The sequence below is a fragment of the Cupriavidus sp. UGS-1 genome (genome assembly GCF_021213615.1).
GTDB lineage: Bacteria > Pseudomonadota > Gammaproteobacteria > Burkholderiales > Burkholderiaceae > Cupriavidus.
This window is the reverse complement of the sequence record NZ_JAJQJF010000016.1, coordinates 55,623-112,370: the sequence shown is the minus strand read 5'-3', so window position 1 is coordinate 112,370 and position 56,748 is coordinate 55,623. Positions and strand designations below refer to the sequence as shown.

General features: G+C 67.3%; 52 protein-coding genes and 1 tRNA gene (1 of these 53 cut by a window edge). 36 read left to right on the top strand and 17 right to left on the bottom strand.

The features are described 5' to 3' along the window. Positions 1–78: 78 nt before the first annotated feature. The 5 genes from guaD to xdhA form a co-directional block, all read right to left on the bottom strand. Positions 79–1,410, bottom strand: a complete 1,332-nt coding sequence (guaD, locus tag LRR16_RS19230; RefSeq protein ID WP_232206826.1) for a guanine deaminase — start codon at positions 1,408–1,410, stop codon at positions 79–81. A gap of 69 nt (positions 1,411–1,479) precedes the next feature. Next, positions 1,480–2,535, bottom strand: a complete 1,056-nt coding sequence (locus tag LRR16_RS19225) for an adenosine deaminase (RefSeq protein ID WP_023263723.1) — start codon at positions 2,533–2,535, stop codon at positions 1,480–1,482. Positions 2,536–2,595: 60 nt separating this feature from the next. Continuing rightward, a complete protein-coding gene (gene xdhC, locus LRR16_RS19220; RefSeq protein WP_232206825.1) occupies positions 2,596–3,666 on the bottom strand; it encodes a xanthine dehydrogenase accessory protein XdhC in 1,071 nt (356 codons plus the stop codon). A 32-nt stretch (positions 3,667–3,698) separates the two neighbouring features. Continuing rightward, positions 3,699–6,107, bottom strand: coding sequence for a xanthine dehydrogenase molybdopterin binding subunit (gene xdhB / locus LRR16_RS19215; RefSeq protein WP_232206824.1), 2,409 nt, complete (start codon positions 6,105–6,107; stop codon positions 3,699–3,701). Positions 6,108–6,124: 17 nt separating this feature from the next. Next, positions 6,125–7,636: a xanthine dehydrogenase small subunit gene (gene xdhA / locus LRR16_RS19210; protein WP_232206823.1), complete on the bottom strand. Its 1,512-nt coding sequence runs from the start codon at positions 7,634–7,636 to the stop codon at positions 6,125–6,127. 268 nt (positions 7,637–7,904) lie between these two features. Here xdhA and LRR16_RS19205 point away from each other — a divergent pair, with 268 nt between their 5' ends. After that, positions 7,905–8,855 carry a LysR substrate-binding domain-containing protein gene (locus LRR16_RS19205; RefSeq protein WP_064573078.1) on the top strand — a complete coding sequence of 317 codons (951 nt, stop codon included), beginning with the start codon at positions 7,905–7,907 and terminating at the stop codon, positions 8,853–8,855. Between the two features lie 62 nt (positions 8,856–8,917). On the opposite strand, the gene LRR16_RS19200 is transcribed toward LRR16_RS19205, so the two are convergent. Continuing rightward, positions 8,918–9,775 carry a substrate-binding domain-containing protein gene (locus LRR16_RS19200; RefSeq protein WP_064573079.1) on the bottom strand — a complete coding sequence of 286 codons (858 nt, stop codon included), beginning with the start codon at positions 9,773–9,775 and terminating at the stop codon, positions 8,918–8,920. A gap of 164 nt (positions 9,776–9,939) precedes the next feature. Between LRR16_RS19200 and LRR16_RS19195 the strand changes: the two genes are divergently transcribed. The 5 genes from LRR16_RS19195 (at position 9,940) to LRR16_RS19175 (ending at position 15,907) form a co-directional block, all read left to right on the top strand. Next, a complete protein-coding gene (locus LRR16_RS19195; protein ID WP_023263840.1) occupies positions 9,940–11,031 on the top strand; it encodes a substrate-binding domain-containing protein in 1,092 nt (363 codons plus the stop codon). A gap of 152 nt (positions 11,032–11,183) precedes the next feature. Next, on the top strand, positions 11,184–11,783 hold the full coding sequence (locus LRR16_RS19190; protein WP_053821415.1) for a DUF4126 domain-containing protein: 600 nt from the start codon (positions 11,184–11,186) through the stop codon (positions 11,781–11,783). A 54-nt stretch (positions 11,784–11,837) separates the two neighbouring features. After that, a complete protein-coding gene (locus LRR16_RS19185) occupies positions 11,838–14,528 on the top strand; it encodes an ABC transporter permease (RefSeq protein WP_232206822.1) in 2,691 nt (896 codons plus the stop codon). A 33-nt stretch (positions 14,529–14,561) separates the two neighbouring features. Then, positions 14,562–15,044 (top strand): group II truncated hemoglobin, encoded by a 483-nt coding sequence (locus tag LRR16_RS19180; protein ID WP_232206821.1) that lies wholly within the window; start codon positions 14,562–14,564, stop codon positions 15,042–15,044. Between the two features lie 242 nt (positions 15,045–15,286). Further along, on the top strand, positions 15,287–15,907 hold the full coding sequence (locus LRR16_RS19175; RefSeq protein WP_232206820.1) for a DUF924 family protein: 621 nt from the start codon (positions 15,287–15,289) through the stop codon (positions 15,905–15,907). Between the two features lie 6 nt (positions 15,908–15,913). Here the strand turns inward: LRR16_RS19175 and LRR16_RS19170 are convergent, their stop codons facing one another. From LRR16_RS19170 to LRR16_RS19125, 10 genes are all read right to left on the bottom strand, one after another. Then, entirely contained in the window at positions 15,914–16,498 is a 585-nt protein-coding gene (locus LRR16_RS19170) for a TIGR00730 family Rossman fold protein (RefSeq protein ID WP_006577683.1), read from the bottom strand. Continuing rightward, a complete protein-coding gene (locus LRR16_RS19165) occupies positions 16,495–17,229 on the bottom strand; it encodes a TetR/AcrR family transcriptional regulator (RefSeq protein WP_006577682.1) in 735 nt (244 codons plus the stop codon). The genes LRR16_RS19170 and LRR16_RS19165 overlap by 4 nt, the downstream gene beginning before the upstream one ends. Before the next feature lie 128 nt (positions 17,230–17,357). Then, entirely contained in the window at positions 17,358–17,837 is a 480-nt protein-coding gene (locus LRR16_RS19160; protein ID WP_149319401.1) for a diacylglycerol kinase, read from the bottom strand. Further along, the gene (locus LRR16_RS19155; protein WP_006577680.1) at positions 17,758–18,873 is read right to left on the bottom strand and encodes a glycosyltransferase family 1 protein; all 1,116 of its coding nucleotides are present in this window, start codon (positions 18,871–18,873) and stop codon (positions 17,758–17,760) included. Before LRR16_RS19155 ends, LRR16_RS19160 begins: the two co-directional genes overlap by 80 nt. 69 nt (positions 18,874–18,942) lie before the next feature. Then, positions 18,943–19,968, bottom strand: a complete 1,026-nt coding sequence (locus LRR16_RS19150; RefSeq protein ID WP_232206819.1) for a UDP-2,3-diacylglucosamine diphosphatase — start codon at positions 19,966–19,968, stop codon at positions 18,943–18,945. Between the two features lie 150 nt (positions 19,969–20,118). Then, positions 20,119–21,135 (bottom strand): triacylglycerol lipase, encoded by a 1,017-nt coding sequence (locus LRR16_RS19145; RefSeq protein WP_232206818.1) that lies wholly within the window; start codon positions 21,133–21,135, stop codon positions 20,119–20,121. Next, positions 21,132–21,707 (bottom strand): RDD family protein, encoded by a 576-nt coding sequence (locus tag LRR16_RS19140; protein ID WP_370646855.1) that lies wholly within the window; start codon positions 21,705–21,707, stop codon positions 21,132–21,134. Before LRR16_RS19140 ends, LRR16_RS19145 begins: the two co-directional genes overlap by 4 nt. Positions 21,708–21,941: 234 nt before the next feature. Then, positions 21,942–22,766, bottom strand: coding sequence for a DUF3106 domain-containing protein (locus LRR16_RS19135; RefSeq protein WP_232206817.1), 825 nt, complete (start codon positions 22,764–22,766; stop codon positions 21,942–21,944). Continuing rightward, positions 22,741–23,169 carry a DUF3619 family protein gene (locus LRR16_RS19130; protein ID WP_006577024.1) on the bottom strand — a complete coding sequence of 143 codons (429 nt, stop codon included), beginning with the start codon at positions 23,167–23,169 and terminating at the stop codon, positions 22,741–22,743. The genes LRR16_RS19135 and LRR16_RS19130 overlap by 26 nt, the downstream gene beginning before the upstream one ends. Continuing rightward, positions 23,166–23,732, bottom strand: a complete 567-nt coding sequence (locus LRR16_RS19125; protein WP_006577025.1) for an RNA polymerase sigma factor — start codon at positions 23,730–23,732, stop codon at positions 23,166–23,168. Before LRR16_RS19125 ends, LRR16_RS19130 begins: the two co-directional genes overlap by 4 nt. 303 nt (positions 23,733–24,035) lie before the next feature. Between LRR16_RS19125 and LRR16_RS19120 the strand changes: the two genes are divergently transcribed. From LRR16_RS19120 to LRR16_RS19085, 8 genes are all read left to right on the top strand, one after another. Further along, the gene (locus LRR16_RS19120) at positions 24,036–25,799 is read left to right on the top strand and encodes an acetolactate synthase 3 catalytic subunit (protein ID WP_006577026.1); all 1,764 of its coding nucleotides are present in this window, start codon (positions 24,036–24,038) and stop codon (positions 25,797–25,799) included. Next, a complete protein-coding gene (gene ilvN, locus LRR16_RS19115) occupies positions 25,799–26,290 on the top strand; it encodes an acetolactate synthase small subunit (RefSeq protein ID WP_006577027.1) in 492 nt (163 codons plus the stop codon). The genes LRR16_RS19120 and ilvN overlap by 1 nt, the downstream gene beginning before the upstream one ends. Further along, positions 26,287–27,432, top strand: coding sequence for a ketol-acid reductoisomerase (gene ilvC / locus LRR16_RS19110; RefSeq protein WP_255674175.1), 1,146 nt, complete (start codon positions 26,287–26,289; stop codon positions 27,430–27,432). The genes ilvN and ilvC overlap by 4 nt, the downstream gene beginning before the upstream one ends. A gap of 197 nt (positions 27,433–27,629) precedes the next feature. Beyond that, positions 27,630–28,274: a phosphatidylserine decarboxylase gene (locus LRR16_RS19105; RefSeq protein ID WP_006577029.1), complete on the top strand. Its 645-nt coding sequence runs from the start codon at positions 27,630–27,632 to the stop codon at positions 28,272–28,274. A gap of 26 nt (positions 28,275–28,300) precedes the next feature. After that, positions 28,301–29,188, top strand: a complete 888-nt coding sequence (pssA, locus tag LRR16_RS19100) for a CDP-diacylglycerol--serine O-phosphatidyltransferase (protein WP_232206816.1) — start codon at positions 28,301–28,303, stop codon at positions 29,186–29,188. Between the two features lie 213 nt (positions 29,189–29,401). Beyond that, the gene (gene lysM / locus LRR16_RS19095; protein WP_006577031.1) at positions 29,402–29,905 is read left to right on the top strand and encodes a peptidoglycan-binding protein LysM; all 504 of its coding nucleotides are present in this window, start codon (positions 29,402–29,404) and stop codon (positions 29,903–29,905) included. Positions 29,906–30,278: 373 nt separating this feature from the next. Then, positions 30,279–31,817: a 2-isopropylmalate synthase gene (locus LRR16_RS19090; protein ID WP_006577032.1), complete on the top strand. Its 1,539-nt coding sequence runs from the start codon at positions 30,279–30,281 to the stop codon at positions 31,815–31,817. Positions 31,818–32,109: 292 nt separating this feature from the next. After that, on the top strand, positions 32,110–33,387 hold the full coding sequence (locus LRR16_RS19085) for a hypothetical protein (RefSeq protein WP_232206815.1): 1,278 nt from the start codon (positions 32,110–32,112) through the stop codon (positions 33,385–33,387). A gap of 11 nt (positions 33,388–33,398) precedes the next feature. Here the strand turns inward: LRR16_RS19085 and LRR16_RS19080 are convergent, their stop codons facing one another. Further along, positions 33,399–33,923, bottom strand: coding sequence for a hypothetical protein (locus LRR16_RS19080; RefSeq protein WP_006577034.1), 525 nt, complete (start codon positions 33,921–33,923; stop codon positions 33,399–33,401). A gap of 131 nt (positions 33,924–34,054) precedes the next feature. On the opposite strand from LRR16_RS19080, the gene LRR16_RS19075 reads away from it, so the two are divergent. From LRR16_RS19075 to nuoN, 22 genes are all read left to right on the top strand, one after another. Further along, complete coding sequence (locus LRR16_RS19075) at positions 34,055–35,302, top strand: branched-chain amino acid ABC transporter substrate-binding protein (protein WP_232206814.1); 1,248 nt, start codon at positions 34,055–34,057, stop codon at positions 35,300–35,302. 196 nt (positions 35,303–35,498) lie between these two features. Beyond that, the gene (rpsO, locus tag LRR16_RS19070; protein ID WP_006577035.1) at positions 35,499–35,768 is read left to right on the top strand and encodes a 30S ribosomal protein S15; all 270 of its coding nucleotides are present in this window, start codon (positions 35,499–35,501) and stop codon (positions 35,766–35,768) included. A 519-nt stretch (positions 35,769–36,287) separates the two neighbouring features. Then, a complete protein-coding gene (pnp, locus tag LRR16_RS19065) occupies positions 36,288–38,459 on the top strand; it encodes a polyribonucleotide nucleotidyltransferase (RefSeq protein WP_064573098.1) in 2,172 nt (723 codons plus the stop codon). A 214-nt stretch (positions 38,460–38,673) separates the two neighbouring features. After that, the gene (locus LRR16_RS19060; protein ID WP_232206813.1) at positions 38,674–39,684 is read left to right on the top strand and encodes an NAD(P)H-quinone oxidoreductase; all 1,011 of its coding nucleotides are present in this window, start codon (positions 38,674–38,676) and stop codon (positions 39,682–39,684) included. Positions 39,685–39,841: 157 nt separating this feature from the next. After that, on the top strand, positions 39,842–40,126 hold the full coding sequence (locus tag LRR16_RS19055; protein WP_232206812.1) for a hypothetical protein: 285 nt from the start codon (positions 39,842–39,844) through the stop codon (positions 40,124–40,126). Positions 40,127–40,291: 165 nt separating this feature from the next. Beyond that, a complete protein-coding gene (gene tpiA / locus LRR16_RS19050) occupies positions 40,292–41,032 on the top strand; it encodes a triose-phosphate isomerase (RefSeq protein WP_006577039.1) in 741 nt (246 codons plus the stop codon). A gap of 45 nt (positions 41,033–41,077) precedes the next feature. After that, positions 41,078–41,446 carry a preprotein translocase subunit SecG gene (gene secG / locus LRR16_RS19045; RefSeq protein WP_064573103.1) on the top strand — a complete coding sequence of 123 codons (369 nt, stop codon included), beginning with the start codon at positions 41,078–41,080 and terminating at the stop codon, positions 41,444–41,446. Between the two features lie 199 nt (positions 41,447–41,645). After that, positions 41,646–41,730: transfer RNA gene (locus LRR16_RS19040), tRNA-Leu, on the top strand. Between the two features lie 169 nt (positions 41,731–41,899). Then, on the top strand, positions 41,900–42,259 hold the full coding sequence (locus LRR16_RS19035; RefSeq protein ID WP_006576543.1) for an NADH-quinone oxidoreductase subunit A: 360 nt from the start codon (positions 41,900–41,902) through the stop codon (positions 42,257–42,259). A gap of 6 nt (positions 42,260–42,265) precedes the next feature. After that, positions 42,266–42,748, top strand: coding sequence for an NADH-quinone oxidoreductase subunit B family protein (locus LRR16_RS19030; RefSeq protein ID WP_006156837.1), 483 nt, complete (start codon positions 42,266–42,268; stop codon positions 42,746–42,748). Between the two features lies 1 nt (position 42,749). Then, positions 42,750–43,349: an NADH-quinone oxidoreductase subunit C gene (locus LRR16_RS19025; protein ID WP_006576544.1), complete on the top strand. Its 600-nt coding sequence runs from the start codon at positions 42,750–42,752 to the stop codon at positions 43,347–43,349. 19 nt (positions 43,350–43,368) lie between these two features. Further along, positions 43,369–44,622: an NADH-quinone oxidoreductase subunit D gene (locus LRR16_RS19020; RefSeq protein ID WP_006576545.1), complete on the top strand. Its 1,254-nt coding sequence runs from the start codon at positions 43,369–43,371 to the stop codon at positions 44,620–44,622. Positions 44,623–44,788: 166 nt separating this feature from the next. Then, complete coding sequence (gene nuoE, locus LRR16_RS19015) at positions 44,789–45,289, top strand: NADH-quinone oxidoreductase subunit NuoE (protein ID WP_006576546.1); 501 nt, start codon at positions 44,789–44,791, stop codon at positions 45,287–45,289. 1 nt (position 45,290) lies between these two features. Next, positions 45,291–46,586 carry an NADH-quinone oxidoreductase subunit NuoF gene (gene nuoF, locus LRR16_RS19010; RefSeq protein WP_053821438.1) on the top strand — a complete coding sequence of 432 codons (1,296 nt, stop codon included), beginning with the start codon at positions 45,291–45,293 and terminating at the stop codon, positions 46,584–46,586. 12 nt (positions 46,587–46,598) lie between these two features. After that, positions 46,599–48,965, top strand: a complete 2,367-nt coding sequence (nuoG, locus tag LRR16_RS19005) for an NADH-quinone oxidoreductase subunit NuoG (RefSeq protein ID WP_064573104.1) — start codon at positions 46,599–46,601, stop codon at positions 48,963–48,965. Between the two features lie 30 nt (positions 48,966–48,995). Then, positions 48,996–50,060: an NADH-quinone oxidoreductase subunit NuoH gene (nuoH, locus tag LRR16_RS19000; RefSeq protein ID WP_023263596.1), complete on the top strand. Its 1,065-nt coding sequence runs from the start codon at positions 48,996–48,998 to the stop codon at positions 50,058–50,060. Positions 50,061–50,158: 98 nt separating this feature from the next. Then, the gene (gene nuoI / locus LRR16_RS18995) at positions 50,159–50,650 is read left to right on the top strand and encodes an NADH-quinone oxidoreductase subunit NuoI (RefSeq protein ID WP_006576689.1); all 492 of its coding nucleotides are present in this window, start codon (positions 50,159–50,161) and stop codon (positions 50,648–50,650) included. 158 nt (positions 50,651–50,808) lie between these two features. Then, positions 50,809–51,450 carry an NADH-quinone oxidoreductase subunit J gene (locus LRR16_RS18990; RefSeq protein WP_232206811.1) on the top strand — a complete coding sequence of 214 codons (642 nt, stop codon included), beginning with the start codon at positions 50,809–50,811 and terminating at the stop codon, positions 51,448–51,450. Positions 51,451–51,465: 15 nt separating this feature from the next. Continuing rightward, positions 51,466–51,771, top strand: coding sequence for an NADH-quinone oxidoreductase subunit NuoK (gene nuoK / locus LRR16_RS18985; RefSeq protein ID WP_006576687.1), 306 nt, complete (start codon positions 51,466–51,468; stop codon positions 51,769–51,771). Positions 51,772–51,843: 72 nt separating this feature from the next. Then, positions 51,844–53,952 (top strand): NADH-quinone oxidoreductase subunit L, encoded by a 2,109-nt coding sequence (gene nuoL, locus LRR16_RS18980; RefSeq protein WP_232206810.1) that lies wholly within the window; start codon positions 51,844–51,846, stop codon positions 53,950–53,952. Positions 53,953–53,966: 14 nt separating this feature from the next. Further along, entirely contained in the window at positions 53,967–55,433 is a 1,467-nt protein-coding gene (locus LRR16_RS18975; protein WP_064573111.1) for an NADH-quinone oxidoreductase subunit M, read from the top strand. Positions 55,434–55,451: 18 nt separating this feature from the next. Next, a protein-coding gene (nuoN, locus tag LRR16_RS18970; protein ID WP_064573112.1) for an NADH-quinone oxidoreductase subunit NuoN crosses the window boundary here: on the top strand, positions 55,452–56,748 show its 5' portion. It continues 179 nt past the right edge of the window; only the first 1,297 of its 1,476 coding nucleotides appear in the window; it begins with the start codon at positions 55,452–55,454; its stop codon lies off the right edge, out of view.

Genomic DNA, 56,748 nt, shown 5'->3' with positions numbered 1-56,748 from the left:
ACGACAGGCGCATGTGGGAACCCGCGTCGTCCCCGCGAAGGCGGGGACCCAGTGTCTTCAGAATGGCTGCCGTACGCGCTATGCCGCAGCGGTTTCCGCCCGCTCGCCCATCACGTAGACGCTGTCGATCACCCGATCGTCACCCAGCATTGCGAACGCGAACAGCTGCTCCTCGAGCGTTTCCGAGCGCGCGCTGCGGCGGGCCAGCAGCGGCGTGGCCTCCGGGTCCAGCACGATGAAGTCGGCCTCGTTGCCCGGCGCGAAGCTGCCGACGCGGTCGTCCCAGCCGAGCGCGTCGGCCGGCGCGCGCGTGGCCAGGTAGAACATCCGCAGCGCGGTCAGGTGGTAGCCGCCCATCCGCGCGACCTTGTGCGCGGCGTTCATCGTGCGCAGCATCGAGAACGAGGTGCCGCCGCCGACGTCGGTGGCCAGCGTCAGATTGAGCCGATGCGAGTCCGACTGGTGGAAGTCGTAGAGGCCGCTGCCGAGGAACAGGTTCGAGGTCGGGCAGTGGGCGACCGCCGCGCCGGTGTCGGCCAGCCGGCGGCGATCGTCGTGGTCCAGGTGGATCGCATGGCCGTAGAAGGCGCCCGGACGCAGCAGGCCGTATTGGTCGTAGACGTCCAGATAGCTGCGCGCCTGCGGGAACAGCTCGGCGACCCATTTGACCTCGTCGCGGTTCTCGGCCACGTGGGTCTGGATCAGCGCATCGGGGTAGGCGCGCGCCAGCTCGCCGCAGGCGGCCAGCTGCGCCTCGGTCGAGGTCGGCGCGAAGCGCGGCGTGATCGCGTACGACAGGCGGCCCTTGCGGTGCCAGCGCGACAGCAGGTCTGCCGATTCGCGCGCGCCGGACTCGGCGGTGTCGCGCAGGAAGTCAGGACAGTGGCGGTCCATCAGCACCTTGCCGGTCGCCAGCCGCAGATTGCGGCGATGGCTCTCGGCGAACAGCGCGTCGGCCGAGGCCGCATGCACGGTGCTCCAGACCAGCGCGCTGGTGGTGCCGTTGCGCAGCAGCTCGTCGGCGAAGAAGCTGGCCACGCCGGCCGCGTACTCGGGCTCGGCGAAGCGGCGCTCCTCGGGGAAGGTATAGGTGTCAAGCCAGTGCAGCAGGCCCGGCGACGGCGACGCGATCATGTCGGTCTGCGGGTAGTGCACGTGCGTATCGATAAAGCCCGGCACGATCAGCTTGCCGCGATGGTCGATCACCTCGGTGCCCGGCGCGATCGACGGTGCCAGCTCGGCGTAGGGGCCCCCGGCCACGATGCGGCCGTCCGCGACCAGCAGCACACCGTCTTCCCAATACTGATACGCGTCATCATGGAATTGCGGATCGCGCAGGAAATGCAGCACGCGGCCGCGGATGGCGCGCAGGGTACCGTTCGGGGAAGGGGAGCTGGTGGTCTGGTTCATGGTCGTGGGGTTGGGAAAGGCCGGCGCGAGGCGCCGGCCGATGTTGCGCCGGTCAGCGCCGCAACGGCATCAAGCCGTCGCCGCGCGCGCCGGCTCCGGGGGACTGGCCGATTGCCAGAAGCGGTCCACTTCGGTCAGGTATTCGGCCTTCAGGGCCGGCCGCAGGAAGCTCGCCTCGAAGCTGTTGCGGGCGAGCCGGTGCGCGTCGGCGGCGTCGAGCGGCAGCGCGTCGAAGGTCGCTTCCCAGTTCGCGTTCATGTAGCCGCCGAAATAGGCCGGGTCGTCCGAATGGATCGTCACCGCGACGCCGGCGTCCAGCAGCGTCTTCAGCGAGTGGTCGCGCAGGTCCGGATAGACCTTGAGCTTCTGGTTCGACAGCGGGCAGACCGTCAGCGCGATGCGTTCGCGCGCGAGACGCTCGACCAGCGCGGGGTCGTCGATCGCACGCACGCCGTGGTCGATCCGCTCGACCTGCAGGATGTCGAGCGCGTCGCGGACATAGTCGGCCGGGCCTTCCTCGCCGGCATGGGCGACGCGATGCAGGCCCAGCTCTTTCGCGCGGGCGAATACCCGCGCGAACTTCTCCGGCGGATTGCCGCGTTCCGACGAATCGAGGCCAACGCCGATGAAGCGGTCGCGGTAGGGCAGCGCCGCTTCGAGCGTGGCGAACGCGTCTTCCTCCGACAGGTGCCGCAGGAAGCAGAGGATCATGCTGCTGGAGAAGTCGTACTGCGTACGGGCCTGGGCCAGCGCGTCGGCGATGCCGTCGATCACGACCTCGATGTCGACGCCGCGCGCGGTATGCGTCTGCGGATCGAAGAAGATTTCCGCGTGGCGCACGTTGTCGGCGACCGCGCGCTCGACGTACGCCATCGTCATGTCGAAGAAGTCTTCCTCGGTCAGCAGCACGCTGGCGCCGGCATAGTAGATGTCGAGGAACGACTGCAGGTCGGTGAACGCATAGGCGGCGCGCAGCGCCTCGACGCTGGGGTAAGGCAGCTTGACCTGGTTGCGCTGCGCGAGCCGGAAGATCAGCTCGGGCTCGAGCGTCCCTTCGATGTGCACATGCAGTTCGGCCTTGGGAGTGCGGCGGATGCGGTCCGCGAGCGCGGCGTCGAGCGTCATGGGGAATCCTTTTTTTCGATGCCGGCATGCTGTCCGTGTTCGAACAGACGGCCGGCGCGGTTACCGGTGGGCGGGGCTTTCGCTGCCGCCCGGTTGCCCGCCGTCCCGCTGCGCTGCCGGTGCGTCGGCGCGCAGCGCGGCCAGGCGCTGATCGCGCACTTGCAGCAGCTGGGCGACGATGGCAACTGCAATCATAGCCGGAGCCTTGTCGGTGATGCCCGCGACGCCGATCGGGCAGGTCATCCGTACGAAGCTGGCGGGGTCGATGCCATGCTCGACCATCCGGTGCTCAAAGCGGGCGCGCTTGGTCTTCGAGCCGATCAGCCCGAAGTACGCGAAGTCGGTGCGCCGCAGGATCCGTTCGCACAGCGCCTGGTCCAGCGCGTGGCTGTGCGTCATCACCAGGAAGTAGCTGCCGGGCGGCGCCTCGTCGACCACCGCCTCGGCCGTGTCGGTGGCCTCGGCCACCACGTTGCCGGGCAGGCCGGCCGGGAACAGCGTGTCGCGCTCGTCGACCCAGTGGACGCTGCACGGCAGCGTGCCGAGCACCTTGACGAGCGCATGGCCGACATGGCCGGCGCCGAACAGCACCACGTGCATCTCGTCCGGGGCCAGCAGGTCGGTCCAGCTGCCGTCGTCGTGCAGCGTGACGGCGGGCAGTGTCGGCAGCGGCGTGCGGTCGAGCGCATGGCGGACCGGCCCGCTGGCCGGCACCGTCCGCGTCACGGTGCGGCGCGCGGCGAAGGCGGCCTCGACCGCGTCCAGCCATTCGAGATCGGCCGGACCCAGCCGCTCGAAGGCGAGCTGCACCACGCCGCCGCAGCACTGGCCCAGCGCGGGGCCGAGCGGAATCCGCACGACGCGGCGCGTGGCATCGGGCGCCAGCGACGAAGGCGCTCCGTGCGCGGCGGCGTCGAGCATCTCGCGCGCGATCGCCATGCCGCGCCATTCGAGATGGCCGCCGCCGATCGTGCCGATCAGATCGTCGCCGGTCACCAGCATGCGGATGCCGGGCTCGCGCGGCGCGGAGCCCTTGACCTCGACGATGGTGACCATCGCCGCCGGCACGCCGGCGCGCACCAGCGCGGCGGCATCGGCAAAGCGGAAGGGCTTGAGCGGGGCGTCCTGCATGATCGCGTCCGATCGATCTGGCGAGCCGGCGCTCACGCTGCGGCGGCCTGACGCACGGCATCGGCCGCGTTCAGGATCGCCTCGCTGGTCGCCGGCGCATCGAGCGGCGGATTGATCCGATAGCCGCCCAGGCTGGCGATGGCATCGCGGATCGCGAAGAACACCGAGAACGGCAGCAGCAGCGGCGGCTCGCCGACTGCCTTCGAGCGGTGGATGCTGTCCTCGGCGTTGCGGTTCTCGAACAGCCTCACGTTGAACACTTCCGGGCAGTCGTTGACGGTCGGGATCTTGTAGGTCGACGGCGCATGCGTCATCAGCTTGCCGTCCTTGTTCCACCACAGCTCCTCGGTGGTCAGCCAGCCCATGCCCTGGATGAAGCCGCCCTCGACCTGGCCGATATCGATCGCCGGATTCAGCGAGCGGCCCACGTCGTGCAGCACGTCCGCGCGCAGCAGCCGGAATTCGCCGGTCAGCGTGTCGACCAGCACTTCGGAGCAGGCCGCGCCGTAGGCGTAGTAGTAGAACGGCCGGCCCTGCAGCTTGCTCTGGTCCCAATGCAGCTTGGGCGTGGCGTAGAAGCCGTCGGACCACAGCTGCACGCGGGCGACGTAGGCCTGGCGCGCCAGCTCGTCGAAGCGCAGGCGCAGCTCGCCCGCGACCACCAGGTCGTCGCCGAAGCGCACCGTCGACGGATCGACGCCGGCCTGGCGCGCGGCGAAGGCGGCCAGCCGCTCGCGGATCTGGCGCGCCGCGTCCTGCGCGGCCTTGCCGTTCAGGTCGGTGCCGGTCGAGGCCGCGGTCGCCGAGGTGTTGGCCACCTTGCTGGTGTCGGTGGCGGTCACGCGCACGCGTTCGAGCCGGATGCCGAGTTCGTGCGCGACCACCATCGCCACCTTGGTGTTCAGCCCCTGGCCCATCTCGGTGCCGCCGTGATTGACCAGCACCGAACCGTCGTTGTAGACGTGCACCAGCGCGCCGGCCTGGTTGAAGTGCGCGACGTTGAACGAGATGCCGAACTTGACCGGCGTGATCGCGATGCCCTTCTTCAGCACCGGGCTTCCGGCGTTGAACGCGCGCGTCGCCTCGCGGCGCGCGCGGTAGTCGCTGCTGGCCTCGAGCTGGTCGAGCAGCTCGTGGATGACGTTGTCCTCGACGGTCTGGCCGTAGGGCGTCACGTTCCGCTCGGTCTTGCCGTACAGGTTGTCGCGGCGCACGTCGAGCGCGTCGCGGCCGACGGTGCGCGCGATATTGTCGAGGATGTACTCGATCGCGAAGGCGCCCTGCGGGCCGCCGAAGCCGCGGAACGCGGTGTTGCTCTGCGTATTGGTCTTGCCGCAGTAGCCGTCGATCTGCACGTGCGGCAGCCAGTAGGCATTGTCGAAATGGCAGATCGCGCGCGTCATCACCGGGCCCGACAGGTCGGCGGAGAAGCCGGCACGCGACACCATCTCGACCGCGACCGCGTCGATGCGGCCCTGCGCGTCGTGGCCGACTTCGTAGTCGAACACGAAGTCGTGGCGCTTGCCGGTGATCATCATGTCGTCGTCGCGGTCCGGACGCAGCTTGACCGGGCACATCAACTTCCACGCGGCCAGCGCCGCGCAGCAGGCGAACAGCGCCGACTGCGATTCCTTGCCGCCAAAGCCGCCGCCCATGCGGCGGCATTCGACCAGCACCTGGTGCACCTGCCAGCCCAGCACATGGGCGACCGCGTGCTGCATCTCGGTCGGATGCTGGGTCGAACACCAGACGTGCATGCCGTCGTTTTCCTTCGGCGCGGCATAGGCAATCTGGCCTTCCAGATAGAACTGCTCCTGGCCGCCGAGCCGGATATGGCCCTTGTCCCGATGCGCGGCGGTGCCTAGCTGCTGGCGCGGCTGGCCGCGTTCCAGATGCATCGGCGGCAGCACGTAGCTGCCGGCCTCGTGCGCCGCCTGCGGCGACAGGATCGGCGGCAGGTCCTCGTAGTCGATCGCGGCCAGGCGTGCGGCGCGGCGCGCGGCATCGTGCGAGGAGGCCACCACGATGAAGATCGGCTGGCCGACGAACTGCACGGTGTCGCTCGCCAGGATCGGGTCGTCGTGGATGATCGGGCCGCAGTCGTTGACGCCGGGGATGTCCTTCGCGGTCAGCACCGCGACGACGCCGGGCGCGGCGCGCACCTTGTCCAGCGCGATCGCGCGGATGCGGGCATGGGCACGGGCGCTGATGCCGAGCGCGGCGTGCAGCGTGCCGGCGAGTTCGGGGATGTCGTCGGTATAGGTGGCCGTGCCGGCCACGTGCAGATGCGCGGATTCGTGCGGACGAGACACGCCGATCTGCGGCGGCGCCTCGGCGGCAATATGCGCGGCGAGGTCGCCGCTGCTGAAGTCCGCCGCCACGGGCGCACCGCCGTTGGCGACACCGGTGTCGAGCAGGAAGGCTTCGGTTTGCTTGTTCATGCCGATCGCTCCTTGTCTTAAGCGGTGACCACGGTGTTCGGCACGCTGCCCGCGCCGATCGCCCGTACGTTGACGGCCGCGGCCGGCAGCGCATCGTCGCGCGTCTCCAGCCAGAAGCGGTACAGCAGATTGGCGGCGCCGCGGGCGCGGTATTCGGCGGTGGCGCGCATATCGGTCAGCGGCGTGTAGTCCTGCGACAGCGCGGCCATCGCCGCCTTGACGGTGGCTTCGTCCCAGCGCTGGCCGAGCAGCGCGGCCTCGGCCTGGGCCGCGCGCTTGGGCGTGGCGGCCATGCCGCCGAAGGCGATGCGGGCCTCGCTCACCACGCCGTTGGCGACGGTGATGCCGAAGGCGGCGCAGACCGCGGAGATATCCTCGTCAAACCGTTTGGACAGCTTGTAGGTACGGAAGTGCTGGGGCCCGGCCACCGGCACGCGCAGCGCCGCGACGAATTCGCCCTCGGCCATCGCGGTCTTCTGGTAGGCCAGGTACAGGTCCTCGAGCGGCAGCGCGCGGCGCGTGTCGCGATGCTGCAGCACGACCTCGGCGCCCAGCGCGATCAGCGCCGGCATCGAGTCGCCGATCGGCGAGCCGTTGGCGATATTGCCGCCGAGTGTGCCGGCGTTGCGGATCGGCAGCGAGGCGAAGCGCTTCCACAGCTCTTCGAGTTCGGGGTGAGCGTTGTTCAGCGCGGCGTAGGCGCGCTCCAGCGAGACGGCCGCGCCGATCTCGATGACGCCGTCGTGTTCGACGACCTGCTGCAGGTCCTCGACCTGGCCCACATAGAGCAGGTTGCCCAGTTCGCGGAACTGCTTGGTGACCCACAGCCCCACGTCGGTGCTGCCGGCAAGGATGCGTGCCGACGGCTCGGCCGCCTTCAGCGCGGCGAAGGCCGACGCGGTGCGCGGCGCATGAAAGAAGGCGCCGGACGGATCGCGATAGTGGAAGGTGTCCTCGCGCGTCAGCGTGCGCAGCGCGCTGGCGATCGCCTTCGGCTCGAGCCGGCTCGCGTGCGGCGCGGGCAGCGACATCATCCGCTGGCCCGCCTCGATGATCGGCCGGTAGCCGGTGCAGCGGCACAGATTGCCGGTCAGCGCGTCGCAGATCGTCTGGCGGTCCGGCGCGGGGCCGCCCGGCTGGTGCTGCTGGTACAGCGCCCACAGCGACATCACGAAGCCCGGCGTGCAGAAGCCGCATTGCGAGCCGTGGCATTCGACCATCGCTTCCTGCACCGGATGCAGCGAACCGTCGGCCTGGCGCAGGTCCTCGACCGTGATCAGCGCCTTGCCGTCCAGCGTGGGCAGGAACTGGATGCAGGAGTTGACGGCCTTGAAGCTCAGTTCGCCATCCTGCTGCAGTTCGCCGATGACCACGGTGCAGGCGCCGCAGTCGCCCTCGGCGCAGCCTTCCTTGGTGCCGGTGCAGCGCGCGTCTTCGCGCAGGTATTGCAGCACGGTGCGGGTAATCGGGGCATCGGTGACCTGCTGAACCTGGCCGCGATGGTAGAAGCGGATGGGTTGTGTCTCCATGGTCGTTTTATCTCCTTGCGATGGGGACAAACATAGCACTGGCGCCGAGTAGCAATATTCGGCCCAAGTGATATGCCCCATCATGACGCCCCGGTCACCCGCGGCACCGGAGGCGCATGCCGCGAATGTGCCGTGGCGCACCAAAACCGGGGGCATTCCGCGGGTTTGCGCCGAATTGACCGCTGCCAGGGTGACTGGCATACACTATGCGCCGATCCTTATCCCCACGCCACCGGCCCGCAGGCTTATCAGGCCGGACGAATTCACCATGCACGGACGCGACCATCTGGACACCTATCTGCTTCGGGTTTTGCACACCCTGCTGACCGAGCAGAGCGTCACGCGCACCGCGGTGCGGATGGGGCAATCACAGCCGGCGATCAGCAATACGCTGAAGCGGCTGCGCGAGATCACCGGCGACGCGATTCTGGTGCGCGGCAAGAGCGGCATGGTGCCGACCGAGCGCGGCCGCGAACTGCTCGAACTGGCCGAGCAGAGCCTGGCCGCGATGGACCGCATCGCGCGCCCCCCGCAACAGTTCGATCCGGGTACCACGGACCGGACCTTCCATCTGGGCGCGCCCGACTATCTGGACGCGTTCTTCCTGCCCAATATCGTCGAGCGGGTGCGCCGGCTGGCGCCGGGCGCGAAGCTGTTCGTCCATCCGCTGACCAGCGCCACGGACTTCCTGGAGGAGCTCGAGCAGGGCAAGCTGGACATCGTGGTCGGCAACTGGCTGTCGCCGCCCGAGCATCTGCATATCTCGCCGCTGTTCGAGGACGAGGTGGTCTGCATGCTCGGCGCCCAGCATCCGCTGGCGAAGAAGGGACTGTCGCTGAAGCACTACCTGGAGATGCCGCATCTGGCGCCGGCGCCGTATGCGTCGATGCAGCGAAGCATGATCGACCAGGCGCTGGCGGAGCAGGGCTACAAGCGCCGCATCCAGGTCACGCTGCCGTATTTCGGGCTGGTGCCCTATGTGCTGATGAAGACCGACATGGTGTTCACCACCGGCCGGCAGTTCGCCGCGCACTATGCGCAGTACCTGCCGATCCGCATGGTGCCGGCGCCGGTGTCGTTCCCGCGGATGCGCTTCTACCAGCTATGGCATGAGCGCTGCCACGCGGCGCCGGACGTGCTGTGGCTGCGCCGGATGATCGCCGAGGTGGCGGCCGATCTGCCGCTGCTGCCGCGGCTGGAGATCGCGGCCGAGTCCTGAGTCGGACGGGCGCGGCCGCTGCGGCTGCTGCGGCTGCGATTGCCGTGGCTTCCGACCGCAGGTCAGGAGCCCGCCTTTTCCTTGTAGCTGGGGAAGAACAGCTGCTCGCCGTCGACCTTGTAGCCGGCGATGGCGTCCTGCCCCGCCTTCGACGTGATCCACTCGATCAGCTTGCGCGCATCGGTGTAGTTGATGCCGGGATGCCGGGCAGGATTCACCGCGATGATGCCGTAGGGGTTGAACATCTTCGGATCGCCCTGCACCGCGATGGCCAGCCCGGTCTTCGCCCGATAGGCGCCATAGGTGGCGCGGTCGGACAGCGTGTAGCCGGGCATCTGCGCGGCCATCGTCAGCACCTCGCCCATGCCGAGCCCCGCGTTGACGTACCAGGCCTGGCCCTTCGGCTCGATGCCGGCCTCTTTCCAGTACGACTTCTCCATCACGTCGGTGCCCGAGTTGTCGCCGCGCGAGATGAACTTGACGCCGCTGGCGGCGATCTTGCGGAAGCTTGCGATCACGTCCTTGCTGCCCGCGATCTTGGCCGGGTCCGCCGACGGACCGACCACGATGAAGTCGTTGTACATCACGTCGCGCCGGTCGATGCCGTGCCCCGCCGCGACGAAGGCGTCCTCCATCTTGCGCGCGTGCACCAGCAGCACGTCGACATCGCCCATCTCGCCCATCTTCATCGCCTTGCCCGATCCGACCGCGATCACCTTGACGGTGACGCCGCTGTCCCGCTCGAAGCGCGGCAGCAGGGTCTTGAGCAGGCCGGAGTTTTCGGTGCTGGTGGTGGTCGCCAGCTTCAGTTCGCCGGCGAAGGCCGCGCCGGCGCCGAGCAGCGAGGCGGCCGACAGCAGGGCGGCGGCGAGCCGTCGCGACAGCCCGCGGGAGGGGCGACCCGGAGTGGGAAATGGCATGTGGAATTCCTCTAGTTATGTTTGTCTGAACATAATTGCGCGCGCCCATCGGCTTCGGTGACAATGCGCGACATCCGAAGCTTCCGCTAATCTGCGCAAGCTTGTGCGGGCGCCATGATTGTCTCGGCACTCCAAGAACAAAGTAAATAAGAACAGCGGAACATATGACATTCCAATTCGAACTGTTTCCGGTGGTATCGGCGGACGACAACCCCCGTGCCAACGGCAAGGTGTTCCTGCTGCTGCAGGCGGTGCGCGAGACCGGCTCGCTGCATCGCGCCGCCGCCAAGGTCGGACTGTCGTACCGGCATGCCTGGGGCGTGATGCGGGACTGGGAAGCGCTGCTCGGGCGCAGCATGCTCGATATGGAGCGCGGCCGCGGCGCCTCGCTGACCCGGTTCGGCGAGCGTCTGCTGCGCGCCGAGGGCAAGCTGCGCGAGGCGGTCGATCCGGCGGTGCGCAAGGCGCTGGCCGAGTTCGCCGCGGAGCTGGACGACGCCGCCCGGCCGCAGACGCGCATCCATTTCTCCGGCAGCCACGACCCGGCGATGGAGGTGCTGGCGGGAGCCCTGAACGAGCAGCCGGAAGGGCTGCAGCTCGATACCGTGTTCTGCGGCAGCGTCGAGGGCCTGATCTGCCTGCACGAGCGGCAGGCCGAACTGGCGGGCTTCTATGTCGCGCCGATCCAGACCGCGGGCTCGGTCGCGCACGTGACGCTGCGCAAATGGCTGCGCCCGTCCGCGGTGCGATTGATTCCGGTGGCCTCGCGCGAGCAGGGGCTGATCGTCGCGCCGTCGCGCGCGCGCGAAATCCGCGAGCTGCGCGATCTGGTCCGCACGCAGGCGCGCTTCGTCAACCGGCAGCGCAGCTCGGGCACGCGGCTGCTGTTCGACCAGCTGCTGGCGGCGCACGGACTGTATGCCGACCAGGTGGTCGGCTATGACGAGCCCGAGTTCAGCAACGAGAAGGTTGCCGAGGCGGTGCATGCCGGCCGCGCCGAGGTCGGCTTCGGCCTGCGCGTCAATGCCGAGGCGCACGGCCTGGCCTTCGTGCCGCTGACGCGCGAGGTCTACTATCTGGCGCTGCGCAAGGCCGACCAGTTCGCGCCGTGGGTCCATGCGTTGCTGGCGCTGCTGGCCGACCCGGCGATCGCCGCCCGCATCACCGCGCTGCCCGGCTATGCGCTGGTCGAGCAGCGCGGGCTGCTGGCCCCGGAGCAGGTGCTGCCCTGGTACGGGGTCGACGGGCGCGAGTAGGGCGAGACCAGGGCAAGACCGGGGCAAGACCGGGGCAAGGCCGGGGCAAGGCCGGGGCAAGACCGCGGACCTTCGGGCAGCCCGGAACGACACCCGTATTACACTGCGCCCATGGCCGGCGCCGCCGGCCGCGACTCTGCGAGGGCGTCCCGATGCTGGAAACCGCCGCGCTGGCCGCCGGCATGTCCTGGGCCAGCGGCTTTCGTCTCTACCTGGCCGTGCTGGCCGCCGGCCTGCTGGCCCGCATGGGCTGGCTCGATCTGCCGGCCGGGCTGCAGCCGCTCGCGTCCAACTGGGTCATCGGCGTGGCCGCCGTGCTGGCGCTGGCCGAATTCGTCGCCGACAAGGTCCCGGGCTTCGATTCGGTCTGGGACGGCATCCATACCTTCGTGCGCATTCCCGCCGGGGCGATCCTGGCGGCGGCCGCGTTCGGCAATCTCGATCCGCAGTGGATGGTGGTCGCCGGCCTGATCGGCGGCACGCTGGCCGGTACCGCGCATGCCGCCAAGGCCGGCACCCGAGCGCTGATCAATGTGTCGCCGGAACCCTTTTCGAATTGGGCGGCCTCATTCACCGAGGACGTGACGGCCACCGGCAGCCTGTTGCTGGCGTTCTTCCTGCCGGTGCTGTTCTTCGTGCTGCTGGCGATCAGCCTGCTGCTCGCGCTGTGGTTGCTGCCCAAGCTGTGGCGCGGCGTGCGCAAGCTGCACGGCACGCTGACCCGCAAGGGCGGGCCGCCCGCCACGTACTGACCGGGATCGGCAGCGTCCGCTGCCCCCAACACGAATACCCCTGACCACGACATCATGCCGACCGATTCCGCCGCGGATTCCACTGCTCCTGCGCTGGTGCGCCCCGTCGCCGTTCCCCATGCCGGGGCGCGTTTCTCGCCGTGGGGGCAGGCGTGGCGGATGGCGCGGCGGGACTGGCGCGCCGGCGAGCTGACGCTGCTGCTGTTCGCGCTGGTGCTGGCGGTCGCGGCGCTGGCCAGCGTCGGCTTCCTGTCCGACCGGATGCGGCAGGGGCTGGAGCGCGATGCCCGCCAGCTGATCGGCGCCGACGTGCTGCTGGTGGCGGACCAGCCGTTCGATGCGGCCTTCGCGGCGCAGGCGGCGGCGCAGGGCCTGTCCGTCGCGCAGACGGTGACCTTTCCGAGCATGGCGACCGTCGCCCGCCCGGCAGACAGGCCGAACGGCGGCGAGACTGCCGAGCGGGCGGACAACCCGAACGCCGGCCAGGCCGGTACCGCGCCCGCCGACGACGACGCGCCGGCCAGCCAGCTCGCCGCGCTGAAGGCCGTCAGCCCCGGCTATCCGCTGCGCGGCACGCTGAAGACGGCCACCGCGCCCGGCGCGCCGGGGCAGCCGGCCGGCGGCATCCCGGCGCCCGGCACGGTATGGGTCGACGAGGCGCTGCTCGGCGCGCTCGGCGTGCAGATCGGCGACACGCTGCGGCTGGGCAGCCGCGGCTTTCGCATCGAGCGGATCATCACGCAGGAGCTGGACCGCGGCGGCGGCTTCATGAACTTCGCGCCGCGCGTGATGCTGCCGCTGTCCGACCTGGAGGCGACCGGCCTGATCGGCTGGGGCAGCCGCGTCAGCTACCGGCTGCTGGTCGCCGGTCCCGAGGCGGCGGGCGTCGCCTATCGCCAATGGGCGCAGGCCGAGATCGAGCGGCGCGGGCTGCGCAATACCCGCGTCGAGTCGCTGGACTCGGGCCAGCCGCAGATGCGCGCCACGCTGGATCGCGCCGAGCGCTTCCTGTCGCTGGTCGCGGTGCTGTCGTCGATGATCGCCGCGGTCGCGATCGCGATGTCGGCGCGCCGCTATATGCAGCGCCATACCGACGCCTGCGCGATCTACAAGTGCCTGGGGCTGTCGCGCCGCGAGATCCTGCTGGCGTTCGGACTCGAATTCCTGCTGGTCGGCGTGGTCGGCGCCGCGCTGGGCGTCGTGCTCGGCTATCTCGGCCACTACGGGCTGCTGCTGTCGCTCGGCGACCTGCTGACCGTGTCGCTGCCGCAGCCGTCCGCGCTGCCGGCGGTGATCGGCCTGCTGTCCGGACTGGTGCTGCTGGTCGGCTTTGCCTTGCCGCCGCTGCTGGCGCTGACGCGGGTCGCGCCGCTGCGGGTGCTGCGCCGCGACGTCGGCATGCCGCCGATTTCGGTGTGGATCGCCTATGCGCTGGGGCTGGGCGCCTTCATCTCGCTGCTGCTGGTGGCGGCGCGCGACCTGAAGCTCGGGCTGCTGACCGCGGGCGGCTTCGCCGGCGCCGGCGTGGTGTTCGCGCTGCTGGCGCTGGGCCTGTTGACCCTGCTGGCGCGGCTGGTGCGCGGCCGCATGGTCGGCGGCAAATCGGCCGGCCGCGCGGTCGGCTGGCGCTTTGCGCTGGCGGTGCTGGAGCGCCGCCGCGCGGTCACGGTGCTGCAGACGGTCGCGCTGGCCGTCGGGCTGATGGCGCTGCTGCTGCTGGGCATGACGCGCAACGACCTGATCGACTCGTGGCGCAACGCCACCCCGGCCGACGCGCCGAACCGCTTCATCATCAATATCCAGCCGGACCAGCGCGAGCCGCTGCGCCAGATGCTGGCGCGCGACGGCATCGACGATCTGCTCTATCCGATGGTGCGCGGCAGGCTGACCCATATCGGCGGCGAGCCGGTGCAGGCCGCGCGCTTCGAGGAGGGCCGCGCGCGCAATCTGGTCGAGCGCGAGTTCAACCTGTCCTATACCGATGCGCTGCCCGAGGGCAACCGCGTGGTGGCCGGCCGCTGGTTCGACGGCAAGCGGCCCGAGGCGTCGATGGAGGAGGGCATCGCCAAGACGCTGGGGGTGAAGCTGGGCGATACCCTGCGCTTCGACGTGGCGGGCCAGCAGATCGAGGCGCCGGTGACCTCGCTGCGCAAGCTGGACTGGAGCTCGATGCGCGTCAATTTCTTCGTGATCCTGCCGCCGTCGATGATGCAGGGACTGCCGGAGACCTATATCACCGCCTTCCACCTGAAGCCCGAGCAGGCCTCGCTGGACAATGCGCTGAGCGCGCGCTTTCCGAACATCACGATCGTCAATACCGAGCTGATCCTGCGGCAGGTGCAGGGCGTGCTCGACCAGGTCATCGCCGCGGTGCAGTTCCTGTTCGCCTTCACGCTGGCGGCCGGCGTGACCGTGCTGTATGCCGCGCTGGCGGGCGCGCGCGACGAGCGCCGCCGCGACGCGGGATTGCTGAAGGCGCTGGGCGCGTCGGCGGCGACCATCAAGCAGACGCAGTACGCCGAATTCCTGGTCGTCGGCGGCCTGGCCGGGCTGCTGGCCAGCATCGGCGCGATCGCGGTCGGCTGGGCGTTGTCGCGCTTCGTGTTCGACTTCTCCTATGTGCTCAATCCGTGGATCGTGCCGGTCGGCGTGGTTTCTGGCATGCTGTGCGCTTTTGCCGGCGGCTGGCTGGGCCTGCGCGACGTGCTGCGCCAGCCGGCGCTCGCGACGCTGCGCGAGGCCTGAGCCGGCAAGCCGATTCCATTGATTCAAACCGCCATGTCCGACGTATCCCGGCAGAATGCCGACACCGCTGCCGAGCAGCAGGCCAATGACAAGGTCACCGACAGCGCCACCGACCGCGCCACCGAACAGGCGGCGCAGCCCACCGCCTACGAGCTGATCGGCGGCGAGGCGCGCGTGCGCGAGCTGGTCGACCGCTTCTACGACCTGATGGACCTGGAGCCGCAGTTCGCCGGCCTGCGCGCGCTGCATCCGCCGTCGATGGACGGCTCGCGCGACAAGCTGTTCTGGTTCCTGTGCGGCTGGCTGGGCGGGCCCAACCATTTCATCGAGCGCTTCGGCCATCCGCGGCTGCGCGCGCGCCATCTGCCGTTCGAGATCGGCATCAGCGAGCGCGACCAGTGGATGCGCTGCATGGCGATGGCGATGCACGACGTCGGCCTGTCCGAGGACCTGCAGATGCGGCTGCTGCAGGCGCTGTTCCAGACGGCCGACTGGATGCGGAACGTGGCGCGCTGAGTCGCCGGTCTGAGTTGCGGGCCTGAGTTGCGGGCCTGAGTTGCGGGCCTGAGTTGCCGACCTGAGTTGCAGACTGTTTACTCCCCTCTCCCGCTTGCGGGAGAGGGGGCGGGGGAGAGGGCAAGCGGCGGCGGCCATACCACTGCCGATTGAACCCAACTCCCTCTCCCCAGCCCTCTCCCCCTGAGGGGGAGAGGGAGTCCTTCATCGCGGGATTCGATTCGGGAAGGAAATTACAAACGATGGACCAGACCAATCACAACAACCTCGCCGCGCGCATCCTGGCCTTCTGGTTCGGCACGCCGGACTCGCCCGACTGGGATCGCGAACGGGCGATGTGGTTCACGCGCAGCGAAGCGTTCGATGCGCGCGTGCGTGAAGAATTCCTGCCGGCATGGGAGGCCGCGCATGCGGGCACCGATGGATGGTCCGCGTTCGTCGAGACCACCGTCGAGCTCGCGCCGGAGACGGTCTGCGCGCGCATCGTGCTGCTCGATCAGTTCCCGCGCAACATGTTCCGCGGCGATCCGCGCAGCTTTGCCACCGATGCGCAGGCGCTGGCGCTGGCCCGGCAGATGGTCGAGCGCGGCGACGACCGCTGCCTGCCGACGCCGTATCACCGGATGTTCTGCTATATGCCGTTCGAGCATGCCGAGGCGCTGGACGCGCAGCACGCGGCGGTCAACCTGATGGCGGCGCTGCGCGAGGACACCGCGGGGCGCGTCGACGTCGTCGAATGGGCCGAGCGCCACCGCGTGGTGATCGAACGCTTCGGCCGCTTCCCGCATCGCAATGCGGTACTGGGCCGGCCCAGTACCGACGAGGAAGTCGCCTTCCTGCGCCAGCCGGGCTCGTCCTTCTGAATCCGATCAGGTCTTGTCGCGGGCCTGCTGCCACTTGTCGACGCGCAGCTGCGGCACGTTGGCCAGCGACGAGAGGATGCCGTCCGGCGTGTCGGCCACGCGCAGCAGGCCGGCGTGTTCGGGCTTCAGGAAGCCTTCGCCGACTGCATGGCGCAGGAAGCCGATCATGCCGTCATAGAAGCCGGCGACATTGAGCACGCCGACCGGCTTGGCGTGATAGCCCAGCTGCAGCCAGGTGAAGGTCTCGAACAGTTCCTCGTAGGTGCCGATGCCGCCGGGCATCGCGACGAAAGCGTCGGCGCGGTCGGCCATCATCTGCTTGCGTTCGTGCATGTTGCGCACGACGTGCAGCTCGGTCAGGCCGGCGTGGCCGATCTCCTTGTGCATCAGCGCCTCGGGAATAATGCCGATCGCGGTGCCGCCATGCTCGAGCACCGCATCTGCGACCATGCCCATCAGGCCGACCTTGCCGCCGCCGTAGACCAGCGCCAGGCCCTTGTCGGCCAGCGCGCGGCCCATCGCACGCGCGGCCTGCGCGTATTCCGGGCGGTTGCCGGGGCTCGAACCGCAATAGACGCAAACCGATTTCACTGCTTTCCTTCCTGTCTGGGTTTGGATGGGGGAGTCGATCCCGACGGGGTCGCCGCCTGTGCCTTCTCGGCGGCGAACTCGCGCGCCAGCTGATCGAAGGCCTGGCGCGCATTGCCGCGCAGATAGGGCGCGAGGATCGAGAAGATGTGATAGCTGGCGCTGTGCAGATAGCCGCGGATCTGTTCCGGATCGTTGTACTGGCGCGGATGCTGCACGAACTGGAACGACAGCCAGTAGGTCGCGACCACCACGATATTGGTGCAGATCGCTTCGACCTGGTCGGGCGTCGCCTCCATCTCGCCGTCGTCGAGGAACTGGCGGCAGATCTCCTGCGCGAAGCGCTTCTTCTGCTCGACGATCCGCTTGAAGTTGGTCTCCAGCATCCGGTTGCGGGCCAGCAGATCGTTGATGTCCCGGTACAGGAAGCGATAGTTCCACAGGAACTCGGACATGTACTGCAGATAGCCCCAGCTTTCGCCGAGCGTCGGCTTGTGGTCGTCGGGCAGCTTCAGCCGGCGCTCCATTTCCTGCTCGAAGCGCGCGAAGATCGACGTGATGATGTCGTCCTTGTTGCGGAAGTGGTAGTACAGGTTGCCGGGGCTGATCTCCATCGCCTCGGCGATGGTGGTGGTGGTCACGTTGGGCTCGCCGACCTCGTTGAACAGGCGCAGCGAGACATCGAGGATGCGGTCCCGCGTGCGGCGGGGACCGGTCTGGGGTTTGGATTCCATGAGGCCGGGCAAGCTAGGCAGCCGCGGGCCGCAAACAGACGGACCGGCGCACTGCGAATGGACGGACTGCGATTATATGCAATGGCATCGCATGCGCCCCTGCGGCGCTCCGCCGCCGCGGTCCCCGCTCAGCCGATCAGCGCGCGCAGCCAGCCCACCACGTGCGGGGCGGCGATCGCCAGCCAGGTGCCGCCGCACAGCACCAGCGCCAGCATCACCGCCGCGCTGCCGAAGTCCTTGGCCCGCTTGGACAGGCCGTGCCGCTCCAGCGAGATGCGGTCGACCGCGGCCTCGACGCTGGAGTTCAGCAGCTCGACGATCAGCACCAGCAGCAGCGTGCCGAGCAGCAGGATCCGTTCGACCACGGTCACCGGCAGCAGGAAGGCCAGCGGCGTCAGCACCGCGACCAGCGTCAGCTCCTGCCGGAACGCGCTCTCCTCGAGCACCGCATAGCGCAGGCCGGACAGCGAGTTGACCGCGGCCCGCCAGGCGCGGGCGATGCCGCGGTTGCCCTTGTGGGGGTTGTCTTCAATCGTGTAGTCGCCGTTCTCGCGGGGCAAGGTCGGCTTCGGCACGGAGTTGTCGGAGGGAAGAGGGGGTTTCGCCATGATCTTGTCGGGGGCGCGCGGCCTGGCCGTTCGGCATGCCGTGCAGCGGTCGCAGATGCGCGAGGAACTGTTCGGACGCGGCGCGCCACGAGAAGCGTTCGGCGTGCGCGCGCGCGGTGGCGCGGTCGATGCGCAGCGCTTCGAGGCAGGCCTCGCGCAAATCCTCGTGCATCACGCCGGCGTCGCTGTCGCCCAGCACATCGATCGGGCCGGTGACCGGATAGGCCGCCACCGGCAGACCGCTGGCCAGCGCTTCGAGCAGCACCAGGCCAAAGGTGTCGGTGCGGCTCGGGAACACGAAGACATCGGCCGAAGCATACACCTTGGCGAGTTCGGGCTGGCTCAGCACGCCCAGGTAGTTCGCGTTCGGATAGCGGGCCCGCAGCGCGGGCAGCGCCGGGCCGTCGCCGACCACCCATTTCGATCCGGGCAGATCGAGCGACAGGAAGGCCTCGACATTCTTCTCGACGGCGACGCGGCCGACGTAGAGGAAGATCGGGTGGGCGGTGTTCAGCACGTTGACCGGCTGCGGCACGAACACGTCGAGATCGACGCCGCGCGTCCACAGCACCGCATGCTCGATGCCGAAGCGGTGCAGGTCCTGCAGCACCACCGGGGTCGGCGCCATCACTGCCTGGGCCGGACCGTGGAACCAGCGCAGGAAGCGATAGGTCCAGGCCAGCGGAATGCCGAAGCGCGCCTGCACGTATTCGGGAAAGCGGGTGTGGTAGGCGGTGGTGAACGGCAGCTTCTGGCGCACCGCGTGACGGCGTGCCGCCAGGCCGAGCGGGCCTTCGGTGGCGATATGCAGCGCGTCCGGGGCGAACTCGCGGATGCGCCGGCGCACCGCGGCGCCGGGCAGCAGCGACAGGCGGATCTCGGGGTAGGTCGGGCAGGGCACCGTGCGGAATTCGAGCGGCGTCAGCAGTTCCACGGTATGGCCCATCGCCTGCAGTTCGCGGCGGGTCGACTTCAGCGTGCGAACCACGCCGTTGACCTGCGGTTCCCAGGCATCGGTGACGATCAGGATTTTCATGGTGTGTCCTTGCGGCGAAAGCCGCGGTATCGGTTGCCCGGCAGCGGTCGGTCGGAATGCGGCGCGGCGCTACGCCGTCGCCGCGCTCTTGCGCGTGCGGCGCGCGACCGCCGGTGCGGGGTCGCGCAGCGTGGTCCAGTAGACGATCTTCAGCTCGCCCTCGACGGTCTCGACCAGCGCCGACAGGCTCTCGACCCAGTCGCCATCGTTGCAGTAGAGCTGGCCGTCGACCTCGCGGATCTCGGCCTTGTGGATATGGCCGCAGACCACGCCATCGCAGCCGCGCCGGCGCGCTTCCTCGACCATGGCGTGTTCGAACGAGCTGATGTAGTTGACCGCGTTCTTGACCTGGTGCTTCAGGTACTGCGACAGCGACCAGTAGGGAAAGCCCAGCCGCGCGCGGATGCGGTTGAAATGCCGGTTCAGCGCGAGGATCAGCGTGTACAGCGTGTCGCCCAGGTACGCGAGCCAGCGCGCGTGCTGCACGACGCCGTCGAACAGGTCGCCATGGACGACCCACAGGCGCCGGCCGGTGGCGGTCACGTGCACCGCTTCCTCGCGCACCACCACGTCGCCGAAGGCCAGGCCATCGAACTGGCGCGCGACCTCGTCATGGTTGCCCGGGACATAGATGACCTCGGTGCCCTTGCGCGCCTTGCGCAGCAGCTTCTGCACGACGTCGTTGTGGCTCTGCGGCCAGTACCAGCCGCGCCGCAGCTGCCAGCCGTCGATGATGTCGCCGACCAGGTACAGCGTGTCGGACTCGTTGTGCTTGAGGAAATCGAGCAGGTAGTCGGCCTGGCAGCCCGGCGTGCCCAGATGGATATCGGACAGCCAGATCGCGCGGTAGCGCTCGACTTCGGGCGGCTCGGGAGAGGGGGCTGCGGCGGGGACCGGGTCGCGCCGGTCGTGCTGGTCCGGGCGGCCGGTGTCGGCGGGGAAGGCGGTGGTCGGCGCACGGTCCAGGCCGGGCGGCATGAAGGCGGCTGGCATGCCGGGAATGGCGGCCAGCGGCAGCATCGGGTCGGAGCGTCCGCGCAGTCGCTGCGCGGCGCGGGCCAGATGTGCCCGGGCGGAACGGAGTGGACTGACCATGGCGGCCCCGGTGACGGCGATGACTGCATTGAGCCAGCCATCGATGACGGCGCCGTGACGGAAACATGAATGACATGTGACCAACCGTAAAGACGGTGGGCGACCTGCAGGCGCGGCGATGCCGCGGGCCAGCGTTCGATCAGCCGGGGATCAGGAAGCGGCCGCGGCAGGGGCGTGCGCGAGACGGTCCAGCGCTGCCAGCACCGCGTCGACGGCGCGTGCGTCGCGCAGCAGCGAGACATGGCCGATGCCGGCCAGCGCCACGTTGTGGGCGCCGTCGAGCCAGCTGGTTTCGGCCGGGCCGGCGATCGAATCGTGCCAGCTGAAGATCGACACCATCGCGGCGCGGTCGCGCGGGCTTTCGCTGCGCGCCAGCGCCTGCAGCCAGTGGTTGCCGCAGCGCATCTGGCGCGCATTGGCGCCGCTGCCGATGCTGGCCAGCGTGCAGCCGTGGTGCGGCGTGCCCAGCGTGACGATGCCCGCGCAGGCGGCGGGCCGTGGCTCGCGGCGGGCACGGGCCAGCGCCGCGCGCGCGGCCAGTCCGCCCATGCTGTGGCACAGCAGCAGCGGGGCGTGGCCGGTGGAGCGGTTCAGCGCTTCGATCGCGGTGAGCAGCGCGTCGCCGTAGTCCTCGATATCGGCCAGCATCGGCTCGAGGTCGATCGCCTCGCAGCGATAGCCGGCCGCCGCCAGCGCCGGCTGCAGGTCGAGCCAGACCGCGCGGTTGCAGCCGTAGCCGTGCACCAGCAGCACCGGTGGGCGGGATGCGTCGGCGTCCTGCCGGGCCGGCATCAGCGGCCGCCGATGGCGGAACGGTTGCAGCCAGTTGAACATGCGGAACACCGCGACGCATTCGCGCAGATAGCAGAGCAGCGCCTGCCGGGGTCCGAGCCGCGCGGCGGCGCGATGCGCCTGCAGCGCGGGCGGCAGCGTCGGCATGCCGGCGCGGAACGCGTTGGTAGCCGATGCGCCGGTGCCGCCCACCGAGATCGCGAAGGCCATCGCGACCGACAGCCCGAACAACACCAGCACGGTGACGATGCCGCCGGCCAGCGCCGCGGGCCAGTTCCAGTCGGCCAGTCGGACCAGCGCCAGCGCGACGCCGCAGGCACCGCCGAGCTGCATCGCCACGGCGATGCGGCGCACCGCGGTGGCGGTCAGCTTCATGGCTGGCGCGGCGGCCGCAGGTCGACCAGCCGCGTGCCGGCCAGCCGATCGTGCAGGAACTGGCGGCGCCGACCCAGAAAGGCTACCAATATCCACACGCCGAGGCCGCACGCCAGCACGCCGACGAACGGTCCCTTGACGAGGCCCAGCGCATGGCCCACCGCCGCCGACGGCGGCAGCCACAGCCATGCCAGCAGATAGCGCAGCGCCGCGCGCGGCCAGCGCGGCGGCCTGCCGTCGGCGCCTTCGACGCGGATGCGCCAGGTCTGCATCGGCAGCGTCTGGCCGGTGCGTTGCCAGAACCAGGTGAAATAGAGGCCCATCACCAGGAAGCTCCACAGCTGCATGGCCAGCGGCGTGTCGATACGCAGTTCCCGCAGCAGCGGCCGGGCCAGCAGATAGAGCGCGGTGGAGGCGCTGAGCACGCCGAACAGCAGCACGCCTTCGTACAGCATGCATGCGACGCGGCGGCGGATCGGGGGCGCGTGCATGGGGACCTGCTCGGGTGCCTGCGCGGGGGCGGTCGGCTCGGGGCGCGGTGCGGCGGCGTCAGTGGCGGTCTTGGCGGACATGGACTGGCATGGACGGAGTCGGGGCGAGGCGCGGACAAAGGCCGCGCTGGCGTGATGGGCAGCGGCATTATGCCAAAGGCGTCGCCATGGGCCGCATCGCGCGGCGGCGTGGCGGTTGGTACGGGAGAGCGGGGAGCGGGAGAGGGCAGCGCGGCTTCGGGCGGCTTCGGGCGGCTTCGGGCGGCCGCGGGCGACGGCGGCGCCGATCCGTTGCCGCGAATCAGCTTCCGCAGATCAGTTGCCGCGAGAGAAGGTGTCGGTGCTGGCGGCCGGCGCGGTCTCGGCGACCGGTGTCGAGGCGGCCGTCGCGCTGGCGGCGTCGAGCGGGATGCCGGCACCGGGGCTCGCCGCAACGGCGCCGCTGGCCGGGGTGGCGCCCGGCACGAGCGCGGCGGAGGCCGACAGCACGGCTGGGGCGCTCGCCGCCGCGGCGGGCGCGGAAGCGCCGCCCGTCGCGTGCGGTACCGGCCGTACGGGCGTCGTCGTCGAGATCGGCGGCTTGCGGCTGGATGGCAGCGCGCTGACCGCGCCCGGGCGCGGCGGCACCTTGGCGGCCTCGGCGAGCTGACGTTTCTGTTCTTCGGGCAGCTGCTGGTAGCGGTCCCAGGCCTCGGTCTTGCGCTCGACCGGCACGGTGCGATGGATCTGGAAGTTCTCGCGCGCCAGCCGGCGCTGCTCCGGCGTCATCTGCGCCCACTCGGTCATGCGCGCATGCAGCCGCTGCTGCTCGGCCGGCGACAGTTCCTGGAAGCGGGCGGCGATGCGAAGCCACTTGCGGCGGTGGACCTCGGTCAGCGTGTTCCACTGGCCGGCCAGCGGCGCCAGCACGCGCTGCTGCGCCGACGTCAGTTCGGACCAGGTCGGGCGCGCCGCACGGACCGCGGGGTTGGCGGCCGGGCTCGACGCCCTGGCGGCCGGTTCGACCGCATCGCGCGCATGCGCGGCCGGCGGCGTCAGGCACCACAGCGCGGCGGCGCTCAGGCCGGCGCCCAGCCACAGCGCGAGATCACGGTGCGCGCCGACGCGCGCGCGCTTACTCGCCATGCTTGAGAAAGACATGGAAGCCCTCGTCCGCGTAGGCGGCCGGAGGCAGTTCGTCGAGCAGCATCGCGGCGTCGACATCGGCCAGTTCCTCGATCCGTTGCTGCTGCTGCCATTGGTAGATGCCGGCCAGTCCGCCGGCCAGCGCGACCACCGTCCATACCAGGCCGAGCCGGCGCACCCAATCGCCGAGCGGCCGCATCGACCGGTGCGCGCCGCCGTGCAGCGGCGGTCCGGCCGTTGCCAGTCGAGGTGATGTTTGAGGCGCTTCCACGCGGCGGCGCGACAGCGCCACGCGCCGTGCGGCGGCCAGGCGCGCGGCGATATCGTCCGGCACCTGGTTGGCGGAAGCGTCCAGCATGGCGGTGATCTGCCGGGCCAGGCGGCGTTGCTCGATCTCGGATGCGTTTCTGCTGTTCATAGTCGGAGTCCCCGGGCGCGCAGCGCCTGCGCCAGGGCATGCGTGGCGCGCGAACAGTGGGTCTTGACGCTGCCTTCGGAACATCCCATGGCAGCGGCCGTTTCCGCGACGTCCATATCCTCCCAGTAACGCAGCAGGAAGGCCTCGCGTTGACGGGTGGGCAGGCGCTGGACTTCTTCCTCGATGATGCGCATGGTCTGCACGCGCTCGAACCGGTCGGCGCTGCTCTCGGCGGCCTGCGATCCCGGCTCGCTCTCCAGCGCCTCCAGCAGGTCGGCGTCCTCGCCATCGCGCTCGTCGCGCAGGTTCGAGAACAGCGTGACCCAGGTATTGCGCACCTTCTGGCGGCGAAACCAGTCGTGGATGGTGTTCTGCAGGATGCGCTGGAACAGCGGCGGCAACTCGGCGGGGCCGCGGTCGCCGTATTTTTCGGCCAGCTTGATCATGGCGTCCTGGACGATGTCCAGGGCGGCCTGTTCGTCCCGTACCGCGAATACCGCGTGCTTGAAGGCGCGGCGTTCGGCGCTGGCGAGAAAATCGGATAGTTCCTGTTCGGTTGCCATGCGGCGGGCAAGAGCGGCCGGCCAATGCCGCACGAGGGCGGGGCGGCCGGCAGCCCGGAAATCAGCAAAATGCGGCGATGCTAGCAAATAACGGGGCGGCCGTGTCGCCCCGGCGACACGATACGAGGTCATAGACCGCGCTGGTGCGATGCAGTATCATCGACGGTTCACGACATCAGTGGTTGTCTCATCTGGCCGCTTATGAGGCGGTCTCCCATGCAGACGCGCACCGCTTGAACCCGTGCCACAAGCCCGGCAGAGAGCATCCAAACAATTTTTTGCCGAAAATTGCAAAGGACTGACATGAACATGCCCAGCGCGGAATTCTCCCACGCCGACAGCAATTCATCCGCCGCACCCGAAATGATCGGGGCGGAAATCCTCGTCCACGCACTTGCCGAAGAAGGCGTCGAATACGTCTGGGGTTATCCCGGCGGCGCAGTGCTGTATATCTACGACGAGCTGTACAAGCAAAAGAAAATCGAGCACATCCTGGTGCGCCACGAGCAGGCCGCGGTCCACGCCGCGGACGGCTATGCGCGCGCGACCGGCAAGGTCGGCTGCGCGCTGGTGACCTCGGGTCCCGGCGTGACCAATGCCGTCACCGGCATCGCCACCGCCTATCTGGACTCGATTCCGATGGTCGTGATCACCGGCAACGTGCCGACCCACGCGATCGGTCAGGATGCCTTCCAGGAGTGCGACACGGTCGGCATCACGCGGCCGGTGGTCAAGCACAACTTCCTGGTCAAGGACGTGCGCGATCTGGCGGCGACCATCAAGAAGGCCTTCTATATCGCCGCGACCGGCCGACCCGGTCCGGTGGTGGTCGACATCCCGAAGGACGTGTCGCGCAATGCCTGCCGCTACGAGTACCCGAAAGCGATCGACATGCGCTCGTACAACCCCGTCAACAAGGGGCATTCGGGCCAGATCCGCAAGGCATTGGCGCTGCTGCAGAGCGCCGAGCGGCCGCTGATCTATTCGGGCGGCGGCGTGGTGCTGGCCAATGCCAGCGACGAACTGCGCCAGCTGGCCGCGCTGACCGGCCATCCGGTCACCAACACGCTGATGGGCCTGGGCGCGTTCCCCGGCACCAGCAAGCAGTTCGTCGGCATGCTCGGCATGCACGGCACCTACGAAGCCAACATGGCGATGCAGAACTGCGACGTGCTGATCGCCATCGGGGCGCGCTTCGACGACCGCGTGATCGGCAACCCGGCGCACTTCACCTCGCAGCCGCGCAAGATCATCCATATCGACATCGACCCCTCGTCGATCTCGAAGCGGGTCAAGGTGGACATTCCGATCGTCGGCAACGTCAAGGACGTGCTGCAGGAGCTGATCGCGCAACTGCAGGCCAGTGACGTCAAGCCGCGCCGCGAGGCGCTGTCGCGCTGGTGGGAGCAGATCGAGCAATGGCGCTCGGTGGACTGCCTGAAGTACGACCGCGATTCCGAGATCATCAAGCCGCAGTACGTGATCGAGAAGATCTGGGAACTGACCAAGGGCGATGCCTTCGTCTGCTCGGACGTCGGCCAGCACCAGATGTGGGCCGCGCAGTTCTACAAGTTCGACCAGCCGCGCCGCTGGATCAACTCCGGCGGCCTCGGCACGATGGGCGTGGGCCTGCCGTACGCGATGGGCATCAAGAAGGCGTTCCCGGACAAGGAAGTCGTCACCGTGACCGGCGAGGGCTCGATCCAGATGTGTATCCAGGAACTGTCGACCTGCCTGCAGTACGACACCCCGGTCAAGATCTGCGCGCTGAACAACCGCTACCTGGGCATGGTGCGCCAGTGGCAGGAGATCGAGTACGACAACCGCTACTCGCATTCCTACATGGACGCGCTGCCCGACTTCGTCAAGCTGGCCGAGGCCTATGGCCACGTCGGCATGCGCATCGAAAAGACCGCCGACGTCGAGCCGGCGCTGCGCGAAGCCTTCCGCCTGAAGGACCGCACCGTCTTCCTGGATTTCCAGACCGACCCGACGGAAAACGTCTGGCCGATGGTGCAGGCGGGCAAGGGCATTTCGGAAATGCTGCTCGGCGCGGAGGACCTGTGATGCGACACATCATTTCGGTCCTGCTGGAGAACGAACCGGGCGCGCTGTCGCGCGTGGTCGGGCTGTTCTCGGCGCGCGGCTACAACATCGAGACGCTGACCGTGGCGCCTACCGAGGACGCCTCGCTGTCGCGGATGACGATCGTGACGACCGGCTCGGATGACGTGATCGAACAGATCACCAAGCATCTGAACCGGCTGGTCGAGGTGGTCAAGGTGGTCGACCTGACCGAGGGCGCGCACATCGAGCGCGAGCTGATGCTCGTCAAGGTGCGCGCCGTCGGCAAGGAGCGCGAGGAGATGAAACGCACCGCGGACATCTTCCGCGGCCGGGTCATCGACGTCACCGAGAAGACCTACACGATCGAGCTGACCGGCAACGGCAGCAAGCTCGATGCCTTCCTCGATGCGATCGACCGCAGCGCGATCCTGGAGACCGTCCGTACCGGCGGCTCGGGAATCGGCCGCGGCGAGCGCATCCTGAAGGTCTGACGCCGGTCTCTCGCGCGGCAACCCCACCACACCCCATTGCAGTATCGACGGCGGCGCGCCGGCGCCAACCCCATGCGCGGCGCGTCGTCGACTCCCAACATCGGAAAAAGAGCGAAGGAATCATCATGAAAGTGTTTTACGACAAGGACGCCGACCTGTCCCTGATCAAGGGCAAGAACGTCACCATCATCGGCTACGGCTCGCAGGGTCACGCCCACGCGCTGAACCTGAACGACTCGGGCGTCAAGGTGACGGTCGGCCTGCGCAAGAACGGCGCGTCGTGGAACAAGGCCGTCAACGCCGGCCTGCAGGTCAAGGAAGTGGCCGAGGCCGTCAAGGACGCCGACGTGGTCATGATCCTGCTGCCGGACGAGCAGATCGCCGACGTCTACAAGAACGAAGTGCACGACAACATCAAGGAAGGCGCCGCGCTGGCCTTCGCCCACGGCTTCAACGTGCACTACGGCGCGGTGATCCCGCGCGCCGACCTCGACGTGATCATGATCGCGCCGAAGGCCCCGGGCCACACCGTGCGTTCGACCTACAGCCAGGGCGGCGGCGTGCCGCACCTGATCGCGGTGCACCAGAACAAGTCGGGCGCCGCCCGCGACATCGCGCTGTCGTACGCCACCGCGAACGGCGGCGGCCGTGCCGGCATCATCGAGACCAACTTCCGCGAAGAGACCGAGACCGACCTGTTCGGCGAGCAGGCCGTGCTGTGCGGCGGTACCGTCGAGCTGATCAAGGCCGGCTTCGAGACGCTGGTCGAAGCCGGTTACGCGCCGGAAATGGCCTACTTCGAGTGCCTGCACGAGCTCAAGCTGATCGTCGACCTGATCTATGAAGGCGGCATCGCCAACATGAACTACTCGATCTCCAACAACGCCGAGTACGGCGAGTACGTGACCGGCCCGCGCGTGGTCACCGAGGAGACCAAGAAGGCCATGAAGCAGTGCCTGAAGGACATCCAGACCGGCGAATACGCCAAGAGCTTCCTGCTCGAGAACAAGGCCGGCGCGCCGACGCTGATCTCGCGCCGCCGCCTGACCGCCGAGCACCAGATCGAGGAAGTGGGTGCCAAGCTGCGCGCGATGATGCCCTGGATCGCCAAGAACAAGCTGGTCGACCAGTCGAAGAACTAAGCGTGCCGGACGCCGCGCCGCCGGGTTTGCCGGGCGGCGCGGTCCCGCGTCCCGCAGCCGTCCAGCCTTCCGTCCCGACCGGAGGCGGTCGCCATGGCCAGACCATGGTCCGCCGAGGGAAAACGGGGGAGGGCTGGGCGGCTTTTTGTTATCCTTGTCAGACTTGACTGACCTCCATAGACCTCTTTCCCACCTGCATGAACTATCCCCATCCGCTGATCGCCCGTGAAGGCTGGCCGTTCCTGGCCGGCGCTTTTGTCATCTCGCTGCTGGTGCATGCCAGCGCGGGATTCTGGTGGGCGCTGCCGCTCTGGATCATCACGGTGTTCGTGCTGCAGTTTTTCCGCGATCCGCCGCGGCCGATTCCGACCCAGCCCAATGCGGTGCTGGCGCCGGCCGACGGACGCATCGTCGCGGTCGAGAAGACCCAGGATCCCTACGCCGGCCGCGAGGCGCTGAAGATCAGCGTGTTCATGAACGTGTTCAACGTCCATTCGAACCGCGTGTCGGTCGACGGCACCGTCGAGAAGATCGACTATTTCCCCGGCCAGTTCGTCAACGCCGACCTGGACAAGGCCTCGACCGAGAACGAGCGCAATGCGGTGGTGATCCGCCGCGCCGGCGACGACAAGGTCGTCACGCTGGTGCAGGTCGCCGGCCTGATCGCGCGGCGCATCCTGTGCTACACGCGCGTCGGCGACACGGTGGCGCGCGGCCAGCGCTACGGCTTCATCCGCTTCGGCTCGCGCGTCGACGTCTATCTGCCGCTCGACGCCCGGCCGCGCGTGACGATCGGCGAGAAGGTTTCGGCTTCGTCGACGATCCTCGCCGAGCTGGATTGAGCCACGAGCGATCGAGGAGATTCGGCATGGGTGCATTCAATCGGCGCAACAAGCGCGTGGTCGGCGGCAACGTGACCCATCTGCGGCCGTTCCGGCATAACCAGATGCGAGGCGCGGAAATCGATCCGGCGGACGACGACGAGCTCGAGGTCGAATACGTGCGGCCGCGCCGGCGCGGCATCTACCTGCTGCCGAACGCCTTCACCACGGCCGCGCTGTTCGCCGGCTTCTTCGCCATCGTGCAGGCGATGAACATGCGTTTCGATGTCGCGGCCATTGCCATCTTCGCGGCGATGGTACTCGACGGCATGGACGGCCGCGTGGCCCGCATCACCAATACGCAGAGCGCGTTCGGCGAGCAATACGACTCGCTGTCGGACATGACGTCGTTCGGCGTCGCGCCGGCGCTGGTGATGTACGAATGGATCCTGAAGGACCTGGGCAAGTGGGGCTGGATCGCGGCCTTCGTCTATTGCACCTGTGCGGCCCTGCGGCTGGCGCGCTTCAACGCCAATATCGGCGTGATCGACAAGCGCTTCTTCCAGGGCCTGCCGAGCCCGGCCGCGGCGGCGCTGGTAGCCGGCTTCGTCTGGCTCGCGATCGACAACAAGCTGCCGGTGCGCGAACTGTGGATGCCGTGGGTGGCGTTCGCGATCACGCTGTATGCCGGGCTGTCGATGGTCACCAATGCGCCGTTCTACAGCGGCAAGGCGCTCGACGTGCGCCATCGCGTCTCCTTCGGCGTGATGATCCTGGTGATGGTGCTGTTCGTGGTGGTGTCCAGCGATCCGCCGGTGGCACTGTTCGGGCTGTTCGTCGGCTATGCGATTTCCGGCTACGTGCTGTGGGGCTGGCGCGCGATGCATGGCGAGCAGGGCGGCGTGGCGCGCTCTCAGGCGGGCGGCTCGGACTGACGCCGGGCCGCGCGGAGCAGCCGCGGATGTCGATTTGATGAACGGGAAAGGCGCTTCGGCGCCTTTTTTGTTTTTGCGTTTGCTTGCGATTCCCCGCTTGTGATGTCCGTCCAATTCGCGGTATGTTGCCGAGGCGTCATGCCGCGAAGGCATGGCGGCCCGCCGCGTAGCCGCGATCGGCTACCGACTTGCCACTGACACAAGGAGAATCCCATGAGCGTGCTGGATTTCATCAAGGAAGCAGGCGAGAAGCTGTTCGGCCGCGAAGCCAAGGCCGCCGAGCCGGCCCAGGCCGCGCCCGCCGATGCCGCGCAGCAGGCTGAGGCGGCCAACCGCACCGCCGGCGAAGCGATCGAAAACTACATCCGCAAGATGGGTCTCGATGCGACCGGGCTGTCGGTGCAGGTCGACGGCGCCCAGGGCAAGGTCACGGTGTTCGGCGTCGCGCCGGACCAGGCCACGCGCGAGAAGATCATCCTGTGCTGCGGCAACGTCGAAGGCGTCGAGCAGGTCGAGGACAAGATGTCGGTCAACGTCGAGTCGGAATCGGCGCAATGGCATACCGTGGCCAAGGGCGACACGCTGTCGGCGATCGCGCAGAAGTACTACGGCAAGGCCAACGCCTACAACGCGATCTTCGAGGCCAACCGGCCGATGCTGTCGCACCCGGACAAGATCTATCCGGGCCAGAAGCTGCGTATCCCGCCCCAGGCCTGAGGCCCTGCAGCGGCCCCGCGTTGCGCGGGGCAGAGCGGCGCGCGGCCGCTTGGGGGAAATCCCCGTGTTGCGCGCCGTTGCCATCTCGGCTATATTCGCTGCCATGATTTCGCGCCAAGCCCGTCTCGCCCGTACCCTGCTAGGTAGCCTACTAGGCAGCCAGGTCGGGACACGCGCGCGCTGAGGAAGCGATAGCCTCACGCGAAGTCGCACAGGATTTATCCACGCCCCGGCCTGCATCCCTGCACGCCGGGGCGTTTTGCATTGTGCCGCAGCGATCGGCGACGATGCGACCGGCAGGCAGCGGGGCACCGGAACAGAAACCGAAACCGCCGAAACCCGTTCGAGCACTTATCCCCCAGGAGCGTTTTCCATGTCGGACAAACTGATCATTTTCGATACCACGTTGCGCGACGGCGAGCAGTCGCCCGGCGCCTCGATGACGCGCGAGGAAAAGATCCGCATCGCGCGCCAGCTCGAGCGCCTGAAGGTCGATGTGATCGAGGCCGGCTTCGCCGCCAGCTCGAACGGCGACTTCGAGGCGATCCGCGCGATTGCCCAGACCGTCAAGGACTCGACCATCTGCTCGCTGGCCCGCGCCAACGACAAGGACATCGCCCGCGCCGCCGAGGCGCTCAAGCCCGCCAACTCCTTCCGTATCCATACCTTCATCGCCACCTCGGCGCTGCATATGGAAAAGAAGCTGCGCATGACGCCGGACCAGGTCTACGAGCAGGCGCGCCTGGCGGTGCGTTTCGCGCGCCAGTTCACCGACGACATCGAGTTCTCGCCGGAAGACGGCAGCCGCTCCGACATGGACTTCCTGTGCCGCGTGCTCGAGGCCGTGATCGACGAGGGCGCGACCACGATCAACCTGCCCGACACGGTCGGCTATGCGGTGCCCGAAGGCTATGCCGCGTTGATCCGCTCGGTGCGTGAGCGCATTCCGAATTCGGACAAGGCGGTGTGGTCGGTGCACTGCCATAACGACCTGGGCATGGCGGTGGCGAACTCGCTGGCCGCGGTCAAGCTCGGCGGCGCGCGCCAGATCGAATGCACGATCAACGGCCTGGGCGAGCGCGCCGGCAACACCAGCCTCGAAGAGGTGGTGATGGCGGTCAAGACGCGGCGCGACTACTTCAATCTCGATGTGGGCGTCGATACCACGCAGATCGTGCCGGCCTCGAAGCTGGTCTCGCAGATCACCGGTTTCGTGGTGCAGCCGAACAAGGCCGTGGTCGGCGCCAACGCGTTCGCGCACGCGTCGGGCATCCACCAGGATGGCGTGCTGAAGGCGCGCGACACCTACGAGATCATGCGCGCCGAAGACGTGGGCTGGACCGCGAACAAGATCGTGCTCGGCAAGCTGTCGGGCCGCAACGCGTTCAAGCAGCGCCTGCAGGAACTGGGCATCGAGCTCGACAGCGAGAGCGAGGTCAATGCCGCCTTCGCGCGCTTCAAGGAGCTGGCCGACCAGAAGGCCGAGATCTTCGACGAGGACATCATGGCCATCGTCTCGGACGAGGCCCACGACGCCAACGAACACTATCGCTTCATCTCGCTGTCGCAACGCTCGGAAACCGGCGAGCGGCCGCATGCACGCGTGGTGTTCAACATGGACGGCCAGGAGTACACCGGCGAAGGCGAGGGCAACGGCCCGGTCGATGCCACGCTGCACGCGATCGAGGGCAAGGTGAACAGCGGCGCCGAGCTGGTGCTGTATTCGGTCAACGCGATCACTACCGGCACGCAGGCGCAGGGCGAGGTCACGGTGCGGCTGTCCAAGGCCGGCCGCATCGTCAACGGCGTCGGCACGGACCCGGACATCGTCGCGGCCTCGGCCAAGGCCTATCTGGCCGCGCTGAACAAGCTGCACGACAAGGCGGTGCAGAAGATCAATCCGCAGATCTGATCGCGCCGGGGCAGAAGGACCCGCCGGTCAATCTCGCCGGCGGATGCAGCCAGCCGACGCAAGCACAGCGCCGGTGGTTCGTGAGATTCGACTCACGGACCACCGGCGTTTTTTGTTGGCGCCTGGCAGTGGCCTGGCCGCCTGACATGCCGCAAAACGCAATGTGGCCATTAAAGCTGGAAGCAGGCCGGCAAGGACTCGACGATCATCGCGACCACGATTTGCCCCAGACGCATGGACACGGGTTTGGCGGTTTGGTGGCTGGTTTGTGACCCTTCGTTAAGGAATGTCGATGTCGTTGGCAGTCAGTGAATTCGCCATGCCATGCACGGTGTTGGATGTAGAACGGGTCAAGACCCTCGGGGAAACCGACAAGCAGCGCATCGCTCTGGGGGCGCCATTGATCATTGGCGATCGCTGTTATCGCTTCAACTGGGACAGGCAGTACGCCGCCCCCCGTCTGCAGTGTCTTTCCAATCAGCGTTCCACGCCGCGACGAAATCGTCGCGAAGAAAAGGTGCTGACCGACAGCCTGGCGGGGCAATTGCGCCTGGGCCTGGTCAGCGCTGTCGATCTGGACCGTTTGCATCCGTATCACACCGTCGGCCGGAATGCGGCGCTGGAACACGTCGCCGCGGGTGGCCTGCTGCAAGCGCGTGGGCGCGCCTGCTCCAGGCGCTTCACCGTCGTCGTGGATCGGCACGGCAAGGCGGCGTGGACGACGGTCAGCGAGTCGCGCTGGCCCGCGTTGAAGGCCCTGTGGAACTGGCTTCGCTGTCTGGGGCGCCAGGGGCGACGGGAGTGGCGGGACGAACGGCAGTTGCTGCAGGAGCTCCGCTGCCTGCTGCCAGCGGATCAGGTCAAGGCGCGGCGCGAATCGATCGAGGCCGGCCGCTCGAACCTGATGCGCGGGCTCGACCGGCAGAATCCGGCCGACGTTCAGGACAACTTTCGCGGCCGGATTGCCACGCCCGAGGGCGTCATGCAATTCCTGCGATACGACGAAAAGGCGTTGGAGCGCTTCGACAATGACGCCAGAACCGTGCTGCACCATGTCGCGTGCGACCCGAGGCTTGCCACCGGCCCGGTGCTCGATTCGCTGTTCATGAAGATCGCGATCGAGGCGCTCGAATGCCGCGGGGCCGGTGTCGCCAACGCGCGACCGGGGGCGGCAGAAGGGGGAGAGACCACCCCGCGCATCTTCGCCTCGGACTACGACGGGAATACCCCGGTCCACCTTGCCGTACTCCATGGCGACAAGGCATCGGTGCTGCGCTTCCTGCGGCAGGCGGCAAAGACGGACTCGGACAATGCAGGAGGCGCGGGCCCGCGTTTTGCCGAGCGACGCAACCGGGCCGGACAGACGATATGGGATTGCGCGCAGGCCAGGGTCAAGGCCCGGCGGGCTGATGCCTGGGTGCTCGACATCGTGCGCGAGCACGGTGGCGAGCCGCCGGCAATCCAGGACAGTGCGATGGAACTGGAGCCGGCCAGGGGCATGCCGGGGTGCTCGCGCAGCCGGCTGACGTCACTGCCCACGTCGCCAGCAGGGCGGCATGGGCGGCATTAAGGGCGCGATGCCTAGCGGATCGTTTCCCGCGGATCGGCCAGCGGGTCGGGCGTGATCTGGGTCTGCCGCAGCACGCCGGCATCGTCGAAATAGAAGTGGAACAGCGACGGCCAGTTTTCTTCGTGCAGGAAGCGGTACGACCAGACATCGCGGCGCATCAGCGGGAAGTACTGCGTCGGCTCGCGCGGCAGGCCGAAATGTTCGGCGACGTCGCGCTTGGTCCAGGTGCCGATCCGCGCCTTGTACAGCTCGGTGGTGGTCAACATCTGGCGGAAGCGCGTCAGCTTGCCGCTGGTATCGAAGTCGGCCGCATAGGCCTGACGCCCCAGTGGCTGCTTCGAATAGATCCAGCGCACGGTGCCGTCGTCGAGCCGGAAGATGTCGGTCGGCTCGCCGAAGGTCGCGCGCACCGTGCTTTCCGGCGCGCCGATCAGCTTCTGCGCCTCCTGTACCGGCTGCAGGATGACGCAGGCCGTCAACAGCACGCCGGCGGTGCCGAGCGCCAACCAGCGGCCAATGCTCTTCAGTGCTTTCATTGCGAACCTCGGTCCTTCATTGCCACGAAATAGCCGCAGTGTAGCGCCGCAGGCGCCGCATCGCACCGCCGGCGCGATTGCAAGGCGGTGAGCGCTGGCTTACCATGCAGCGCTTTCGCGGAGATCGATCGATGGTTGTGAAGGGGTGGCTCGGGGCTTGCCTGTTGGCCCTCGCGGCGGGCGTTGCGTCGGCGCAGGAGCCGATCCGGCTCGGCATGATCGACGGACTGTCGGGTCCGTTCGCCAATGCCGGCGAAGCGGTGGTGCGCAACCTGCGGCTCGCGATCGACCGGGTCAACGCGCGCGGCGGCGTCCGCACCGCCGAAGGGCAGCGCCCGCTGGAGCTGGTCACCTTCGACAGCAAGGGCAATGTCGACGAGAGCCTGATCCAGTTCCGTGCGCTGGTGGACCGGCGCATCCCGTTCGTGCTGCAGGGGAACAGCTCGGCGGTCGCCGCGGCGCTGGTCGGCGCGGTGAACCGGCACAACGCGCGCCAGCCCGAGGCGCGCGTGCTGTTCCTGAACTATTCCGCGGTCGATCCGGCGCTGACCAACGAGAACTGCAGCTTCTGGCATTTCCGCTTCGACGCCGGCGCCGACATGCGGATGGAGGCGCTGACCGAGGTGATTCGCGCCGACGCCAGCGTGCGCCGCGTCTACCTGATCGCGCAGGACTACAGCTTCGGCCATCAGGTCTCGCGGCTCGCGCGCGACATGCTGGCGGCCAAGCGGCCCGACGTGAAGATCGTCGGCGACGAATTCCACCCGATCGGCAAGATCAAGGACTTCGCGCCGTATATCGCGAAGATCAAGGCCAGCGGCGCGGACGCGGTGATCACCGGCAACTGGGGCAACGACCTGACGCTGATGGTCAAGGCGGCGCGCGAGGGCGGCCTGGGCGCCAAGTTCTATACCTTCTACGGCAATGGCCTCGGCGCCCCGGCCGCGATGGGCGATGCCGGCGTGGGCCGCGTGCTGGCGGTGGCCGAATGGCACCCGAACGTCGGTGGCGCCGCCTCCGATGCCTTCTACCAGGCCTTCCGCAGCCGCTATCCCGAGCCGAAGGACGACTACGTGCATCTGCGCATGCAGATGATGATCGAGATGCTGGCGAGGGCGATCGAGCAGGCCGGTTCCACCGATGCGGTCAAGGTCGCGCGGGCGCTGGAGGGCATGCGTTACGTCAACGACTTCCACGACGCCACCGTGCGCGCGGATGACCACCAGGTGCTGCAGCCGCTCTATGTGTCGATGATGGAGCGGCAGGGCGGCGAAGTGCGCTTCGACAACGAGGGCTCCGGATACGGCTTCCGCACGGTCAAGCGGCTGAAGTCGGCCCATACCACGCGGGCCACGACCTGCAAGATGGAGCGTCCCTAGCCCCGGCAAGGCGCCGCCCGGCCGCTTTTGCCCGGCAACTCCAGTTGCGCTATAATGCGCGGCTGTCGTTCAGGCGGCACTCGCGGTAACGCGGGCGCGCCCGGCGGCAAGGCAGTGTGCGGCGCAAGCCGCATTTTTCTCCCGCACGACGTTCGCGGCCCTGGCGCTGCAACGTTCGCAAGTGAAAGGAAACATCATGTCCGTAGCCGATATCAACAAGTCCGAAGTCATCAAGCAGTTCGCCCGTGGCGCCAACGACACCGGCAGCCCCGAAGTCCAGGTCGCTCTGCTGACCTCGCGCATCAACGAACTGACCCCGCACTTCAAGGCCAACATGAAGGATCACCACAGCCGCCGCGGTCTGCTGCGCATGGTGAGCCGTCGTCGCCGCCTGCTGGACTACCTGAAGTCGAACGACGCCGATCGTTATCGCGCGCTGATCGAGAAGCTGGGTCTGCGCAAGTAAATTGCGCCAGGCTGCTCGGATCGGGGAAGGGACGAGGATGGCGATGCCGATGCCGGCATGGTCGGCAATGTCGGTCCTCGCACCGCACGCCCCGGCGTGACGCCAGGATGCCTGCGTCAGCACTGCTGATGCAGGCATTTTGTTTTTGCGCGGCCGATCGGCCGTGCCGGCGAATGCCGGCAATCCGATTGCGCCGCGGGTGGCCGGCCAGGCCGGACACCGTTGCCGTTGCACCACGATGTGCAACGGAGTAAGTTGAATCGTTCTTTTCATTCATGACACCGGAGTCCGGCAAGGAACCAGGGCTTTGTGTCATTCCAGCGCCTCATCGGATATCGGCAGCGATCGTTTGGCCTTGATCGCTGCGGCGACCGCGGTGACGCGCTGGAATGGCATAGCACTTCCCTGCGACCGCGCCTGACAGCGATCCGGCAGCAATGCCCGCGGCTGCATCACGCGGGCGCCGGCACGCCGGCGGGCTTCCGGCCCGTCGCCGTGCAAGCACAAAGGGGAACGCTCATGTCCATGTTCAACAAGGTCGTCAAGCAATTCCAGTGGGGCCAGCATACGGTCCGCATGGAAACCGGCGAAATCGCCCGCCAGGCCGGCGGCGCGGTGCTCGTCGATGTCGAGGACACCGTGGTGCTCGCCACCGTGGTGGCCGCCAAGCAGCCCAAGCCGGGCCAGGATTTCTTCCCGCTGACGGTCGACTACATCGAGAAGACCTATGCCGCCGGCAAGATCCCGGGCGGCTTCTTCAAGCGCGAGGGCCGTCCGTCGGAGAACGAGACGCTGACCTCGCGCCTGATCGACCGTCCGCTGCGTCCGCTGTTTCCGGAAGGCTTCTATAACGACGTGCAGGTGGTCGTCCACGTCGTGTCGCTGAACCCCGAAGTGCCGGCCGATATCCCGGCGCTGATCGGTGCCTCGGCCGCGCTGGCGGTCTCGGGCATTCCGTTCAACGGCCCGGTCGGCGCCGCGCGCGTCGGCTACCAGAACGGCCAGTACCTGCTGAACCCGACCCGCAGCCAGCTGGCCAGCTCCGAGCTGGACCTGGTGGTCGCCGGCACCGAGCGTGCCGTGCTGATGGTCGAATCGGAAGCCAACCAGCTGTCCGAAGAGGTGATGCTGGGCGCCGTGGTCTACGGCCACGAGCAGATGCAGGTCGCGATCAACGCGATCCACGAGCTGGTGCGCGAAGGCGGCAAGCCCGAGTGGAACTGGGCCCCGGCGCCGAAGAACGAGGCGCTGATCGCCAAGGTGGCCGAGGTCGGCTCGCCGCTGCTGCAGGAGGCCTATCAGATCCGCCAGAAGTCGGCCCGCTCGCAGAAGGTCAAGGAAGCCTACGCCGCGGTGGAGGCCCGTCTGGCCGAGGCCGGCGTCGAGTTCGACAAGGTCGAGGTCGGCAACATCCTGTTCGATCTGGAAGCGAAGATCGTCCGTGGTCAGGTGCTGGCCGGCGAGCCGCGCATCGACGGCCGCGACACCCGCACCGTGCGCCCGATCGAGATCCGCTCGTCGGTGCTGCCGCGCGCGCACGGCTCGGCGCTGTTCACCCGCGGCGAGACGCAGGCGCTGGTGGTGGCCACGCTGGGCACCAAGAGCGACGAGCAGATCATCGACGCGCTGGCCGGCGAATACCGCGATCGTTTCATGCTCCACTACAACATGCCCCCGTTCGCGACCGGCGAGACCGGCCGCGTGGGTTCGCCCAAGCGCCGCGAGATCGGCCACGGCCGCCTGGCCAAGCGCGCGCTGATTCCGGTGCTGCCGGCCGAGGACGAGTTCGCCTACACGATCCGCCTGGTGTCGGAAATCACCGAGTCGAACGGCTCGTCGTCGATGGCTTCGGTCTGCGGCGGCTGCCTGGCGCTGATGGACGCCGGCGTTCCGGTCAAGGCGCACGTGGCCGGCGTGGCCATGGGCCTGATCCTGGAAGGCAACAAGTTCGCCGTGCTGACCGACATCCTGGGCGACGAGGACCACCTCGGCGACATGGACTTCAAGGTCGCGGGTACCGACAACGGCATCACCGCGCTGCAGATGGACATCAAGGTCCAGGGCATCACCAAGGAAATCATGCAGGTCGCGCTGGCGCAGGCCAAGGAAGGCCGCCTGCATATCCTGTCGAAGATGCAGGAGGCGATGGGCCATGCGCGCACCGAGCTGTCGGAACACGCGCCGCGCATGATCACGATGAAGATCCATCCGGACAAGATCCGCGAGGTGATCGGCAAGGGCGGCTCGACGATCCAGGCGCTGACCAAGGAAACCGGCACGACCATCGACATCCAGGAAGACGGCACGATCACGATCGCGTCGACCTCGACCGAGGGCATGGCCGAGGCCAAGCGCCGCATCGAGGGCATCACCGCGGAAGCCGAAGTGGGCAAGATCTACAACGGCACCGTGCTGAAGCTGCTGGACTTTGGCGCCATCGTCAACATCCTGCCGGGCAAGGACGGTCTGCTGCATATCTCGGAGATCGTCAACGAGCGCGTCAAGGACATCAAGGACTGGCTGAAGGAAGGCCAGCAGGTCCGCGTCAAGCTGATCCAGGCCGACGAGAAGGGCCGCCTGCGTCTGTCGCTTAAGGCGGCGATGGCCGAGGAGGGCGGTTCGATCGCTCCGCTGGCCAACGCCGAAGCGCCGGCGGCGCCGGCCGAGCCGACGGGCGGCGAGCAGCAGTAAGCGCGCTCGCGTCGTCCCCGCGTACGCGGGCACGGCATGACTTCTGCCCGCTTGCCGGGCAGCGTGCAAGAAACGGCTGGGCGATGCCCGGCCGTTTTTTTGTTTACACTGCCGCCAGTCCCTCAGGGCAAGCGCGCCAGTTCGCGCTTTCTTTTTTCCCCTTTCCGCATCCCAGCCGCGCACCACGCGCGGTTTCCAGTTTCAAGGAGCCAGCATGCAAGCCATCGAGATCCGCGAATACGGCGGCCCCGACGTGTTGCAGTTGACCGAGCGTCCCGATCCGGCGCCCGGCCCCGGTGAAGTCCTGATCCGCGTCGCCGCGGCCGGCATCAACCGGCCCGACGTGTTCCAGCGCACCGGCAACTATCCGGTGCCGCCGGGCGCGTCCGACCTGCCGGGACTCGAGGTGGCCGGCGAGGTCGTCGGCGGCGACCTGTCGCATCCCGACAATCGCTTCGGCCTGAAGGTCGGGGACCGCGTCTGCGCGCTGGTGCAGGGCGGCGGCTACGCGCAGCTGTGCACCGCGCCGCTGGCGCAGTGCCTGCCGGTGCCGCAGGGCTTGAGCGATATCGAGGCGGCGGCCTTGCCCGAGACCTTCTTCACGGTGTGGAGCAATGTGTTCGACCGCGGCTATCTCGGCCGCGGCCCGCGCGGCAAGGAAGAAACGCTGCTGATCCAGGGCGGCTCCAGCGGTATCGGTACCACCGCGATCCAGATCGCGAAGGCGCTGGGTCACAAGGTGTTCGTCACCGCCGGCAGCGACGAGAAGTGCCGCGCCTGCGAGGAGCTCGGCGCCGACCGGGCGATCAACTACAAGACGCAGGACTTCGCCGCCGAGGTCAAGGCGCTGACCGGCGGCCGCGGTGTCGACGTGATCCTCGACATGGTGGCCGGCCCGTATCTGGCGCGCGAGCTGTCGTGCATCGCCGACGATGGCCGCATCGTGATCATCGCGCTGCTCGGCGGCGCCAAGGCGGAGATTCCGCTCGGCGACATCCTGCGCCGCCGTATCACCGTGACCGGCTCGACGCTGCGGCCGCGCCCCGCCTCGTTCAAGGGCGAGATCGCGCGGGCTCTGCACGAGCATGTGTGGCCGCTGCTGGCCAACGGCAGCATCAAGCCGGTGATCCACCAGGTCTTCCCGGCCGCGCAGGCCGCCGACGCCCATCGCCTGATGGAGTCGAGCGAGCACGTCGGCAAGATCGTGCTGACCTGGCAAGGCTGACGGCCAAAGCGGCCGGGCGATGGCTGGCCGCTTTCTGTCGCATGCGCGCCCGGCGGGGCAGAAGTTGAAATCGGGGTGGCAACGAGACAGTCCCGGCGAGTTGGCGGCGAATACTTCCTTGGCCATACCGGCATCGGTCACTACCAAGGAGCTCGCCATGCAGACCAATCGAATCGCACCCCAGACCATTCGCCCGCAACTGTCGCCGTCGGAGGACCCCGGCGCGCTGACGCAGCAGGATATCGACGAGTTGACCGCGCTCGTCCAGCCCGAGCTGGAGCGGGCGGGAACGTGGCGGGGCTGGCTATGCTGTTGCCTGCGCTGCCTCTTTCCCTGTATTTGCTGCGTCGAGGCCTGTCGTTCCTACCGCGTGTCGAAGAGGGTGATGGAGCGGATGGAGGCGCGGGCCGCGGCGCAGGCACCGGCACGCCTGGCCCCTTGAGCGCCGGCCGTTGCCCGGCGTCAGGCTGGCGGGACGTGCCGCGCCGCCGGGCTTCAGCGCGATCGCGCCTGGCGGTGTGACGCGACGGCGCAGGGTATCGCGCGGTCGTAGCGCCCGGGTACTCAGCGCGGTACAATTGCGGGTTTGATTTTGAGAGGCGCTTTCGTGAGACAAAAGCTCGTCATCGGCAACTGGAAGATGCATGGCAGCCTGGCTGCCAACGAGGCCCTGCTGAACGGTATCAAGGCCGGCGCCCCGTCGGGCGCGAGCCTCGCGGTGTGCGCGCCGTTCCCCTACCTGGCACAGTGCCAGGCGTTGCTGGCGGGCAGCCAGGTCGCCTGGGGCGCGCAGGACGTGTCGGCCGAGGCGCGCGGCGCCTTCACCGGCGAGGTGGCGGCATCGATGCTGGCCGAATTCGGCGTCAGCTACGTGCTGGTGGGCCATTCGGAGCGCCGCACCTACCATGGCGAGAGCGATGCCGCCGTGGCCGCCAAGGCGCTGCGGGCCCTCGAATTCGGCATCGTGCCGGTGATCTGCGTCGGCGAGACGCTGGCGCAGCGCGAAGCGGGCGAGACCGAAGCCGTGGTCGGCCGGCAACTGCAGGCCGTGCTGGAAGCGCTGTCGGTGGAGCAGCTGAGCCGCGTGGTGCTGGCCTACGAGCCGGTCTGGGCGATCGGCACCGGCAAGACCGCCAGCAAGGAGCAGGCCCAGGCCGTGCACGCCTTCCTGCGCAGCCAGGTCGCCGCGCGCGACGCCGGCGTGGCGCAGCGCATGGCGATCCTGTACGGTGGCAGCGTCAAGCCGGACAATGCGGCCGAGCTGTTCTCGATGGCCGATATCGATGGCGGGCTGATCGGCGGCGCCTCGCTCAAAACCGAAGATTTTCTCGCGATCGGCAACGCCTGATGCCGGCCGCACCGACCGTCTGAATCAGGCAAGCGAATCGAATCCATGGCAATTTTGAAAACTCTATTGATGGTCGCGCAGGTGCTGTCGGCACTGGGCGTGATCGGGCTGGTGCTGCTGCAGCACGGCAAGGGCGCCGACGTCGGCGCGGCGTTCGGCTCGGGCGCCTCGGGCAGCCTGTTCGGCGCCACCGGCTCGGCGAACTTCCTGTCGCGCACCACGGCAATCCTGGCCACGCTGTTCTTCGTCTGCACGCTGGCGCTGACGCTGCTGGGCAACTACCGTCCGTCCGCCTCGCTGGGCGTGATGGGCGCCGCTCCGCAGACCGCTCCGGCCCCGGCCGCCTCGATGCCCGCGGCGTCCGCGCCGGCCGCCGCGGCATCGGCCCCGGCCGCGCCGGCCGTGCCGAAATAATCCGGCATTCGCGCCCGGGATTGCCGAACATTTTGCACTTGTGCATTGAACAAAGTGGCGATCATGGGTTAGAATGCAGGGCTTGAAACGATTCCCCAGCGACGGTTCCTGGCAGCGCAGCCAAATAGCAAAAATGGCCGCAAAACCAGCGTACCGAAGGGCTTGAAACCCGGCGCCAGGCAATATTGTTTCTCCCCCAGCCGACGTGGTGAAATTGGTAGACACGCTATCTTGAGGGGGTAGTGGCGAAAGCTGTGCGAGTTCGAGTCTCGCCGTCGGCACCAAACAACTTGATCGGAGTCTGCTCCCGGGCAATGCCCCGGTGAGGGGCTCCGGCAGTCCGCAAGGCGGCGCCGTGATGTCTGCGCAATGGCGTTGGGCGCTTGGGGTGGGCAACAGGACGCCGCTTCAGCTGGTGCTGTTGACAACATTCCAGATAAGGCTGGCCGTACCTTGAATCTCGAAGCCTATTTCCCCGTTCTCGTCTTCATCATCTTCGGCGTGGTGCTCGGCCTCGCGCTGATGTCGATCGGCCGGATCCTGGGTCCGAACAAGCCCGACGCCGCCAAGCTCTCGCCTTACGAGTGCGGCTTCGAAGCGTTCGAGGACGCGCGCATGAAGTTCGACGTGCGCTATTACCTGATCGCCATCCTTTTCATTCTGTTCGATCTCGAAACCGCTTTCCTTTTCCCGTGGGGCGTCGCTCTGCAGGACATCGGCTGGCCGGGTTTCATCGCCATGGGCGTGTTTCTGCTGGAATTCATCGTGGGCTTCGTCTACATCTGGAAAAAGGGCGCGCTCGATTGGGAGTGATGTGAAATGGCAATCGAAGGCGTTCTGAACGAAGGCTTCGTCACGACTACCGCTGACAAGCTGATCAACTGGACCCGCACCGGGTCGCTGTGGCCGATGACGTTCGGCCTGGCCTGCTGTGCCGTGGAAATGATGCATGCCGGCGCCGCGCGCTACGACATGGACCGCTTCGGCGTGATTTTCCGCCCGTCGCCGCGCCAGTCGGACGTGATGATCGTGGCCGGCACGCTGTGCAACAAGATGGCTCCCGCCCTGCGCAAGGTCTACGACCAGATGGCCGAGCCGCGCTGGGTCATCTCGATGGGCTCGTGCGCCAATGGCGGCGGCTACTATCACTACTCGTATTCGGTGGTGCGCGGTTGCGACCGGATCGTGCCGGTCGACATCTACGTGCCGGGCTGCCCGCCGACGGCCGAAGCGCTGATCTACGGCATCATCCAGCTGCAGAACAAGATCCGCCGCACCAACACCATCGCGCGCAAGGGTTGACATGGCCAAGCTCGATACCCTGAAGTCCGCGCTGGAGAAGGCGCTCGGCAATCGCATCGGCAAGCTGGTGGAGTCGTTCGACCAGCTGACGCTGATCGTCAAGGCCGACGACTACCTCGAAGTGGCCCGCATGCTGCGCGACGATCCGTCGCTGCGTTTCGAGCAGCTGATCGACCTGTGCGGCGTCGACTATTCCACCTATGGCGACGGTGCCTGGGACGGTCCGCGTTTTGCCGCGGTCACGCACCTGCTGTCGCTGACGCATAACTGGCGCCTGCGCGTGCGCGTGTTCGCGCCGGACGACGACATGCCGGTGATCCCGTCGCTGATCGACGTGTGGAACTCGGTCAACTGGTTCGAGCGCGAGGCGTTCGATTTCTACGGGATCATCTTCGAGGGCCATCCGGACCTGCGCCGCATCCTGACCGACTACGGTTTCGTCGGCCATCCGTTCCGCAAGGACTTCCCGGTGTCCGGCTATGTCGAGATGCGCTACGACCCCGAGCAGAAGCGCGTCATCTATCAGCCGGTCACGATCGAACCGCGCGAGCTGACGCCACGGGTGATCCGCGAGGAAAACTACGGCGGCCTGAAGCACTGACCGGCACTGAGAACCCGCGATGGCAGATATCAAGAATTACACCCTGAACTTCGGTCCGCAGCACCCGGCGGCGCACGGCGTGCTGCGCCTGGTGCTGGAGCTGGACGGCGAGGTGATCCAGCGCGCCGATCCGCACATCGGCCTGCTGCACCGTGCCACCGAGAAGCTGGCCGAGCAGAAGACGTGGATCCAGAGCGTGCCGTACATGGACCGTCTCGACTATGTGTCGATGATGGCCAACGAACACGCCTACGTGATGGCGATCGAAAAGCTGGTCGGCATCGACGTGCCGATCCGCGCGCAGTACATCCGCGTGATGTTCGACGAGATCACGCGCCTGCTGAACCATCTGATGTGGATCGGTTCGCACGCGCTGGACGTTGGCGCGATGGCGGTATTCCTGTACGCGTTCCGCGAGCGCGAGGACATGTTCGACATGTACGAGGCGGTGTCGGGCGCGCGGATGCATGCGGCCTACTATCGTCCGGGCGGCGTCTATCGCGACCTGCCTGACACGATGCCGCAATACAAGGCGTCCAAGGTCCACAACGAGCGGGCGATCAAGGCGATGAACGAGGCGCGCTCCGGCTCGCTGCTCGACTTCATCGAGGATTTCACCAACCGTTTCCCGAAGTACGTCGACGAATACGAGACGCTGCTGACCGACAACCGGATCTGGAAGCAGCGCCTGGTCGGCATCGGCGTGGTCAGCCCGGAACGCGCGCTGCAGATGGGCTTCACCGGCCCGATGCTGCGCGGCTCGGGGATCGAGTGGGACCTGCGCAAGAAGCAGCCCTACGAGGTCTACGACAAGCTCGATTTCGACGTGCCGGTCGGCGTGGGCGGCGACTGCTATTCGCGCTATCTGGTGCGGGTGGAAGAAATGCGCCAGTCCAACCGCATCATCAAGCAGTGTGTCGACTGGCTGCGCCGCAATCCGGGCCCGGTGATGAGCGACAACCACAAGGTCACGCCGCCGTCGCGCGTCGACATGAAGTCGAACATGGAAGAGCTGATCCACCATTTCAAGCTCTTCACCGAAGGCATTCGCGTGCCCGAGGGCGAGACCTACGCGGCGGTGGAACACCCGAAGGGCGAGTTTGGCATCTACGCGATCTCCGATGGCGCGAACAAGCCGTACCGTCTGAAGATCCGCGCACCGGGCTTCGCCCACCTGGCCGCGCTCGACGAAATGGCCAAGGGCCACATGATCGCGGACGCGGTGACGATCATCGGTACGCAGGACATCGTGTTCGGCGAGATCGACCGCTAACGACGTGCCGCCTCCGGACGACGATCCGGACCGACCGCGGCAAGCCGGCATGGGGCTCATGCCTGCGAGGACAACGCAGCGACGGCTGCAACTGATGCGGACCGCGCCACCGGCTGGCGCGTTTCGCTTGTAAATCGGCGCATTAGGCAACACCACGGCAACGACCATGCTATCAGCAGAAGCTCTCAAGGAAATCGATCGCGCGATCGCCAAGTATCCGGCCGACCAGAAGCAATCGGCCGTGATGGCGGCACTGGCCGTGGCGCAGGGCGAAGTGGGCTGGGTGTCCCCGGAAGTCATGGAATTCGTGGCCAGGTACCTCGACATGCCGCCGGTGTGGGTGGAGGAAGTGGCCACCTTCTACAACATGTACGACACCAAGCCGGTCGGCCGCTACAAGCTGGCCGTCTGTACCAACCTGCCTTGCGCACTGTCCGGCGGCGAACGCGCCGGCGAGTACCTGAAGCGCAAGCTGGGCATCGACTACAACGAGACGACCCCGTGCGGCACCTTCACGCTGAAGGAAGGCGAATGCATGGGCGCCTGCGGCGACGCCCCGGTGATGATCGTCAACAACACCCGCATGTGCAGCTTCATGAGCGACGCCAAGCTCGACGCGCTGGTCGACGAGCTCAAGGCCGAAGCCGCTGCCAAGGGGGACAAGTAATATGACCTGTCTGCACGACCGCCATATCCAGCCGCTGATCCTGGCCGGCCTGGATGGCAAGAACTGGCATCTGGAAGACTACGTCAAGCGCGGCGGCTATCAGCAGCTCAAGCGCATCCTGACCGAGAAGGTGCCGCCCGAGCAGGTGATCGCCGACGTCAAGGCCTCGGGCCTGCGCGGCCGCGGCGGCGCAGGCTTTCCTACCGGCCTGAAGTGGAGCTTCATGCCGCGTCAGTTCCCGGGCCAGAAGTACCTGGTCTGCAATACCGACGAGGGCGAGCCGGGCACGTTCAAGGATCGCGACATCATCCGCTACAACCCGCACGCGCTGATCGAAGGCATGGCCATCGGCGCGTACGCGATGGGCATCACCGTGGGCTACAACTACATCCACGGCGAGATCTGGAACGAATACAAGATCTTCGAGGAAGCCCTCGAAGAGGCGCGCGCCGCCGGCTTCCTCGGTGACAACATCCTGGGCTCGGGCTTCAGCTTCCAGCTGCATGCCCACCACGGCTATGGCGCCTACATCTGCGGCGAGGAAACCGCGCTGCTCGAATCGCTGGAAGGCAAGAAGGGCCAGCCGCGCTTCAAGCCGCCGTTCCCGGCCAGCTTCGGCCTGTACGGCAAGCCGACCACGATCAACAACACCGAGACCTTCGCCGCGGTGCCGTTCCTGCTGGCCGTCGGTCCCGAGAATTACCTGAAGATGGGCAAGCCGAACAACGGCGGCACCAAGATCTTCTCGGTCTCGGGCGACGTCGAGCGTCCCGGCAACTACGAGATTCCGCTCGGCACGCCGTTCGCGACGCTGCTGGAACTGGCCGGCGGCATGCGCGGCGGCAAGAAGCTGAAGGCCGTGATCCCGGGCGGCTCGTCGGCACCGGTGGTGCCGGCCGACCTGATGATGGCGTCCGACATGGACTACGACTCGATCGCCAAGGCCGGCTCGATGCTGGGCTCGGGCGCGGTGATCGTGATGGACGAGACGCGCTGCATGGTTCGTTCGCTGCTGCGCCTGTCCTATTTCTACTTCGAAGAATCGTGCGGCCAGTGCACGCCGTGCCGCGAAGGCACCGGCTGGCTCTACCGCATGGTGAACCGCATCGAGCATGGTGAAGGCCGCCAGGAAGACCTGGACCTGCTCAACAACGTTGCCGAAAACATCATGGGCCGCACGATCTGCGCGCTCGGCGATGCGGCGGCGATGCCGGTCCGCGGCATGCTCAAGCACTACTGGAAAGAGTTCGAATATCACGTCGAACACAAGCAGTGCATGGTTCCGGCCTACATCTAAGCGTGGCAGAACATGGTTGAACTCGAAATCGACGGCAAGAAGGTTGAGGTTGCGGAAGGCAGCCTGGTGATGGAAGCGGCCCGCAAGCTGGGCACCTACATCCCGCACTTCTGCTATCACCGCAAGCTGTCCATCGCGGCCAACTGCCGCATGTGTCTGGTCGAGGTCGAAAAGGCGCCGAAGGCGCTGCCGGCCTGCGCCACGCCGGTCACCGCGGGCATGAAGGTCTTCACCAACTCGGAGAAGGCGGTCAAGGCCCAGAAGTCGGTGATGGAATTCCTGCTGATCAATCACCCGCTCGATTGCCCGATCTGCGATCAGGGCGGCGAGTGCCAGCTGCAGGATCTGGCGGTCGGCTACGGCGCCTCCGAATCGCGCTACAAGGAAGAGAAGCGCGTGGTGTTCCACAAGAACGTGGGCCCGCTGATCTCGATGGAAGAGATGACGCGCTGCATCCACTGCACCCGCTGCGTGCGCTTCGGCCAGGAAGTGGCCGGCGTGATGGAGCTGGGCATGCTGAACCGCGGCGAGCATTCCGAGATCACGACCTTCGTCGGCAAGACGGTGGACTCCGAGCTGTCGGGCAACATGATCGACCTGTGCCCGGTCGGTGCGCTGACCAGCAAGCCGTTCCGCTACACCGCGCGGACCTGGGAACTGTCGCGCCGCAAGTCGGTGTCGCCGCACGACGGCCTGGGCGCGAACCTGATCGTCCAGTCCAAGAACCACCGCGTGATGCGCGTGCTGCCGCTGGACAACGAAGCCATCAACGAATGCTGGCTGTCGGACCGCGACCGCTTCTCGTACGAGGGCCTGAACAGCGCCGACCGGCTGACCCGGCCGATGATCAAGCAGGACAACCAGTGGCTCGAGACCGACTGGCAGACCGCGCTCGAGTACGTCGCCAACGGCCTGGCCGGCATCAAGCGCGAGCATGGCGCCGACCAGATCGCCGCGCTGGCCAGCCCGCACGCGACCGTCGAAGAGCTCTATCTGCTCGGCAAGCTGGTGCGCGGCCTCGGTAGCGACAACATCGACTTCCGTCTGCGCCAGTCCGATTTCTCGGCGAAGGTCGAGGGCGCGCCGTGGCTGGGCATGCCGATCGCCGACGTCTCGACGCTGCAGGGCGCGCTGGTAATCGGCGCCTCGCTGCGCAAGGATCAACCGCTGCTGGCCTCGCGCCTGCGCCAGGCCGCCAAGAAGGGCGCCCGCGTTGCCGTGCTGGGCGCCAGTCCCGAAGATCTGCTGATGCCGCTGGCGGCGCGCATCGCCGTGGCGCCGTCGGCCTGGGCCGCCGCGCTGGCTGGCGTGGCGCGTGCCGTCGCGGCTGCCAAGGGCGTCGCCGCTCCGGCCGGCACGGAAGGTTTCGACGGTGGCGCGCTGGCCGAGGCGGCCGCGCAGGCCCTGCTGTCGGGCGAGCGCCGTGCCGTCTTCCTCGGCAACGAGGCCGTCCGCCATCCGCAATTCGCCGCGCTGCACGCGCTGGCGCAGTGGATCGCCGACAGCACCGGCGCCACGCTGGGCTTCCTGACGGAAGCCGCCAACACCGTCGGCGCGCATCTGGTCGGCGCGCTGCCGCGCCAGGGTGGGGCCGATGCCCGCGCCATGCTCGAGACGCCGCGCAAGGCTTACGTGGTGCTGAACGCCGAACCCGAGTTCGACAGTGCCGATCCGCAACGCGCGCTGGCCGCGCTGGGCCAGGCCGGTACCGTGATCGTGCTGTCGCCGTTCCGCTCGGAGGCCGCGCTGCAATACGCCGACGTGATCCTGCCGATCGCGCCGTTCAGCGAGACCTCGGGCACCTTCGTCAACTGCGAAGGCGTGCCGCAGAGCTTCAACGGCGTGGTCCGCCCGCTGGGCGAGACCCGTCCGGGCTGGAAGGTGCTGCGCGTGCTGGGCAACCTGCTGGAGGTGCCGGGCTTCGACTACGAGACCGCCGAGTCGGTCCGAGACGAAGCGCTGGCCGACGCGATCGCTCCGCGCCTGAACAACCGCACGTCCGCCGCGATCCAGGTCGCCGCGCCGTCGGCCGATGGCGCCGTGCCGGCGATCGAGCGCGTCGCCGACGTGCCGATCTACCACTCGGACGCGATCGTGCGCCGTGCCGATTCGCTGCAGCTGAGCGCGGCTGCGCGCCGCGCGATGCAGGTGGGCCTGTCGGCCGACCTGTTCGCCGCGCTGGGCGTGGCCGCCGGCGATCCGGTGCGCGTCACGCAAGGGCAGGGCAGCGTGGTGCTGCCGGCCGTGCTGGAAGAAGGTCTGCCCGCCAATACGGTGCGCGTGTCGGCGGCGACGCCGGCCGCCGTCGGCCTCGGGCCGATGTTCGGCACCGTGCTGGTGGAAAAGGCGGTGGAACTGGCCCCGGTGGCCGCGGCTTAAAGAAGCGAATACGACAGGCGAGAGAGAAAGATGATCGATTGGATTACCTCGCAGGGACAGGCCGTCTTCGGTGGCGCATGGACGCCGCTGTGGATCCTGATTCGCGCCGTGGTCATCGTGGTGCCGCTGCTGCTGTGCGTGGCCTACCTGATCCTGTGGGAGCGCAAGCTGATCGGCTGGATGCACGTGCGGATCGGCCCGAACCGGGTCGGCCCGCTGGGCCTGCTGCAGCCGATCGCCGACGTGCTGAAGCTGCTGCTCAAGGAAGTGATGACGCCCTCGCAGGTCAGCAAGGGCCTGTACCTGATCGCGCCGCTGATGGTGCTGATGCCGGCCGTGGCGATCTGGGCGGTGATCCCGTTCCAGGCCGAGGTGGTGATGGCCGACGTCAATGCCGGTCTGCTGTATGTGATGGCGATCAGCTCGGTCGGCGTCTACGGCGTGATCCTGGCCGGCTGGGCCTCGAACTCGAAGTACGCGTTCATCGGTGCGATGCGCGCCGCGGCGCAGATGGTGTCGTACGAAATCGCGATGGGCTTCGCGCTCGTCACCGTGCTGATGGTGTCGGGCAGCCTGAACCTGTCGGCGATCGTCAACGGCCAGAACACCGGCTACTTCGCCAACATGGGCCTGAACATCCTGTCGTGGAACTGGCTGCCGCTGCTGCCGATGTTCGGCGTCTACTTCATCTCGGGCGTGGCCGAAACCAACCGCCACCCGTTCGACGTGGTGGAAGGCGAATCGGAAATCGTGGCCGGCCACATGATCGAGTACTCCGGCATGGGCTTCGCGCTGTTCTTCCTGGCCGAATACATCAACATGATCATCATCTCGACGATGACCGCGCTGATGTTCCTCGGCGGCTGGGCGCCCCCGGTCGACAGCGTCGTGACCAACGCGATCCCGGGCTTCTTCTGGCTGCTGATCAAGGTGTTCCTGCTGCTGTCGGTGTTCATCTGGATCCGCGCTTCGTTCCCGCGCTACCGCTACGACCAGATCATGCGCCTGGGCTGGAAGGTCTTCATTCCGCTGACCGTCGCATGGCTGATCATCGTGGCGATCTGGATGAAGTCGCCCTGGAATATCTGGCACTGAAATCGCCGCCGATCCCGGCCACGAAGCTGGCCGGGACGGACCAAGCCGGGCTGCGGCGCACGCGCCGCGCCCGGTGGAATTACTAGGAAGCAATCGTCATGCTGCTCGCCATCAAGGACTTCTTCAACAGCCTGCTCCTGAAGGAACTCTTCAAGGGCATGGCCTTGACCGGCCGCTATCTCTTCGCCCGCAAGATCACGGTGCAGTTCCCCGAGGAGAAGACGCCGGTGTCGCCGCGCTTCCGCGGCCTGCACGCGCTGCGCCGCTATCCGAACGGCGAGGAGCGCTGCATCGCCTGCAAGCTGTGCGAAGCGGTCTGCCCGGCGCTGGCCATCACGATCGAGTCGGACGTGCGCGCCGACGGCACCCGCCGTACCACGCGCTACGACATCGATCTGACCAAATGCATTTTCTGCGGCTTCTGCGAGGAAGCCTGCCCGGTCGACGCGATCGTCGAAACCCAGATTCTCGAGTACCACGGCGAGAAGCGCGGCGACCTGTATTTCACCAAGGACATGCTGCTCGCGGTGGGCGACCGCTACGAGCCGCAGATCGCGGCGGCCAAGGCGGCGGACGCGAAGTACCGCTGATCGCCGGCCGTTCGCGCGAATCGGTGCGAACGGCGCGAATCCGGGCGAACCGGGCCGCAAGGCTACACATTGAATCGTGCCCCGCGAGGGGCAACTAGAAGGATGCCGCAGGGGCAGGCCACCGGGGGTGGGCTGTGCCGTGCGGCACGACGAGAACCATGGAATTCACGACCACCATCTTCTACGTCTTCGCAGTGGTGCTGGTGCTCTCCGCACTGAAAGTCATCACCGCCAGGAACCCGGTGCACTCGGCGCTGTACCTCGTGCTGTCGTTCTTCACGGCGGCCGCGCTGTGGATGCTGCTGCAGGCCGAATTCCTCGCCATCCTGCTGGTGCTGGTCTACGTCGGCGCCGTGATGGTGCTGTTTCTGTTCGTCGTGATGATGATCGATATCGATATCGAGCACCTGCGCCGCGACTTCTGGACCTATGTGCCGCTGGCCTCGGTGGTCGGCGCGCTGATCATCGCCGAGATGGCGATCGTGCTGGTGCGCAACTTCGTCGGCACCACGCAGCCGCTCAAGCCGATGCCGCAGGGGAGCGACTACTCGAACACCGGCGCGCTCGGCCAGCTGATCTACACCGACTACATCTACGCCTTCGAGGTGGCCGGCATCATCCTGCTGGTGGCCATCATCGCCGCGGTCGCGCTGACGCTGCGCCGCCGCAAGGACACCAAGGCGCAGGACGTGTCCGAACAGCTGCGCACCCGCCGCGCCGACCGCGTGCGGCTGGTTTCGATGCCGGCACAGACCGCGCAAGCCGCCGGCGAGCAAGCCGACGCCGCCAACAAGAACTGAAGATCGGGGAACGACGTGCTCTCTCTCGCCCATTTCCTGGTGCTCGGTGCGATCCTGTTTGCGATCAGCATCGTCGGCATCTTCCTGAACCGCAAGAACGTGATCGTGCTGCTGATGGCGATCGAGCTGATGCTGCTGGCGGTCAATATGAACTTCGTCGCCTTTTCGCACTATCTGGGCGATCTGGCCGGACAAGTCTTCGTTTTCTTCATCCTGACGGTGGCCGCCGCCGAGTCGGCGATCGGTCTGGCAATCCTGGTCGTGCTGTTCCGTAACCTGGACACGATCAACGTCGACGACCTGGACGCGCTCAAGGGCTGATGCCCGCGAGCCGATCCTGTCGAAACACGTCACCCAACCGACCGCACCCGACCGCACACCAACAAGCGTCCTATGGCAACCACGCTCAACCCCAACCTGCTGCTCGCGATTCCGCTGGCGCCGCTCGCCGGCGCGGCTATCGCGGGATTGTTCGGCACCAAGTTCTTCGGATCGTTCTCGTCGGAGACGCGCGCCGGCCGCGCCATCGCCCACACCGTGACCATTCTCGGTGTGGCGATCGCCTGCCTGCTGTCGCTGCTCGTGCTGCGCGACGTGATGGTGGATGGGGCCAGCTTCAACGCCACGGTCTATGAGTGGATGGTGCTGCCGTTCGCCGGCCACGAGCTCAAGATGGAGGTCGGCTTCCTGGTCGACTCGCTGACCGCGATGATGATGGTGGTGGTGACCTTCGTCTCGCTGATGGTGCATATCTACACCGTCGGCTACATGCAGGGCGACCCCGGCTACAACCGTTTCTTCGCCTATATCTCGCTGTTCACCTTCTCGATGCTGATGCTGGTGATGAGCAACAACTTCCTGCAGCTGTTCTTCGGCTGGGAAGCGGTGGGCCTCGTCTCGTATCTCCTGATCGGCTTCTGGTACACCCGTCCGACCGCGATCTTCGCCAACCTGAAGGCCTTCCTGGTCAACCGCGTCGGCGACTTCGGCTTCATCCTGGGCATCGGCCTGCTGCTGGCCTACAGCGGCAGCCTGAACTACACCGAGGTGTTCGCCGCGCGCGACCAGCTGGCGACCGTGACCTTCCCGGGCACCGACTGGATGATGCTGACGGTGGCGTGCATCTGCCTGTTCATCGGCGCGATGGGCAAGTCGGCGCAGTTCCCGCTGCACGTGTGGCTGCCCGACTCGATGGAAGGCCCGACCCCGATCTCGGCGCTGATCCACGCGGCCACCATGGTGACCGCCGGCATCTTCATGGTCAGCCGCATGTCGCCGCTGTTCGAGCTGTCCGACGCCGCGCTGTCCTTCGTGCTGGTGATCGGCGCGATCACCGCGCTGTTCATGGGTTTCCTGGGCATCATCCAGAACGACATCAAGCGCGTGGTCGCATACTCGACGCTGTCGCAACTGGGCTACATGACGGTCGCGCTGGGCGCCTCGGCCTACCAGGTCGCGGTGTTCCACCTGATGACCCACGCGTTCTTCAAGGCGCTGCTGTTCCTGGCCGCGGGCTCGGTGATCATCGGCATGCACCATGACCAGGACATCCGCAACATGGGCGGCCTGCGCAAGTACATGCCGATCACCTGGATCACCTCGCTGGTCGGTTCGCTGGCGCTGATCGGTACGCCGTTCTTCTCGGGCTTCTACTCGAAGGACTCGATCATCGAGGCCGTGGCCGAGTCGCACATCGCCGGTTCGGGCTTCGCCTACTTTGCCGTGATGGCCGGTGTGTTCGTCACCGCGTTCTATTCGTTCCGCATGTACTTCCTGGTGTTCCACGGCGAGGAGCGCTTCGGCAAGCCGCACCTGCACCACGACCACGCCGAGGAAGAGGAAGAGGCGCATGGCGACGACCATCACCATGGCCTGGCGCCGGGCGAGAAGCCGCACGAGTCGCCGTGGGTCGTGACGCTGCCGCTGGTGCTGCTGGCGATCCCGTCGGTGGTGATCGGGGCGATCGCGATCGAGCCGATGCTGTTCGGCGACTTCTTCAAGAACGGCGTGGCCTTCCAGGACGTGATCTTCGTCGGCGAAAACCATCACGCGATGCGCGAGCTCGCCGGGATGTTCCACGGCTGGGTCGCGATGGGCATCCACTCGCTGCAGACCCCGGTGCTGTGGCTCGCGCTGGCCGGCGTGGTGCTGTCGTGGTTCTTCTACATGAAGCGCCCCGACATCCCGGCCGCGATCCAGCAGCGCTTCAGCGGCGTGTACAAGTTGCTCGACAACAAGTACTACATGGACGCCATCAACGAAGCGGTGTTCGCCCGCGGCGCGCGCCTGATCGGCACGGGCCTGTGGAAGGGCGGCGACCAGGGCCTGATCGACGGCCTGCTGGTCAACGGCGCCGCGCGTGTGGTCGGCTGGGTCGCCTCGGTCAGCCGCTACGTGCAGTCCGGCTATATCTATCACTACGCATTCGCGATGATCCTGGGCATGCTGGTGCTGCTGTCGATCACGATCTTCGGCTCGGCTAGCGCGGTGGGCGCCAAGTAAGGAATACAACGAAAATGGTTCTCTCTTTCGCTATCTGGCTGCCTATCTTTTTCGGCTTGCTGGTGCTGGCTTTCGGCTCGGATCGCAGCCCGGGCTTTGTCCGCTGGACCGCGCTGTTCGGCTCGATCGTCAGCTTCCTGGTCACGCTGCCGCTGATCCTGAACTTCGACCGCGGCACCGCGCAGATGCAGTTCGTCGAGAAGTACTCGTGGATCGAGCGCTTCAACATCAACTACCACCTCGGCGTCGACGGCATCTCGATGTGGTTCGTCGTGCTGACCGCCTTCATCACGGTGATCGTCGTGATCGCCGGCTGGGAGGTCATCACCGAGCGCGTGGCGGCCTACATGGCCTCGTTCCTGATCTTGTCGGGCATCATGGTCGGCGTGTTCGCCTCGCTTGACGGCATGCTGTTCTACGTGTTCTTCGAGGCCACGCTGATCCCGATGTACATCATCATCGGCGTCTGGGGCGGTCCGAACCGGGTCTACGCGGCCTTCAAGTTCTTCCTGTACACGCTGCTCGGTTCGCTGCTGACGCTGGTCGCGCTGCTGTACCTGTACAACAAGACCGGCAGCTTCGAGATCCTGCAATGGCATCAGGCCAAGCTGTCGATGAACGAGCAGGTGCTGCTGTTCCTGGCGTTCTTCCTGGCCTTCGCGGTCAAGGTGCCGATGTGGCCGGTCCATACCTGGTTGCCCGACGCCCACGTCGAGGCGCCGACCGGCGGCTCGGTGGTGCTGGCCGCGATCATGCTGAAGCTGGGCGCCTACGGCTTCCTGCGCTTCTCGCTGCCGATCGCGCCGGACGCCAGCCACAGCCTGGCCGCGTTCATCATCGCGATCTCGCTGGTGGCGGTGATCTACATCGGCCTGGTGGCGATGGTGCAGGCCGACATGAAGAAGCTGGTCGCGTACTCGTCGATCGCGCACATGGGCTTCGTCACGCTGGGCTTCTTCATCTTCAGCGAGATCGGCATCGAGGGCGGCATCGTGCAGATGATTTCGCACGGCTTCATCTCGGGCGCGATGTTCCTTTGCATCGGCGTGCTCTATGACCGCGTGCACTCGCGCCAGATCGCCGACTACGGCGGCGTGGTCAACACGATGCCGAAGTTCGCGGCGTTCGCGGTGTTCTTCGCGATGGCCAACAGCGGCCTGCCGGCCACCTCGGGCTTCGTCGGCGAATGGATGGTGATCCTGGGCGGCGTCCAGTACAACTTCTGGATCGGCCTGGCGGCCGCTACCTCGCTGATCCTGGGCGCGGCCTATTCGCTGTGGATGGTCAAGCGCGTGGTGTTCGGCGATATCAAGCACCAGCACGTCGCCGAGCTGGTCGACCTGAACAAGCGCGAGTTCGTCATGCTGGGCCTGCTGGCCGCGATGACGCTGTACATGGGCCTGCATCCGAAACCCTTTACCGATGTGATGCACGCATCGGTGGTCAACCTGCTGTCGCACGTGGCGCAGTCCAAGCTGTAAGCAGGGAGAGAACGAATCATGGAATCGACCACGACTTGGGCGCCTGTGGCCCCGATCATCTTCCTGGCGATCGCCATCGCGGCGGTCAACTGGATCGACCTCGCGCGCGGCAAGAACCGCACGAGCGTCGCCTATCCGCTGTCGCTGCTGATCACGCTGGTGCTGACCGTCTGGTTCGGCCTGAACGCCGCCAACGGCGAGACCCACTACGCGTTCTCGAACCTGGCCGTGATCGACCCGATGGCCAACGTGCTGGCCTCGTTCTCGGCGCTGGCGCTGTTCGTGACGCTGGTCTACACCCGCCGCTACCTCGGCGACCGTGACCTGTACGCCGGCGAGTTCTACATGCTGGCGCTGTTCACGCTGGGCGGCCAGATCGTGATGATCACCGGCAACAACTTCCTGACGCTGTATCTCGGCGTGGAACTGCTGTCGCTGTCGTCGTACGCGCTGGTCGCGCTGCGCCGCGATTCGCGCGTGACCTCCGAATCGGCGATGAAGTACTTCGTGCTGGGCGCGCTGGCTTCGGGCTTCCTGCTGTACGGCATGTCGATGATGTACGGCGCCACCGGGTCGCTGAACCTGGGCGAGGTGTTCCGCGTGGTCGAGTCCGGCCGCGTCAACACGACGATGCTGGCCTTCGGCGTGGTCTTCCTGGTCGCCGGCCTGGCCTTCAAGCTGGGTGCCGCACCGTTCCACATGTGGATTCCGGACATCTACCAGGGCTCGCCGACCGCGGTGACGCTGCTGATCGCCGGTGCGCCGAAGCTGGCCGCGTTCGCGATGACGCTGCGCATCCTGGTCGAGGGCCTGCTGCCGCTGGCGGTGGACTGGCAGCTGATGCTGTCGGTGCTGGCGGTGGTGTCGCTGGCGATCGGCAACCTGACCGCGATCGTGCAGAGCAACCTGAAGCGGATGCTGGCGTATTCGACGATCTCGCACATGGGCTTCCTGCTGCTGGGCATGCTGTCGGGCGTGGCCGGCGGCCAGACCGACGGCGCCGCCAGCGCCTACGGCTCGGCGATGTTCTACGCGGTCACGTATGTGCTGACCACGCTGGGCACCTTCGGCATCATCCTGCTGCGCACCAACAAGGGCTTCGAGGCCGAGACGCTGGAAGACCTGAAGGGCATGTCGCGCAAGAACCCGTGGTTCGCGCTGCTGATGCTGGTGATGATGTTCTCGCTGGCCGGCATCCCGCCGACCGTGGGCTTCTACGCCAAGCTGGCGGTGCTCGAGGCGGTGGTCGCGGCGGGCATGTCGTGGCTGGCCGTGGTGGCGGTGCTGTTCTCGCTGATCGGCGCGTTCTACTACC

Coding starts and splice junctions, on each gene's coding strand:
- nuoG (WP_064573104.1), top strand. CDS start 46,599: ATGGTTGAACTCGAAATCGACGGCAAGAAGGTTGAGGTTGCGGAAGGC.
- LRR16_RS19180 (WP_232206821.1), top strand. CDS start 14,562: ATGTCCGACGTATCCCGGCAGAATGCCGACACCGCTGCCGAGCAGCAG.
- pssA (WP_232206816.1), top strand. CDS start 28,301: ATGGGTGCATTCAATCGGCGCAACAAGCGCGTGGTCGGCGGCAACGTG.
- LRR16_RS19160 (WP_149319401.1), bottom strand. CDS start 17,837: ATGGCGAAACCCCCTCTTCCCTCCGACAACTCCGTGCCGAAGCCGACC.
- LRR16_RS19105 (WP_006577029.1), top strand. CDS start 27,630: ATGAACTATCCCCATCCGCTGATCGCCCGTGAAGGCTGGCCGTTCCTG.
- LRR16_RS19150 (WP_232206819.1), bottom strand. CDS start 19,968: ATGGTCAGTCCACTCCGTTCCGCCCGGGCACATCTGGCCCGCGCCGCG.
- LRR16_RS19140 (WP_370646855.1), bottom strand. CDS start 21,707: ATGTCCGCCAAGACCGCCACTGACGCCGCCGCACCGCGCCCCGAGCCG.
- LRR16_RS19205 (WP_064573078.1), top strand. CDS start 7,905: ATGCACGGACGCGACCATCTGGACACCTATCTGCTTCGGGTTTTGCAC.
- LRR16_RS19135 (WP_232206817.1), bottom strand. CDS start 22,766: ATGTCTTTCTCAAGCATGGCGAGTAAGCGCGCGCGCGTCGGCGCGCAC.
- LRR16_RS18990 (WP_232206811.1), top strand. CDS start 50,809: ATGGAATTCACGACCACCATCTTCTACGTCTTCGCAGTGGTGCTGGTG.
- xdhB (WP_232206824.1), bottom strand. CDS start 6,107: ATGAACAAGCAAACCGAAGCCTTCCTGCTCGACACCGGTGTCGCCAAC.
- LRR16_RS19055 (WP_232206812.1), top strand. CDS start 39,842: ATGCAGACCAATCGAATCGCACCCCAGACCATTCGCCCGCAACTGTCG.
- LRR16_RS18975 (WP_064573111.1), top strand. CDS start 53,967: ATGGTTCTCTCTTTCGCTATCTGGCTGCCTATCTTTTTCGGCTTGCTG.
- LRR16_RS19190 (WP_053821415.1), top strand. CDS start 11,184: ATGCTGGAAACCGCCGCGCTGGCCGCCGGCATGTCCTGGGCCAGCGGC.
- LRR16_RS19020 (WP_006576545.1), top strand. CDS start 43,369: ATGGCAGATATCAAGAATTACACCCTGAACTTCGGTCCGCAGCACCCG.
- LRR16_RS19075 (WP_232206814.1), top strand. CDS start 34,055: ATGGTTGTGAAGGGGTGGCTCGGGGCTTGCCTGTTGGCCCTCGCGGCG.
- LRR16_RS19145 (WP_232206818.1), bottom strand. CDS start 21,135: ATGAAGCTGACCGCCACCGCGGTGCGCCGCATCGCCGTGGCGATGCAG.
- LRR16_RS19120 (WP_006577026.1), top strand. CDS start 24,036: ATGAACATGCCCAGCGCGGAATTCTCCCACGCCGACAGCAATTCATCC.
- LRR16_RS19130 (WP_006577024.1), bottom strand. CDS start 23,169: ATGAACAGCAGAAACGCATCCGAGATCGAGCAACGCCGCCTGGCCCGG.
- LRR16_RS19200 (WP_064573079.1), bottom strand. CDS start 9,775: ATGCCATTTCCCACTCCGGGTCGCCCCTCCCGCGGGCTGTCGCGACGG.
- nuoF (WP_053821438.1), top strand. CDS start 45,291: ATGACCTGTCTGCACGACCGCCATATCCAGCCGCTGATCCTGGCCGGC.
- LRR16_RS19195 (WP_023263840.1), top strand. CDS start 9,940: ATGACATTCCAATTCGAACTGTTTCCGGTGGTATCGGCGGACGACAAC.
- xdhA (WP_232206823.1), bottom strand. CDS start 7,636: ATGGAGACACAACCCATCCGCTTCTACCATCGCGGCCAGGTTCAGCAG.
- pnp (WP_064573098.1), top strand. CDS start 36,288: ATGTCCATGTTCAACAAGGTCGTCAAGCAATTCCAGTGGGGCCAGCAT.
- LRR16_RS19225 (WP_023263723.1), bottom strand. CDS start 2,535: ATGACGCTCGACGCCGCGCTCGCGGACCGCATCCGCCGCACTCCCAAG.
- xdhC (WP_232206825.1), bottom strand. CDS start 3,666: ATGCAGGACGCCCCGCTCAAGCCCTTCCGCTTTGCCGATGCCGCCGCG.
- LRR16_RS19030 (WP_006156837.1), top strand. CDS start 42,266: ATGGCAATCGAAGGCGTTCTGAACGAAGGCTTCGTCACGACTACCGCT.
- nuoH (WP_023263596.1), top strand. CDS start 48,996: ATGATCGATTGGATTACCTCGCAGGGACAGGCCGTCTTCGGTGGCGCA.
- LRR16_RS19175 (WP_232206820.1), top strand. CDS start 15,287: ATGGACCAGACCAATCACAACAACCTCGCCGCGCGCATCCTGGCCTTC.
- LRR16_RS19085 (WP_232206815.1), top strand. CDS start 32,110: ATGTCGTTGGCAGTCAGTGAATTCGCCATGCCATGCACGGTGTTGGAT.
- LRR16_RS19155 (WP_006577680.1), bottom strand. CDS start 18,873: ATGAAAATCCTGATCGTCACCGATGCCTGGGAACCGCAGGTCAACGGC.
- nuoL (WP_232206810.1), top strand. CDS start 51,844: ATGGCAACCACGCTCAACCCCAACCTGCTGCTCGCGATTCCGCTGGCG.
- LRR16_RS19165 (WP_006577682.1), bottom strand. CDS start 17,229: ATGGAATCCAAACCCCAGACCGGTCCCCGCCGCACGCGGGACCGCATC.
- nuoE (WP_006576546.1), top strand. CDS start 44,789: ATGCTATCAGCAGAAGCTCTCAAGGAAATCGATCGCGCGATCGCCAAG.
- guaD (WP_232206826.1), bottom strand. CDS start 1,410: ATGAACCAGACCACCAGCTCCCCTTCCCCGAACGGTACCCTGCGCGCC.
- LRR16_RS19060 (WP_232206813.1), top strand. CDS start 38,674: ATGCAAGCCATCGAGATCCGCGAATACGGCGGCCCCGACGTGTTGCAG.
- nuoI (WP_006576689.1), top strand. CDS start 50,159: ATGCTGCTCGCCATCAAGGACTTCTTCAACAGCCTGCTCCTGAAGGAA.
- lysM (WP_006577031.1), top strand. CDS start 29,402: ATGAGCGTGCTGGATTTCATCAAGGAAGCAGGCGAGAAGCTGTTCGGC.
- LRR16_RS19185 (WP_232206822.1), top strand. CDS start 11,838: ATGCCGACCGATTCCGCCGCGGATTCCACTGCTCCTGCGCTGGTGCGC.
- LRR16_RS19025 (WP_006576544.1), top strand. CDS start 42,750: ATGGCCAAGCTCGATACCCTGAAGTCCGCGCTGGAGAAGGCGCTCGGC.
- LRR16_RS19090 (WP_006577032.1), top strand. CDS start 30,279: ATGTCGGACAAACTGATCATTTTCGATACCACGTTGCGCGACGGCGAG.
- LRR16_RS19080 (WP_006577034.1), bottom strand. CDS start 33,923: ATGAAAGCACTGAAGAGCATTGGCCGCTGGTTGGCGCTCGGCACCGCC.
- rpsO (WP_006577035.1), top strand. CDS start 35,499: ATGTCCGTAGCCGATATCAACAAGTCCGAAGTCATCAAGCAGTTCGCC.
- secG (WP_064573103.1), top strand. CDS start 41,078: ATGGCAATTTTGAAAACTCTATTGATGGTCGCGCAGGTGCTGTCGGCA.
- ilvN (WP_006577027.1), top strand. CDS start 25,799: ATGCGACACATCATTTCGGTCCTGCTGGAGAACGAACCGGGCGCGCTG.
- LRR16_RS19125 (WP_006577025.1), bottom strand. CDS start 23,732: ATGGCAACCGAACAGGAACTATCCGATTTTCTCGCCAGCGCCGAACGC.